Below are 55,000 nucleotides of genomic sequence, written 5' to 3' on the forward strand. Positions count from 1 at the left end.
ACATGGACATCAGCGTCGACCCCCGCGTCGACAAGGTGCTGGCCAACCGCGTGCAGTTGCAGCAGGTGATCATCAACCTCACCAAGAATGCGGTGGAGGCGATGGCCAACAGCCCGGCGCGCATCCTGCGCCTGTCCGCCATCCCGGCCCCCTCCCCGACCGACGCCGGCCGCGTGGAGGTGATCGTCGCGGACAGCGGGCCGGGNCTGGACCCCGACATGTCGCGCACGCTCTTCACCCCCTTCACCACCACCAAGGCGTCCGGCATGGGCGTCGGCCTGTCGATCAGCCAGACCATCGTGGAGGGNCATGGCGGGCGCATCTGGGCTTCCCCGTCGCAATGGGNCGGCACCGCCTTTCATTTCACATTGGACGCCGTGGATTAGACCATTTGGAAGTCGGCTCGCAAAATACGGCCAACAAGGAAGAATAGAGCATGAGCGAACCCTATCCCATCTATGTCGTGGACGATGACGAGGCGATCCGGCGNNCNNTGTCCTTCATGCTCAAGACCAGCGGCTTTGCGGTCAGGCTGTTCGAGGGCGGCACCAGCTTCCTCAAGGAAGCCGCCGGCCTGCCGCCGGGCTGCGTGCTGCTCGACGTGCGGATGCCCGACATAGACGGGCTGGCGGTGCAGCAGGAACTGCGGGCCNGGGGCGTCATGCTGCCGGTGGTGATCATGACCGGCCATGGCGACATCGACATGGCGGTGACGGCGATGAAGGCGGGCGCCAGCGACTTCATCGAAAAGCCGTTCGAAAAGGCCGCCCTGCTCGCCTGCATCGAAACGGCGCAGCGCCTGTCGGTGGCCGATCGCGGCGCCAGCGCGCGGACGGAGGATGCCCGGNCGCGGCTCAACATCCTGACCGACCGGGAGCGCGAAGTGCTGGACGGGCTGGTCGAGGNACTGCCCAACAAGACCATCGCCTATGATCTGGGNATCAGCCCGCGCACGGTGGAGATCCACCGCGCCAACCTGATGCAGAAGCTGGAGNTGAAGAGCCTGGCCGAAGCGCTGCGGATCGCCTTCCATGCCGGGTCGGCGGAGTGAGCGAGCGGCTCACCCGTCCAGCAACCTCCTGATCTGGCCAGCCAGATCGCCCAGCGCGAAGGGTTTCGGCAGCAGCGCGATGCCCGCCTCCAGACGGCCGTCGCGCATGAAGCCGTCCCGCGTATATCCGCTGGTGAACAGCACCTTGAGCCCCGGCCGCAGCGCCAGCGCCCGCTGCGCGAGTTCGCTGCCCGACATCCCCGGCATCACCACGTCGGTGAACAGCAGGTCGATCCCCTGCCCCCGCCGCTCCACCAGCCTGAGCGCCGCGGCGCCGTCCGCCGCCTCGATCACCCGATAGCCCAGGTCCCGCAATATCTCCGCCGAATAGGCGCGCACACCCGCATCATCCTCCACCACCAGGATCGTCTCGCCCTTCGCNTGCCGGTCAGCGCCAGGAACGCGCGCGCCCTCCCACAGCCCCGCCTTTCCGGTGAAACGCGGCAGGAAGAGCTGCACCGTCGTCCCCTGCCCTTCGCGCGACTGGACCTCGATATGGCCGCCCGACTGCTTGACGAAGCCATAGACCTGGCTGAGCCCCAGCCCCGTACCGCGTCCGATCTCCTTGNTGGTGAAGAAGGGTTCGAAGATCTTCGCCAGCGTTNCCTGCGACATGCCGGTGCCGGTGTCGGCCACCGCGATCATCACATAGTCCCCGNCGACCACATAGGGATGCCGCGCGACATAGGCTTCGTCGAGAGNCATATNGACCGTCTCGATGGTCAATATGCCACCGTTGNCCATGGCGTCGCGGGCATTGACCGCCAGATTGAGCAACGTGCTCTCCATCTGATTGGGGTCGGCCTCCACCGCCCACAGACCCTCGCCACGCCGGATGTCGAGCCGGATCAACTCGCCCAGCGACCGCTTCAGCAGTTCGGCGAGTCCGTCGNTCATCTGCCCCAGGTCGACCGGCTTGGGCGATAACGGCTGACGGCGCGAAAAGGCCAGCAATCGCTGCGTCAGCGCCGCTGCCCGCTCCGCACCCTTCATTGCATTGCCGACCGCCCGCAGCGCCTTGTCCTGCTCATCGCCCTTATGCAGCGCCCGCTCGGCCAATTCGATATTGCCCGCGATGACGGTCAGCAGATTATTGAAGTCATGCGCGATCCCCCCGGTCAACTGGCCCACCGCTTCCATTTTCTGGGCCTGGCGGAGTTGCTCCTCGATCGCGCGTTTCTCGGTCAGGTCGCGCGTCACCTTGGCAAAGCCGATCAGCCTGCCCTGCTCGTCATGGATCGCGTCGACGACGATATTGGCCCAATATTCGCGGCCGTCACGCCGCATGCGCCAGCCTTCCGCCTCGAACCGGCCGGCGACCGATGCGATCCGGATCGTCCGCTCCGGCATTCCCGCCTCCCNGGTCGGCCGGGGTATAGAAGATCGAGAAATGCCGCCCCAATATCTCCTCGGCGGCATAACCCTTTATGCGTTCGGCACCTGCATTCCAGTTGGTGATGATGCCCGACGCGTCCAGCATGCACAGCGCATAGTCCGTCACCCCCTGCACCAGCTTGCCGAAGCGCTGCTCGCTTTCCTCCAGCCTGGTGAAAGCGCGCTGGATTTCCGACGTGCGCTGCTCGATCCGCTGCTCCAGCGTGGCGTTGAGCTGGCGCAACTCCGCCTCGACATCGGCACGGGCGGCGATTTCCCGCCGCGCCTGCGCATGCAGCCGGGCGTTGTCGATGGCGGTGGCGGCGTGGCCGGCTATGCCCGCCAATATCTTTTCATGTTCCGCGCTGAAACGGCCGGGCAGGCGATGGCCGAAGAACAGGCCGCCATGCACCTCCCCGCTGTGCGAAACCACCGGCACCGCCAGATAGCTGGCCACGGNCAGATGCCCTGGCGGCATGCCTTCATGCGGCGCATTATGGCCGTAGCGCGCATCCAGCCTTATGTCGTTCGACCGCACCACCCCCTGGCCCGCGAAGGTCGGCGCGAACACCGCCGTATTGCGCGGCATGGGAAAGCCGGCAAAGGCTTCCCGCTCCACTCCCGAAAGGNTGTAGAGCATGTAACTCTCCCCATCCTCCCCGACTTGATTGTAGAAGAAGGCGCCGAATTCCGCCCCGGTCAATTCCACCCCGGCATCGGTGACGGTCTGGACGATGCGTTCCAGATCCTGATCAGCGGCCACCGCGGCCCCGGCCTGGTTGACGATCTCGAAGCTGGTCTGAAGCGAGACGTTGCGGATCGCCGCCGCCACCAGCCGCGCCAGTTGTTCCAGCAACGCCACGGCGAAGTCGTCGATCGCGCCCACCCTGTCCCAATAGGCGCCGATCGCTGCCTCAGTGACGCCGGTATCGACCGGCATCATCACCATGCTCTTCACAAAGGTCGGCGCATAGGCCGTCTGCGGCACGCGAGGGTCGCGCCAGATGTCCGGGATGATGGCGGGTTCCCCATGCAGCATCGCCCAGCCCGACACGCATTCGCTCATGAGGAAGCGCTGTCCCGCCCACAGCGGTTCGATCGCGTCTTCCGCGACATAATGGCAATGGTCGCCATCGGCGGTGACGAAGCAGATTCCCTGCGCGCCGATGATCCCCCGCGCCGCCGATCGCACGACATCGACCACATCGGACAACGAACGGGCCTTCGCCAGCCGCTCCGCGGCCGCGAACAGCCGTGGCCACGGCCCCCCATTCTCCCCCTTCATCCCATGCATAGGCCCCCTGACCTTCGCAGTCGTTCGGACCGGAGCATAAGCCATTGTTTTCCAGCGACCAACCGTAACCATGGCCGAACGGGATCAATTGGTCGAATTTGGTATCCCTTGTGGGCAGAAATCTCATCCACCTGCTGATCGCTCGGCCGAAGAGGNCGCAAGGCCAGTGTCTGGAACGATTTGAACGCCCATCCGCTCCTCCCGAAGCTCAATTCCCCTTCATTTGCCAATTTGAAGGATTTATGCCACATCTGTCCCAAACAAGCTTCAACATCGCGCGCGAGGGCAGGAATGAACGCAGTGGTAACCCAGATTGGCGATCTGGCGGAGGCCGGCGAAAAGATGGTCGAACGCCTGCGCCGCAAGGCTTTTCTGCCGGATAGCCGCAAGGAACTCAACATCCGCTTCGGCATTGCCGAGGCGGCGCAACTGCTGGGCTGCTCGACGAATCGGATCCGCATGGCGGAGGAGGATGGCCGCCTGCCCCNTGCCCCGCCGACCGAAAACGGACGCCGCCCCGGCTACAAGGTGGAGGAGCTGCTGAACATGCGGCAGGTGCTGGGCGCCTCGCCCGAACGCGCCCCGCTCGACGTGCCCGCGATCATCGCGGTCCAGAATTTCAAGGGCGGCGTCGGCAAGTCGACCGTCACCACCCATCTCGCCCATTATTTCGCGGTCCAGGGCTATCGCGTGCTGGTGGTCGACTGCGACAGCCAGGCGACGACCACCACCCTGTTCGGCTTCAACCCGCATTTCAACATCCAGCGGGAAGAGACGCTCTATCCCTATCTGTCGATCGACCCGACGCAGGTCGACCTGCTCTATGCGGTCAAGCACACCGCCTGGCCCAATGTCGACCTGATCCCGTCCAACCTGGAACTGTTCGACGTCGAATATGAGCTGGCGGCGGCGGGCAGCGACGGCGGATCGGTCCTCGCCGCGCGCTTCCGCAAACTCAAACAGGGACTGATGGACCTTGCCCGCCATTATGACGTGGTGCTGCTCGACCCCCNGCCAGCCTTGGGCACGATCAGCCTTGCCGTGATGCAGGCCGCCAACGCCCTGCTGGTGCCGCTGGCCGCGACCACGCCCGACTTCTGTTCGACCGTCCAGTTCCTCTCGATGATGGACCAGGTGATCGGCCAGCTCCAGCAGGCGGGGATCGCGGTCGATTACCAGTTCGTCCGCCTGCTCTGCTCCAAATTCGACAGCAACGATCCCAGCCATTCGATGGTTCGCGCGATCATGGAACAGAGCTTCGGCCCGGCGCTTCTTCCCGTGCCCATCCTCGACAGCGCGGAGATCAGCCATGCGGCGCTGCGCATGATGACGGTCTATGAACTGGAAAAGCCGATCGGCACGCCCCGAACCCACAAGCGCTGCCGCGCCAATCTGGACGAGGCGCTTGGCCAGATAGAGGCTCTGGTGCGCCAGGGCTGGGGCCGCGTCACCCCGGCGCGGGAAGAGGATATTATCAATGCATGATGGATCGATGCGCATCACAGCGTCGCCCGCCGCCATATGTTCACTTTATGTTCCCGGTTCGCCTGGGGGGNAAATGTGATGGCGCGTAAGCAATCCGACTATCTCGCCGCTTTGCTTTCGGAGGAGGCGGAGGCTGCCACGCCTGCGCCCGCCCAGGAAGAAATCAAGGCACCGGAGCCCCCCNTGTCCGCTCCCCCGGTCCAGGGTCGTCCAGACCGTGCGCGGGGCACGACCCTGCTTGGCCGCGAATCCGCGCTCGCCCGTCTCGCCTCGGGCGAGGTGCGGCAGGTCACGCAATTGCTGCTCGACCCGGCCAAGGTCCGCATCTGGACCGGCAATGCCCGGCATCAGGCGCTTCTCAATGAGGAAAATTGCCGCGAACTGATCGATTCGATCATCGCCGAAGGCGGGCAGAAGGTGCCCGCCGTGATCCGCCGGGTCGAGGGCGACCCCGATCACGATTATGAGGTGATTGCGGGCACCCGCCGCCACTGGTCAATCAGTTGGCTGCGCGCGAACAGCTATCCCGAGATGATGTTCGTGGCGCAGGTCGCCCAGCTTGACGACGAAGCCGCCTTTCGCCTGGCCGATCTGGAAAATCGCGCCCGCAAGGACGTTTCGGATCTGGAGCGCGCCCGCAACTATGCCGAAGCTCTCAAGGCCCATTATGGCAGCCACCTGACCCGCATGGCCGAACGGCTGAAACTCTCCAAGGGCTGGCTGTCGAAGATGATCAAGGTCGCAGGCATTCCCGACCCCATCATCGACGCCTTCGCGTCGCCTGCCGACGTGCTGCTGAAACCCGCTTATGCCCTCGCGCAGGCGCTCGACGACGCAAAAGCCGCCCCGGCGATCATGGCGGAAGCCGGCCGGCTCGCCTCCGAACAGTGCGCCTTGCGCGCGGCTGGTGCAATCTTGATCCCGGCGAGCGATGTGCTCAAACGCCTGCTCGACGCCCCTCGCGCCGCACAATCCGCGCCCAGGGAAGAACCCTATGTCTGGAACACCCGTCTTGGCCGCCCCGCGCTCACCGTTCAGTCCGTCAATCGCCAGGGCGTCACCATCCGTCTCCATGCCGGGTCCGGCGCGGACATGGACATGCTGACCCAGGCCTTGCGCGACACGCTCGACCATCTCGAACGACAGGGCAAGGGGCTGCAACGCTGATGGTCGCGGGGGGGCGGGACATCGCAGCGGAATGGGCGCGGCGGATGCGCAACGCCCTCGCCGCGCAACCTGTTTCCCCGGGGAAACAGGCTCGTCCTCTTGCCGTCACCCTCCGGGGAGCATCCTCTCCGTTTCCCCGGGGAAACACCCCTCCCCGCCTCTGCTCCACATTTCTCTATTCGCTCGTTCCTTCACGGTTTAGCCATGCTGTCATCGCCCGACGCTGCGCCGTCGGAAGCCACGGGCTGCCTTTCATCGACAGGACCTGCCCATGATCCGCACCGGCAAGACCGAGATCAACGACCAGTTCGAACTCTTCCTTCCCTATATCGCGGACATGCCGCTGCGCGACCAGCGCGAGATGATGGAGCGCCCCTTCTTCAGCCTCGCCAAGACCAAGCGGGTCAAGCCAATCGACTACACCTCCCCNGACGGCAAGGCATGGGTCCATGTCTCGGCCAATCCCGACTATGGCATGGCGACCATCTGGGATGCGGACATCCTCATCTACTGCGCCTCGATACTGGCCGACATGGCCCGCCGCGGCCTCAACGACATTCCGCGCAAGCTGCATCTCATGCCCTATGACCTGCTGCGCGCCATCCACCGGCCGACCACCGGCCGCGCCTATGAACTGCTCGGCCAGTCGCTCGACCGGCTCGTCTCCACCACCATCAAGACCAATATCCGCGCCGAAAATCGCCGCGAGGCGACCTTCAGTTGGCTCGACGGCTGGACCCAGCTTGTCGACGAACGCACCGAACGCTCGCGCGGTATGACCATCGAGCTTTCCAACTGGTTCTATGAAGGCGTGCTTATGCAGGGCGGCGTGCTCAGCATCGACCGCGCCTATTTCGACCTCACGGGCGGCCGCGAACGCTGGCTCTACAAGGTGGCGCGCAAACATGCCGGCGGTGCGGGCGAGGCCGGCTTCGCCATCTCCATGCCGACCCTGTTCGACAAGTCCGGGGCCGAGGGCGCGTACCGCCGCTTCAAGTTCGAGATCGCCAAGATCGCCGAACGTGACCCCCTGCCCGGCTACACGCTGCATCTCGAACAGGCGGAGGGCAAGCGCGAACCCTCGCTGCGCATGCGCCGCCGCTCCGCTGTTCCATCTCCCTCCGTCAGCGCTCCGGCCAGCCTGCCCGCCGCCCGGCCCGTTACTAAGCCGACTTCCGATAGTCCCTCCCCCTCCCCCTCTTCGTCCCCCTCCCCATCCGTGGCGGCGGAAAAGCCGGAACTGTTCGACGCGAGCGCCATGATCCGCCGTACCGTGGCGGGACTGTCCGCCAAGGCCAGCGCGGGTGAGATCACCGACGCCACGCTCGCCACCTTGCGCGCAGAATGCCCTGGCTGGGACTATCAGGCACTGCATCAGGAATTTCGCGACTGGCTTGACGGCGATGCCGCTCGTACGCCGGTCAGCTACCAAAAGGCCTTCATCGGCTTCGTCCGTCGCTTCCACGAGAAGAACCGGCACCGCCTCTGAACCGTCGGCCGAGATCCGCGCGCCCCTGGCGCCCGGACCGGTGGCCCCTCTCCCACTCCCGCCTGCCGATCTCGCCATTACGGCCCGTCATCATGCGGGCCGACGATCATCCTATTGCGGCTATTCCCCTTACAGCCAGTCGAGCGCGCATGGCCCGACAAACCATGGTCATCCGCACACCCTCTGACCGCCGCGCCGGTCTGCCATCGGCCTTTGTGCGGGCCCGGCCATCCCCCGTCTCGATGCCACGGAAGGATGGATGGCCGTTCCCGAAGTGTCGGGTGCGCTTCCCAGAGGATGAAACAACCGCTTCCAGCCATTCCGCTCCGCTCAAGCCGTCGAAGATTTTGAACGTCCTCCCGGACCCCATTTCGAAAACTGATTCAATCCGGTCCGCCATATCGAGGCAAATCCGCTATCGTCGACACTCCAGGAACGGTCTTCGCCCCTTCAGGAACGGTTCCCCGACATTTCAGGAACGGACGGTCCGACACAATGGGAACGAACCATCGATCCTATGGGAACGGGCCCTTCCGGCCGACTCATGCGATTCCGGCGATTCGGACGACTGCGCCGGGGCCGGTAACTCTCTAACTAACTTAGAAACCTTGTAACTGGCCGGAGATATTGCCTTGGGAATTTATGGATGAATCTACAACGGCCCGTTCCGTCTACCGACCACCCAACCCCGAAAGCCGACCCTCCGTCAGCCGCTCCACCTGCGCCACCAATTTGGTCGCACCCTGATGGGAAATGCCGAGCAATCGGGCGATCGCCGTCCTGCCAAGCCCAGGATAAGCCAGTTCCAGCCGGATCAGGAGCGGCGCCTTGCTTCGCCGTGTGACCGGCAACTGGGGCAATTGCGCGAGCTTCGCTTCCAACCGGTCCAGTTCAACCAGCCCCTGACCTGCCTGCCTTGCGATCATGGTTGCCATATGCCCGGCCAGTGCCTCTGGATCATCCGGCAGGAAGCGGGGCAGATCGACCAGCGAGGGCAGGGGACGAAGAGCCAGACCGGCCGCGACAAGCGCCGCGGGCAGATGGCAGGCCAACAGCCACCCCGTATCGAACCGCCGCGCTTCTATCCGCAACTGCCGCCCATCGATCGTCGTGAGCAATTGTCCTTCCGTCGCTGGCATGTCCAGGCTGGTGCGTGCTTCGATCAGACGCCGGGCGACCGTCTGGAAGGATGCGACAGGGTAGGGAGCTTCCAGCAGCATTTGCGCCATGCGCCAGAGCGGACCAAAACGCACCAGGTCCTCCGGCGCCCAAAGGTCGGCCTCCTTCCGATCGTCCAGCAAGCTACGCGAGACATTGAGCGTCGCCCGCGCGATAGGGTCGCCATGGCCCTCCGTCGCAGACAGGGCAAAGTGAAACAGGGCGGCGATGGAAAAGGGATCGTTCAGACCTTCGCTGTGCCGGGGCGGAGCCGTGCGGCCGCAAATCCAGTCCTGCAGGTTCCTCACCGACACGGGAATGCCCGCAAAGCTTGCCAGGGCAGCCGCGCCCTTCAATCTCGCCTGCGCCAGCCAGATATCGGCTGCCGGGCTGTTGAGCAGCCTTCCGTCGAGTCGGCCGAGGAGAAGCAGGGCTTGATCCGAAGAGGATGAGAAATCGCGCATTTCCTATGGATAGCGCAAGGGCGCGTACAACCAAAGAGGGGTGTTGGTTGTATCCGCTGATAGGCCCGGATTGGAAGGGTGAGATGTCTTACATGAAGGACTCGACCACGAAGCTGCTTATGGCACATCGGCATGAGCGCGGCCAGCATGATTTGACGTCGGATGGGCGAGGGCAGGGCGGTTGGCAGGGCCCCGCAACAAGGCAGATCTCCTGTTCGCACAAGGCAAACAGAGCGCCTATCGCGAAGGAGGCCAGGTCTCGGTCGTGAGCTGACCTCCTGACCCCGCTTTGCGCACAACCGTTCACGGCGAAAAAAGCGGCTGGTCGACAGCGGATGGATCGAAAAACGATCGGGTTCCGGAATATGTTGTTTCGGTCCTCCCTCCGGACAACAGGCGCCAGCCCTTTGCGGACCATGGGCCCAGAAGAGAGAACAAAATGGGAATTGCGGCTATTTGCCGTTTTAAGGCCCAACAGCCCTCGATCAGCTGTCCTGTATAGGATTGCTTGTCCCAGCCCTGTTTTGGTGCCCAGTGGCGCTACAGCGGTGCCTAATTTTTTGGCAGGCGAAGCCATATGGCCGGCTGGAAATCGTCGAAAGGGTAGGGGAGGGGCCCAGCAGAGACATGACCGTCCTCGCACCGCGCTCTTCGGGAAGGCAGCGGAGCGGATGGAACGGCCATGCATGGGACGGCTTCGGTGGGGACGAAGTAGGCCGAGGTTCGATTTGCTTGTTGCCATGATTGCCCGATCGTCAGCTCAGGTCCCTCAGATCGTGGAAATCCCCTCGATGACGGAGCTGGCAGGGGAGGGCGACAGATCGTCCTTACTGAAAGGCAGGGGACGGTGATCGGGCTCGTGCGAAACCCCTTCGCCTTACATCCGTTTGGAAACGACGGGCGCAGAAGGGTGGATGGAGCGATCGCCGGCGCTATCGATTTTCCGAAATGGTCGGCAAAGTCCCCGGCGATCATTTCAAACCGTGAAGACAGCGTGACCCTTGGTTTGTGAATATATCGCCGGGTAATATCGGAAGGGGAAGATGATCCGGTGTCCTTCCCAGATCATGCAGATTACCTCTCGACGCCGAAAGTCGCCATGCCAAAGCCACGGACCGGCCATAGACATGACAACGCCCCGATCACGTCTACGGATCGGGGCGTAATCTCGATCACTCGGCCCCCCGAAAGGGCCGAAACTTTATGCAGCGGTTTCAGGCGTCGTCGTCTTGGCCGGAGGGGCCTTTGCAGCAGGCTTCTTCTTAAGAGCAACCTTGGCCGCAGGAGCCTTTGCAGGAGCTTTCGCCGCCACCGCAGGCTTGTCGATCCCCTTTGCCGGAGCCGAGGGAGCATCCTTCTTCTCGGCCGTCGGCGTGGCGATGGACAGGCGCTTGCGAGAAGCCGCAGCCTTGGGCGCGGTAGCTTTTGCCGGGGCCTTGGCTTCCGCTGGCTTGGCAGCAGGTGCCTTTGCGGCGGGCGCCGCCTTGGCCACCTTGGCTTTTGGAGCTGGCGCCTTGGCTGCGGCCGGTTTCGGAGCGGCAGGTGTCTTGGCTTCGGCCGGCTTTGCTACAGGTGCGGTCTTTGCCGCAACAGGTGCAGTCTTGGCGGACACCACAGGCGCGGCGACAGAGGCAGGTTGCGTTGCCGGCTTCTTGCTCACCGGCTTGCGGCCCAGGCCGAGCTTGGTGGCAACTGCGCGGCGCGCTTCGGAATAGTTGGGCGCGACCAGCGGATAGCTTTTGGGCAGGCCATAACGGTCGCGATATTCGGCGGGGGTCAGACCATGACTGGCCAGATGGCGCTTCAGGGTCTTGTACGGCTTGCCGTCGATCATGCTCAAAATATGTTCGGGCGACGACAGGCTCTTACGAACCGACACGGCGGGCGTAAAAGTCGGTGCCGCCGGTACGGCCGCTTTCGCTGCCGGATCCTCAGTCAAGGCAGACCGCGTTGTTCGAATGAGATCGGCGAGACCTTCGCTTGGAACCGTATTGTTGGAGACGAACGCACTCACCAGTTGAACAGTGAGCGTCGTGATGTCAGGCTGATTATCTTCAGACATTGGCCCCGCTTCCCATATTATGACCGGTAGAAGCTGCCTTTTGCGCGGTTTTGATGCAAATGTAAATCCGAAACACCATTAAATCGGAACAATAGTCGCCATTTATCTGCATGGCGACTGATTTGCTGTACCGGGACGGCACAGGTCGAGCTTCCTTGGCCTGCCGTCCAGGCGGAATTTTCGATCTGGCGCAGCAAGGCCCCGCTCGAAATTTTCAGTTCATCATGTGACAGCGGCTACTGTATTCGGACGGAATTTCCTTTCATCAGGCAAATGGTTGCAGCAATCCAATCTGTCCTGTCGCATGGGCAGACATCACGCTTCTGTTATTGGAAGTGTTATTGGAAGAGATCGGTGCGGAATGAAAATCTATTACAGCGCCATATAAACCATATGGCTCAATGGTGCGACCGCCGCATCTTTTCGCGCCCGGCAGTTGAGCTGCATGGGACGGATACCGGAAAAAAAGGCCGGTCTTTCGACCGGCCTACTGAGTTTTAGGAGAGGATGCCTGAAAGGCACGGGCCAAATGCTCTGTCGTGGACGACATCGCAAATGCGAAACATGTGATCATGATTGCATCGGACGCAATCCATCCGACATCTTTACCGGCGGGGCATGAGGAGGCTCGTGCAGGCCGAACAGATAATGGCGCTCCTCCATCAGCGGAGGGGGCGCCCTATAAAAAGATGCCGGGCATTTCGCGTCAGCGCAAATGCCCGGCCTTCCCTTATCGCATTTTTGAAAAATGCCTTAGCCGTTCAACTGGTCCTTCACGGCCTTGGCCGGGGTGAAGGTCAGCTTCTTGGAAGCTGCGATCTGGATCACGGCACCGGTCGAAGGATTGCGGCCCTCGCGAGCAGGCTGATCCTTGACCTTGAACTTGCCAAAGCCGTTCAGCGAAACTTCGTCGCCCTTCGTCGCGGCACCGGCGATCGCGGCGAAGACGCTGTCGACATACTTACGCGCGTCGGCCTTGGTCAGACCATGATCGGTGGCCAGAGCTTCGGCGAGTTCAGCGTTGTTCATAATCATCTCCCTTTCGTGGACGGATGGTCTTAACCTGTCTGATCGCGCTCAACCAGCCCCTTTGCGACCGATAATCAGGGAAAAACAGCGATAAAATCGCGTTTTTTCGGCTTTTGCGGTCCAAATTCGGACGAACCCGCCGCGCTGGATGGCATTTGCCGCCACGGTCGGTTCATGCGGTTAGACCGAAATGGCTGCAATTGTCGCCGCGATTTCCTCTTCAAAGCCCCAGTTTGTCCCCTCCTGGCCTTTCCGAAAGCTTGCCGAATTCACCGATCCGGTCGCGGTTCCTGGTGAAGGCGCCGTCCTTTTCCCCCATCCTCATGCCGGATCGGGGATGGCATGGGACGATGGACGGTTTGTCGGGAATGGTGAAGGGCATCCTGCTGGCGGTGCTGCTGGGTTTCATGCCCCTCTCCCCGGCGGTGGCGCAGGACAGGCCCTCCGTCCCGGTCATCGATCGCGACCGGAGCGACCGGATCGAGCCGCAAATCGCGCCGCCGGCCACGTCGCCGCTGCCGCCCGCACCTTCGGTCCAACTCGTCCCGCCCAGTCCCGCCGCGGCGGCCGTGCGCCTGACGGCATTGCGCTATGCGGGGACCACGCTTTCCCAGGCACGACTGGATGCCGCGACCGCGCCTTTCATCGGCCGCCCCCTCACCGCCGACGCGATCCAGGACATCGCCAACGCCATCGGCGCGCTTTATGACGGCAGCGACATCGCTTTCTATTCCGTCTCCATCCCCGCGCAGACGCCCCATGGCGGCGTGCTGACGGTCCGGCTGGTCGAGGGGCGGGTGCGCGACTATCGCGTCACCGGCCTTCCTCCCGGCATGCCCACCGGCCTCATTGCAGCGCATATGCGGCGGCTGATGCGTGATGCGCCACTCCGCAAGAGCAGGCTCGAACGGACGCTGTCCCTGCTCCGCGACATGCCCGGCCAGACGGTCGACGCACAGGTCCGTCAACTGGCCCAGCCGGGCGACCTGCTGATCGACCTGATCGTCAAACGCAAGCAGGTCCGGATCGGACTGCTGCTCGACAATAGCGGCGTCAATAATGTGGTGGACGGCATACAGGCGCAATTGTCGCTGACGATCAACGGTCTCGCGCGTGAGGGGGACAGCACCCGCCTGTCGGGCTATATGCCCTTCTATCCCGACCGCTACCAATATTATGCGTTCAGCCACAGCACGCCGATCCGCAGCAACGGCCTCACCCTTACGGCGCAGGCGGCCCATGTGCAGACCCGGTCGCGAGACAATCGGACACAGGGCGACGCGACGCTCGCCGGACTGTCGTTCAGCTATCCGCTGCTGCGTTCCTACAAGACCAACCTGACGGTCACGGCGTCGCTCGATGGGATCGACAGCCATAATTATTTCCTCGACACCCGGTTCGGCGATTATCGCTCGCGGGTCCTGCGCCTGGGCGCCTCCTGGTCTCATGCCGACGCGACCAATGGTCAGGCGCTTTCCGTCGTCGTCAGCCAGGGATTGGACGCGCTGGGTGCCAGACCCTTTGCGGGCTTTTCCGAAACCGGCTTCACCAAAGTCAATCTTCAGGCAGTGGCGGTCAAGCGCCTGACCGGGAAACTGACACTCAAGGCAACGGCGAAAGGGCAATATTCGAAGGATAATCTGCCCGTGACGGAACGCTTCGCGCTGGGGGGCAGGGGAGCAGGCATGGCTTATTCTCTGGGCGCCCTGACCGCGGAACAAGCGCTGGCGGGCAGTGTCGAAATAGCCTGGTCTCTCCCCGCCCGGTCACCGCTGCTCAAGGAGGCGACGCTCTTCGCGGCGCTCGACGGTGCCCTGGCCCATGCCACGGCGCGTCCCGCCTATGGGCTCGCGGCGCAGGACCGTCGACTGGCATCGGCGGGCGGCGGCCTGCGCCTGGGACTCGGCCCGAAATGGCATTTGAGCGCCGAAATCGCCGTTCCGGTCAAGCGGCCCGCGCCGTCCTACAGACGCAAGACGCGTTTCTTCTTCGGGATCGGACGGGCGTTCTGATCGCCCTTTTGCGTATGCGCAAAAAGGATCGCAAGGCAGGGAAAACAAGAGATGAACAATATATGGGAGGTCTGGCCTTCGGCACTGACGGAGGCGGAATGCGATGCCATCATCAAACGCGCCGCACTGTACGAACAACAATCGGCGACGGTCGGCTTCGCTCAGGAACAGCGCAGCGATCATGGTTATCGATCGTCCACCATCAGTTGGCTGGACGTGCATCGCGACCGGGATATCGTCGATCGACTGATGCAGTTCGTCCATTCGTCGAACCGGACCAATTTCGGCGTCGACATCTTCGGCCCNTATGAACTGCAGTTCACCGAATATCATGGCCGCGCCCAGGGCAAATATGACTGGCATCAGGATGTCTGGCTGGAATCGGCGCGCCCGTTCGACCGGAAATTGTCGGTGGTGGCACAATTGTCCGATCCCGAAGACTATGAGGGCGGCTCCTTCGAATTTTTTGGCCTTCAGCAACCGGGCGTCAGCTTCGCCCCCAGGGGAAGCATGCTGATCTTCCCCTCCTTTCTCCAACATCGCGTCCTGCCCGTGACCAGAGGGATTCGGCGCAGCCTCGTCAGTTGGATCGAGGGGCCGCGCTGGCGCTGATCGTGCCATGGCCTGGGCTTGCGTTCCGGCGTCGCCCGTCAGTGCCTTTTCGTTGCAAGGCGCGTCTCTGTTCGTCCATGCCGTGGCAGGAAAAAGCTCCGATCCGGATCAACCCTCCGCCGACCGGCTTTGCTTGATCTCCATGCGATATTGCGGGTCCAGGCCTCCATCAAAGCCGCACCGACAGCCGATAATCGCGATTTCCCGCATAGCGAAACGCGTTTTGCGCAAACTCTGGTCCCCGTTTCCGGATCATCACGGCGGCAATATTTCCTTCCCGATGCATTGCAACCAGAGCGGTTTCTTCTTGACGAGGCGATAAGGAAGGTCGGGCTTACTCTGTCCCTGTTGCGATCTGTTCGCAGTCAAACAGGGAGTTTNCGATGCCACGTCATGGATCGGTCCGACCGGGTAAGCGCGCACTTCTATGCGCCACGGCGATACNTCTTCTTTTGCTCAGCGCCTGCGCCGATGGCGTCGGCTTCGACATTGGGGCAGGCGGCGGCCATTCGCCGTCGGGTCCTTCCGGCCCCAGCGGTCCCACGGGGCCGAGCGGCCCGTCAGGACCTTCCGGCCCGACCAGTCCCGGCGGACCCACTGGCCCTGCCGGTCCGAGCGGACCTAGCGGCCCTACGGGTCCTGCTGGCCNGACCGGCCCNGGCGGACCCAGCGGCCCTGCTGGTCCCAACGGCCCCACCGGTCCATCCGGCCCCGCGGGTCCCGGTGGCCCGACCGGTCCNACCGGCTCCAGCGGCGGTGCCGTCATTGGCGCCTCGGTTGGCAATGTCCCGTTGGTCGGCCCGACCGGGCCAGGATCGCTGGTCGGCGTCAACATCCTTCCTGGCGCCAATCCCGCGACGGGCAGTGTGGTCAGGGCCGACTTGCTGACCGGCGACGGCACGGTGGCGCAGATTGCCCTGCCCGCCACGGCCGAAGGCGTCCAGCAAGGACTGGCGCCGGTCGGTGCGCTGGCCGGGACGCTGTTGGGCGCGTCCGTGGGCGGCACGGTGACGCAGCTCACCGACGGTCTCTCGCCCACGGTGGCGACGGTGACATCGGCGGTCGGCCAGATCGGCGCGCCGCTGCTCGATGGCGTGAGCGGCGCCCTGTCGCCCGTTACAGGACCGCTGCTGGGCGATAGTGGTGTGCTCGCGCCTGTCACGGGATTGGTGGAAAATGTCGTGGGCAGTGTGACCGGCACATTGGGCAGCGTCGGCGCCGATCCTTCGGCGGCACTCGGCGGGCCGCTGATCGGCGCGAATGTCGGCGGCAATGCGCTGACCGGACCGTCGACCGGCAACACGCTGGTCGGGGTCAACCTGTTGCCGGCGGAGGGCACGGCCGCGTCCGGGCAGTTGGCGACGGTCAGTCTGCTCTCGCAAGGCAATCTGGCCGATGTCGCACTGCCGACCACGGCGACGGGCGTGGAGGCCGGTTTGCAGTCCGTCGGCAGTCTGGCCGGCGGGATATTGGGACAGCAGGCGGAAACCGCCGTCAACCAGGTCATCGCTACTACCGCACCCGTGGCTGCCGCCGTCACAGGCGCAGTGGACAGTATCGCCGCGCCATTGCTCGATACCGTCAACAGCCTGGCGCCGACACTGCCGGGTGGAAACGCGAACGGTTCGCCGCTCGCGCCGGTCACAGGTGCGGTCAACGGACTGCTGGGGTCGGGGGCGGGGCAGGGGACNGGCGATGCGCTCGCCCCNGTCACGGGTCTGGTCAACGGCATATTGGCCCCGGCGACCGGATCGGGAAATACGGCCGCGCCCGTCACCGGCCTGCTGGGCGGCCTGCTGAACGGCGGTAACTGATGCGGGTGCGCGGCTCGACATGGTCCTCATACATGCCGCGCCGCGCCCTGCTGGAGCCNATCCCCNTTGCCCCNGGGGNATGGACGGGGGGCGAGGAGGCAGTGGCACACTGCCTCCTCAANCCGACCCNGCTTTTCATCTCGAAAGGGAAGTCATGCATTTGCCGATCGTTCGTCTGAACAACGCCCTGCCGATTCGGACCGCCTATGGCGAACGGGCCGCCCAGGCCGCGCTGGACCATCTGCGCCAAAAGATGGATCGCCATTTCGGGACGGAGGGCTGCCGGGTCGACGGGACCGGGGTCGCGCTGTGCCCGCTTGCCGATCCTTTCGTCCACGCGCCGATGCTCGACAGTTTATGCATCCTGCTGGAGGCAGATCCATTCCGTTTCGAAGGGNACGAGATCCTGTTGTCGCTCTCGGCCGGCGCGGTCCACGACGCCATGTCGGACGATGTCGCGCTGCCCGCNGAATGCTACCGCGAGGACATGCAGCTTGCCGTGTCGCTGCTGAAGGCCGTGCGCAGCGGCACCACGCATCTTGCCTGGCGCCCCATTGCCTCTCCGCGCGATCCCGGCGCGATCCTTTATCATGAAGCCTGCTTGCGCCGCATCGGCGAGGACGGCGTGTCGATCGATTGCGCGGAGGCCCATGCCGCGCTCGATCGTCTCGGCCTGACCCATCGCTTCGACCGGCGACTCCTGTCCGACATGGTCGACGCGCTGGAGGCCGATCCTTTCGCCTGCCTTTCCGTCGCCCTCTCGGCGCAGGNCCTGTCGCGCGGCTTGCATGGCGGCGACGGCGGATGGAGCGATCTGCTCGCCCGCCTGAAGCGCGATCGCGNCCTCGCACGGCGGCTCGTGATCGAGATCATCGATCGCGACCGGATGCTCGCCATGCAGGATGTGCAAAGCTGTGTTCGCNATCTNCAGNCGCTGGGCGTGCGCATCGCAATCGGGCGTTTCGGAACGGGCCAGGCTTCGGTCGGCGAGTTGATGGCGCTGGCGCCCGATATCGTGAAGCTGGACGGCGCCTTTCTACAAAGGGCGCATGGCGCGCGGATCGGGCATTTGATCGGCCTGGCGCGGACGATCGGTTCCACGGTGATCGTCGACGGCGTCGATTCCGGGCGTCACCTCCAGACCGTGCTCGATGCGGAGGCGGAATGGGTGGCAGGTGAGCTTCTCGGTCGCTCCCGCTTCCGCCGCGCATCTCGCCCGCCATCGTCCGCGCCCGCCATCCAGACGCCGTCGGGCCTGTCGGCATTTGCCTGACTGACCGGCTTTGCGTGCACGCAAAAACAGAGTCCAAAAAAGGGGAATATCTCTTGTCGAAATGGCCTTTTCCGACCCTGACCGGGGCGATTCTGCTGCTGGGCGCCACGATGCAACCGGCCCATGCCGGTCCCTACACACCCTATGCGACGACCGCAGGCGAAGCGGCGGTCGGCGCGATGGTCGATGCCGGACCCGACTCCGGCACCGCGTCCGTGGGCGACCGCGCCGCCATGCTGGCGTCGATCGATGCCCTGCCAGGCGCCCCTGCTCGTGCCGATGCGCTAGGGCAATTGTCGCCGCGCAGCTACAGCCTGCTCCCCNGTCTCTCGATCCAGNCGATGGACGCCGGCGACCGGGAANTTCGCGCCATGCTGACGGAACGGCGCAGCATCGCCATCGACGCCCTGGCCGCTGTTCCCGCCAGCGGCGACCGGACCATCCACATGATGCTGACGGGCGGCATCCGGCAAGCAACCTATGAGGGGCGCCCCGACCGCCCCAAGACGGACTCCGACAGCCGCTCGCTTCGCTTCGCCATCGATGTCGCACCGGTGCGCGGCCTCATTCTGGGCGCGACATTGGGCATTGACGGCATCGATGCCCGCCTCGACCCGGCGCAGCGGCCCCGCATCAGCTTGTTCACCACGAATATCGGTCCCTATGCCAGCTTCAACAACGGCCAATTCTATGCCGATGCGACGGCCTCCTACNCACTCTCCGAATATAAGCTGCGGCGGCAGGTGGGCTGGTCCGGCTTTTCCGACCGGATGGTGGCGCCGGTCGACGGCGATGGCTGGGCCGCCTCGGGCGAAGCGGGCGCCATGGTGCGGGCAGGCGTGATCAGGCTTCAGCCCTTTGCCGGCCTTCACTATCGCTATGCCGATGTCAGCGGCTTTCGGGAAAATGGCGGTCCCGCCGCACTGGAAGTCGCCCGTTTCCGCTCCCAATCGCTTCGCGGCGCGCTCGGCGCCCGTCTGTCCGCCAATGTGGCGCATGGCGGCTGGACGCTTCGCCCTTCCGTCGAGGCGCAATGGCAGCGCGAACTGCGCAGCCGCCCCGACAGCCGGATCGAGGCGCGCTTCGCCACCCGCGACCTCGCCGTCTTCACCCTCCGTCCGACCCGGCTGGCACGCGACGCCGGTCTTGTGAACGCGGGAATCAGCGCGACCTGGAACAGCCGCACGACCGTCCGCCTCGGCTATGCGGGCGAGTTCAGTTCCGACCGCCATATCCACGCGGCGACGCTGACGGTGGGTCGCCGCTTCTGAAAAGGGATTGCTCCGAAACGGACGTGCTTCCTCACCCCGGCCGTCTCCAAGCCGCTATTGCGTGGACCAGACCACGCAAAAAGGAGTGACCCATGGCCCGCTTCATCCGCGACATATTGGCTGCGCTATCCTATCAGCCGCCAGTCGACAAAGGCCCCGTCGATCAGGAATCGCTCAGCCGCCTCGACCAGCGCCTCGCCCCTTTCGCGGACAAGGGCGCGGGTCCCCGNNNGNCCATGGCGATCCAGCCGGGGGAATGTTCGGTGTGGGACGGCAATCCCCGCGACCAGCCCGGCCTGACGGCGGAAAACTGCCGCTCGCTGATCGATTCCATCGCCAGTGAAGGCGGTAACCGCATCCCCGTGCTGGTGCGCCTCAATCCGCCGGGNTCGGACCGGCCCTATCAGCTCCTGGTCGGCAGCCGCNGCCGCTTCGCGGTCGACTGGCTCAACCATCATGGCCGCCCGGACATGCGGCTGAGCGCGCTGGTCGTCGACCTGTCGGACGAGGAAGCCTTTCGCTTGGCCGACATCGAAAATCGCGAGAGGGCGGACATCAGCGAACTCGACCGGGCGCGCAGCTATCAAAATGCCGTGGACCGTTTCTATGGCGGCGTGCAGTCGCGCATGGCGGAGGCGCTCAACCTCTCCAACAGCCAGTTGAGTCGCCTGCTTGCGCTGGCGCAATTGCCCGAAGAGGTGGTGGGGGCGTTCGCCACCAGGGACGAGCTGCGCGTGCGCTATTCGGAATTGCTGACCCCGCTGCTCCGTCGTCCGGACCAGCGCGGGCGGATGGTCGCGGAAGCACGATTGATCGGCGAGCAACAGCAGACGCTGGCATTGCAGGGCGAACGCATGATCCCGCCCGCCACCGTGCTGGCCCGCCTGCGCGAAGCCGCTACGCCGCACGCGCCGGAGGATGCGCGCGACATCGCCATCATCGCCGGGGGCACGCGCATCGGCCGGGCGAAGGCCAGCCGCAGCGGCGGCCTGACGGTCGATCTCAGCATAGCGGAGGACGCCGATCTGGACGAATTACTGGCCCGCCTGCGCGAAACCATCGTGGCGGTGCGCGGCGTATAGGCCGTCTCATGCCATAAGCTGCGCCGAAAGCAGTGCGATGGTCGCGATCGCCGCCATGTCGGGCCGGGGATCGCCAGCTTTGCGTACACGCAAAAACAGCGCGGCCAGCAGGAAAAGCGCGATGGCCACCCCCAGCATCCGCAGCGCACCGCCAGGATCCAGCCAGGTCGCGCCTGCCGCCAACAGCTTGATATGCCCACCGGTCAACAGACGCAGCCGCCAGCGCAGCGTAATCACTGCGATGACCGACGACAGCAGCATCAGGCAGCCAAGACCGGCCAGCGCCGCTATCATCAAGCCCGGAAGACCCTGCACCAGCCCGGCAAAGCCCAACCCGCCCAAGGCGATCAGCCCATAGAAGCGATCCGCCACCATGCGCTTTTCTGGATGCAGCACCAGCACCGGCAACAGCAGCAGGATCATCAGCGCACAGCCGATCAGATGGGATCCGTTCATCTCAATAGCTCCCATTGGTCACGACGATGCTCGCGCTGACGCTGGGCGAAGGCATGGGCACGAAGACGGCATAGCGCATCATCGGACTGCCGCTCATATTATAGCTCACCCGCACCCGGAACGTCCCCGTCGCATCCGGGCCCGCCGTGACGACCGGCCCGCCACCCGCGGCCAGCAACTTGCCATAGCCGTCGATCACCGCCCGCGCCCGGCCCTGCGCCAGTGTCGTGCGCTCCGCAGTCGACAGCCCCGCTACGGCGGCGCGCGCACCCTCGACGGCGGCATGGCGCACCCCCATCAATGCGGCGAAGTAGAAGGAATAAAGCACCACCGCGAAGACCAGCATCAATAGCGCGGGCGCCAGCAGCGCGAATTCCAGCGCCGCCAGCCCCCGCGTGCATGCCCACAGACGGCGCATCCGCATCAGCTCGACGGAATGCTGTTGAACATCGTCGTGAAGGCGGCGCCGAGCTGCGTCTTGAAATTGGCGCCCACCGCGACGATCGCGGCCACCACCACCGCGCCCAGCACCGCATATTCCACGGCGGTCAGGCCTTTTTCATCCCGCGCCAGTTTCGCGATCAGCGATCCCAGAAATTTATTCATGGTCGTTTCTCCCTTGGTCCCTCCTGCGAACATCCGGCGGCAAGCGGGGAGGGGAGAACCGCCCGCCGCCCGATTTCACACCAGCACCGGCACCCCGCATCGCGCCCCCGTCGCCCAGAGCGTCGCATGGCCAAGCTGGATGCCCAGCGCGGCGAGCAGATTGTCGAGCAACGGATCGGCCGTGCCGCCGACCAGCCCCGCCAACGGCGCGGTGATCCCGTTCAGCAATTGGGTCCGCACCGCCGCCTCCGTCGCATCGCAAACCAGCGGCAGGCACAGGCCCAATATCTTCACCTGCAATCCGTTGCCCGCCGCGATGCTGCTGCTGAGCGATGTCAGAAGCGGCCCCGCCTGCGACCCGTTGCCGATGCTCGCCGCGCTGCCGGGCGCGCCGGGCCGCCCGACGCTGCCCTGCCCGCCGGGGCCGAAGACCAGATTGCCGCTTTTGCCCATCACCGGCTGCGCGACGGCGCGCGCATCGACCGTGATCAGCGACAGCAGATTGACGATCCGTGCCTGCCCGATGCTGGCGGCGGTGATCGGCGGCATCGGGCGCGTCATCGCATTGGCGGGCGCTGTGCCGATATAGGCGTTGACCAGCCCGGTATCGGCATGGACCGTGACCCGCGTATCGCGCGCCTGTTCGGCGGTGTCGGGACAATCGATCGCCGTCACCTGCGCCTGCGCGGCGGCGATGTCGATCAGCACGGGCAGGGAGTCGACCGACACCGCATTGCCCAGCACCGCAATATTGCCCAGCCCGATCAGCAGTTGCAGCCGCAGCGCGGAGGTGCCGACGCTGGTTTCCCCCGCCGGGCCGAAGGAAAAGCGCGGCCGGTCCATCGGTCCGCTCGCCATGGCAGCGATCTTCACCGTGCTGCCGCCTGCCACCAGGCTCAGCGCGTCGGACAGGTCGATCGTGCCGTTCCCGGCCTGCACCGCGAAGGCAAAGAGCTGATAGGCGTTGATCCCCGCGCGCAGCGCCGGTTTCTCATCGGCGCCGCCCACCGGCATCTTCCTCCATACGCCCAGGCCGAACAAACCGTTGAGCGGCACGGCATAGCCATTGCCCACCTGACCCGCGATCAGGGTCAGCGTGGCGGCGCTCGACGCATTGTCGGCCGCGCTGGCGGCGGCGTACAGCAAATCCCGCAATCCCACCGTCCGGCTGGTGAGGGCGCCATAGGTTCCGCTTTCCCCGACCCGCTGCGCCAGCGCATCGAAGAACAGCCCCGCATCGATATTGCTGGCCATCAACGCCTCGACATCGGCGGTGGAGAGGCGCAACTTGATGCCCAGCAGGGCGCCCAGCAGGTCGTTGACGCTGTTCACCAGCCCGTTGCTGACGGTCACTATGCCGGACGTGATGCCGACCCCCGCCTCATCGATGCGCGTCGCGGTGGCGCTGGCGGCCAGATCGGGCAGCGGATTGGCCGGCCCCAGCACCCGCATCAGATATTGCCGCGCAGGCTTTCCGGTGCGGATGCGTACCGCATTGACCCGCCCGTTGCCGGGGCACAGCGCCATGCTCGCATCGAAACGCTGCGCCGCGCCCAGCCCCGCATCGGCGCAATAGCGGCCCGTCTCCACCGACCGGAGAATGGCCGGATCATAGCCGTTGCGGGTCAGGCTGTCCCGCGCCCGTGCCGCCGCCTGCGCCGGGTTCATCGCGGCGGCCATCGCGGCGGCATCGGTCGCGGCGCGCAGATTGCGCTCGCCCACATAATAAAGCCCCGCATCCAGCGCAAAGCCCGCCGCCCCGATCAACACCGTGCCCAAAGCCGCGACCATCGGCGCGACAGCGGCCGACCGGTCGTGCCGGAGAGAGGAAAGCAGCCGCATCATGGCTCGTCCGCCACCCGCTCGACCCGCCGCCCGATGGATTCCAGATAAAGCTGCCGGACGCGCGCCGCCTCTTCCGCCGAAAGCCCGGCATCGCTCCGGGGCTGCGCCTTCAACTGCCACTCGATCACACGTCGCGCTGCATTCTCCACTGGCGGCACAGGAAGAGGAAGAGGGGGAGGGGAGGCCAGCATCAGCCACAGCATCATCATCCTTCAGCCTCCCTTCCCGATCCGGGCCGCTTCCGCCGCCAGCTTGCCCCGCAGCGCCTCGTCCCCGATCCGCCGCAAACCCGCCTCGGCCTCCGCCCGCCGCCCGCCGACCATCAGCGCCAGCAGCAGATTGTTGCGGATGACCGCGATTTGCGGCGCCAGATCGCGCGCCCCGCGCAATGCCTCGATCGCCGCCCCGGCTTGCCCGGCGCGCAACAGCGCATAGCCCCAGGCATTGCGCAGCAGCGCATCCGCCGGGCTGGCGCCGCTCGCCTGCGCATAACAGGCTGCCGCCTCGCCCCAACGCCCCCGCGCCGCCAGCAAATGCCCGCGCACCGCGAAGACGCCGCCATCGGCCGTCGCGGCGGGCAGCGGCACGGCCTCCGCCGCGTCGATCTGGCCGAGGTCGATCAGGCTGTTGACCCGCAGCAGCCCCGCTTCGCCATCGCCGGGATAACGCCGCTCGAAATCGTCGAGATAGGCGAGCGCCGCTCTGGGCCGTCCATCGCTGCGCGCCTGACGGATGAGTTGCAGATAAAGCCCGCGCATATCCGGCGCCTCCTCCGCATGCACGGGCGCGGCGCTCATCAATAGCGCAGCGATCATCACCCGCCTCATTGCGACACCCCCCGCAACGTATCGAAGATCGCCACGATCGGCGGCCCGCCCAGCACCACGAACAAAGCAGGCATGAAGAAGAGGATCATCAGCACCACCATCCGCACGGTGATGCCGCCCATCGCCTCCCGCGCCCGCATGACGCGCCTCTGGGTGAACTCGCGCACGAATTCGCGCAGGGCAGGGGCCAGCTCCACGCCCTGGAACAGGGCCTGCCGGAACAGCGCAGCCAGCTCCTTCGCGCCGCTCACCGCGACCCGCGCTGCCCAGCGATCCAGCGCCAGATCATAGCGCATCCCCCGGTCCAGATCGGCCACCAGCATCGCGATCAGCCGCGCATGATGCGGCACCGCGATGCGTTCGTCCCGCGCGATCGAACGGAAACACTGGTCGAGCGAAATCCCGCTCTCCAGCATCATCAGCATCAGGTCGAGCAGGAAGGGGAATTCCGCCGTGATCGCCCGCGCCCGCCGCGCCGCCAGCAGCAGGATCGCCTGCTTCGCGCCGACATAGGTGAGGCCCGTGGCGATCACGATCAGCAGCGGCTGGGCCAGAAACCCGCCCCACAGGGCACGCGAAACCAGCATCACCGCCAGCGCCACGCCGACGGTCGCCGCCATCCGCGCCCAAGCGAACCGGTCCGCCGCCTTCGCATCCTGAAAGCCCGCCAGCATCAGCTTGCCCGCGATTTCCGACCGGTCCCGACCCCGCGCCGCAAGGGCCAGCGGCAACCGCAAGGCGGGCCGCTCCCCGGCCATCCCCAGCCGCGCTTCCAGCCGCTGGTCGGCCAGGCGCATCCGCACCCCGGCGAAGGCGCAGGCCACCCCCAGGGCAGCGCAGACAAGAAACAGCGCGCCCATCAAAAGGCGAGCCTCATCACCCGCCGCATCACCAGCATGCCCATCGCTTGCAGCACCACCGCCACCACGCCAAGCTGGTGCCCGCGCGGGTTCTTCACGAAGAAATCGACATAGCCTGGGTTCATCGCCACCAGCGCCGCCATCGCCACCAGCGGCATGACGATCAGCACCCGCCCGCTGATCCTGGCTTCGGAAATGGCGGCCTTCAGCTCGCGCTTGATGCGAATCCGCTCGCGCAGGATGTTGGACAGGTTCAGCAGCACCGCCGAAATCGACCCGCCATAGCGCATATTGGTGCGGATCGCGGCGGCCAGCATCGATATTTCAGGAACGCGCAGCCGCTCCGCCAGCATCTGCATCGCGTCCGCCACCGGCGCGCCCAGCTCCAGCCGCCGCGCCACCGGCGCGATGAAATCCTGCACGATGAGGGGCGCATCGGCCAGCGCCCGCTCCAGCGCCTGCGCCAGCGAATTGCCGACCGCCTGCATCTGCCGCACGGCGTCGATATAATAAGGCAGCGCCTCGATCAGCGCCTCCATCCGCCGCCGCGCCCGCCGCCGGACCCAGCCGAGCACTCCCACCGGCACGCCCGCGACCACTGCCAAGGCCGCCACCGGCCCCGCCGCCACCAGCGCAACCAGCGCCGCCAGCCCCAGCGCGCCGCTGAAAATCCCCATGGCCCGCGCCGTCATCTCGATCTGCGCCTGCGCCAGCAAGGGCGCGACGGCATCCGGCGCCGCCAGCACCACCCGCCGCCGCGCCACCGCCCCTGAAGCCAGCCCCAGCCGCCGGTCGATCTCCGCCCGCTGCCGCGCCCGCTCCACCAGCAGCGCCCAGCCGATCCCCGCCACGATCAGCAGCGAGAGCGTAAGAAAGGCCGCCCCGCTCAACACGGCCGCCCGCCCCGATAATCCCGCAGCCGCCCCGCAAAAAACGGCCGCAACGACAAAGTGCGAAATTCCCCCAGCCCCGACAACGCAGGCTGCTCCTCAAATACGAACAGCTCGTTCAGCGAATAAGCATCCCCCTCCAGCCCCGTCACCTCGCTGACCGACATCACCCGCCGGCTGCCGTTGGAAAGCCGCTGCAACTGCACTACCACATGCACGCTGTTGGCGATGAAGCGCCGGATCGCCCGCACATCGCTCTGCACCCCGGCAAAGCCCAGCAGCATTTCCAGCCGCGCAAAGGCGTCCCTCGGACTATTGCCGTGCAGCGTCGCCATCGACCCGTCATGCCCGGTCGACATGGCCTGCAACATCTCGACGGCCTCCACGCCGCGCACCTCGCCCAATATGATCCGGTCCGGCCGCATCCGCAGCGCATTGCGCACCAATTCGCGCGAACTCACCTCGCGGCTGCCGTCCACCGTAGGCGGCCGCGTCTCCAGCCGCACCACATGGCTCTGCCGCAATTGCAGCTCCGCCGCATCCTCGATGGTGATCAGCCGCTCCCGATCCCCGATAAAGGTCGACAGCATGTTGAGCAAAGTCGTCTTGCCCGCCCCGGTCCCGCCGCAAATCAGGATATTGAGCCGGGACCGCACCGCCGCGCTCAGATAAGCCGCCATGTCCGCGCTCATGACGTGACCCGCAACGCAATCCTCGATGGTCATGCTCTGCAACCGGAACTTGCGGATCGAGAGCGTCGGCCCATCCAGAGCCACCGGCGGGATCACGATATTCACCCGCGACCCGTCGGCCAGCCGCGCATCGACATAGGGACTGGCCTCATCCACCCGCCGCCCGATCGGCCCCACGATCCGCTGGATGATGTTCATCAGATGCGCGTCGTCGCGAAAGCGCGTCTCCACCTTCTCCAGCAGCCCGCCGCGCTCGGCATAGATATGCCCCGGCCCATTGACGATGATGTCGTCGACCCCGGCATCGCGCAGCAGCGGCGCCAGCGGCCCCATGCCCGCCACCTCATCCTCCACATCCTCGATCAGCAGCAGCCGTTCCGCGCTGTTGAGCGCCAGTTGCCCGCGCCGGCTGCGGGCGGCGATCACCTGCTCGATCTCCCCGCGCAGCGCCCTTGGCCCCAAAGTCTCCGCCGTCTCCCCGCGCGCCTCCAACTGCTCGATCAGTTGCGCGCAGGTCTGCGCCTTGGCGATCTGATAGCTGTCGCTCATCCGCTGCGTCGCGGGCTGGGCGACCGGCGCGATCCGCACCTCCCGCGCAGGCACGAAGCCCTCCTCTCCGGTCAGCAAACTCACGACGCTTTCTCCACGACCTTCAGCATCGCCCGCCGCAACCGATCGATCCCGCCCGTCTTCGCTGCCACCCCGCAAGCCCGCCGGATCGCCGCCATATAGGCCCCGCCATCGGCTTCCATCGCCATCGGCCGCCCGGCATTCAGCGCATTGCGCATCCGCGCCCGGTCCACCGGCAGCGCCAGCACGGAGCCGACGCCCAAAGCATCCGCCATCCGCCGCCCGTCCAGCAGCACGCCGGGCAGATGATCCCAGACCAGCAGCCGCATCGCCTCCACCCGTTCCCGCTCCGCCCCGATCCGGTCGAGCAACCGGCGGCACGCCTCGATCTCCCGGATCGACTGGCCGCAAAGCAGATCGACCCGATCCGCCTCCGCCACCACCTCGCGCAGCAGCCCGCCATGGCGCAGGCTCCCCGCATTCAGCACCACATCGCTGCAACAGGTCCGCAGCAGCCGGATCAGCGCCGCCAGATCGCCGGGCGTCAGCCCCACCGGCTCCGCCCCGGTCCCCCCGTCGAGGGTCAACAGCATCAGCTCGCTCGGCCCATGCCGCGCCGCCGTGCTGGTGAGCAAGCTGGCGTCCAGCCGTTCCCGGTCGCCCACCGCCGAAGCCAGCCCATAATCGACGTCAAGGTCGAGATAGCTCGCCGCCGCGCTGGTCGGCAAAGTGCAGTCGATCAGCAAGGTGGACCCGCCTCCACCCGCAATCGCCATATCCGTCGCCACCATGGCGCAGGCATCCCGGTCCGCGCCCAGCACCAGCGTCAACCGCCCCCGGCTTGCCCGGTCCGCTGCCGCATCGTTCAGCAGCCGCGCCAGCACCGCCGTAATCTCCGTCCCCTCGCCGTCACGCGGGATGACATCATCCACCCCGGCCCTGATGGCGCGCAGCAACGGCTCCGCCTCCATCTCCTGCGTCGCCAGCACGACCGGCCGCCCGCCCGCGCTCTCCACCACGGTCCCGATCGCAGCGGACAAGGCCCGCTCCGGCGGAATCGCCGCCCGGTCGATCACGATCAGGCAAGGCCCGGCCAAATCCTCCCGCTCGATCGCCTGCACCAGCTCGACGGTCGCCCGCCCGCTCATCGCCCCGTCGATCCGCTGCGCCAGCATCCGATCGACCGACAGCAGGAATATCGTCGCCATGGTCAAGGCCGCACGACGCCGAAGGGCGCGCTTATCTGGTCCAGCCCGTCCGTGCCCAAAATCATGTCACCGATCGACGGATCGACCCCCGCCGTCGCCGCGCCGGGCAAGGGCGGCATCTCCTCCGCCTTCACCGGCCCCACCAGCCGGGGCGTGGCGACGATGATCAGTTCCTGCTTCTCCTTCTGGTTCTGCTGCCGCTTGAAGAAGGCGCCCAGCACCGGAATATCGCCCAGAAAAGGGGTGCGCTCCTTCGTCACCGTCTGGCTCGAATAGCTAAGGCCCGCGATCACGAAACTCTGCCCGCTGCCTAGCTCCACCGTCGTCTCGGCCGACCGCCGCCGCAGCCCCGGCACGACATAACCCTGCAACTGCACGCCGTTATTATAGTCGAGCTCGCTGACCTCCGGCGCGATCTTCAGGACGATATGCTCCTTCGACAGCACGAAGGGCGTGACCGACAAGCGCACACCGAATTCCTTATACTGGATGGACAGAGTGTTCCCCGACCCCGAAAGCTGCGGCACCGGCACCGGAAACTCGCCCCCCGCCAGGAAACTCGCCTGCTCGCCGGACCGCACCAGCAAGGTCGGCTGTGCCAGCAACTGCGACAACCCATTGGAGGACAGCGCACTCAACACCGCCCCGATCCCCCGATGGGGCGCGGAGAGGAACAGATTGAACGCATTCTGGATCGGCGCGCTCGCCTCCAACGACAGGCCGCCGGGATCGAACGAAGCGCTTCCCAAAGTGCTGGGCGAAACGATCGCCCCCTGAATATCACCGCTCAATTTGGAGAAATTGAACCCCAATGCCTTGAGCGTCGTGGCAGAGACGGCGGCGAACTGTACATCGACCGCCACCACCTGCTCGCCCGCCCGGACGATGGGCGCGCTCGCCACCGCATCGGTCCCCACGCGCACCGGCTCCCGCGCGATCAACCCGCCATCGCCGCCATAGACGCTGACGACCGCCTCGCCCTCGCCGATCGCTGACAGCCGCAGCGACCGGGCCGATGGCGCAGCGATGGACAGCACGCCCTCCCGGTCCACCTCGACCCGCCCGATGGCGCGGGGGTAGGAAAGGGTGCGCTGCTCCTTCACATGCAGCGCCGTCTGCGCGCCTGCGCCCATGGGCAGGGCCAGCGTGATCAGGCCAAGGATCGACAGGCTTCTCAACGGCCGGCACTCCCCGAATAGATGGTCTCGCGCCGGTCCCCCACGACCAGTTCGATGGCATGGGGGGCGGGACGGGGCGCGACACGCGGCACGGGCGGCGCCACAAGAGGCGGTACGGGAACCGCCACCGGTTCAGGCCCGGCAGAGGATGCGATGGCCAGCTTCACCTGCGCGCTGTCGGCCGGATTGCGCAGCGACAGCGTCAACGCGCCCGTGCTTTTCGCCAGCGACAGCGTCGACACCTGCTCCGGCGTCAGCGCCAGCGTCACCGTCCGCGCAGGCGGGGGAGGGGAGGACAGCGCTCCCTCCACCCCCGACGGTTGCTGCGTGCCGACGACAATCTCGCCCACCGCCAGCACCTGCACTATCTGGAGCAGGGCCTGCGCCCGGCTGCGCCCGGTCCCGCGCGCCCCGCTGATGGCGTCGGCGCCCGGATAGACCACCTGCACGTCCACCCGGTCGCCCGGCCGGACCAGCCCGGCCACGGCGATCTCCGCCGTCGTGTCGATGCTGACGGCGCGCATCCCCATGGGCACGCGAATGGCGAGCTTGCTCTCCATCCCCACCGCGTCGCGGGGAATGAGGGCGCGCATCGGAATATCCCGCGTCGCGACCTTCCCCACCACTTCGGCGGAGGTCGCGGCAGCAGGGAAGCGCGCCGGATCGCCCGCCGCATTGCGGATCATCGCGGCGGTGATGGTCTCCCCCGTGCGGATCGCGCGGGCTGCCTGCACCAGCAGCACGGCCGGAACCGGGGCCTTTGCCGACAGGGGAGGTGGGGCAGCGTTGCGCGCCATGGCGGCGCCCTCGCGCATCGCCCGAACGCCCAGCAGCAGAAAGGCGCAAGCGGTGGCCAGCCCGACGGCAATGGTCAGCTTGGCTTTCAACCCCAGGCGCATGACTTCCCCCTTTTTTGGAGCACCTTGCGGGAACGCAAAGCGCTTCAACCGGGAAAATTCATAGCCTTGGGGCCATTGTCAGGGCATGAAAGAAGGAACCGGAACGGCGCAAAGCCATGCCATCCCCAAAATCCCTTTTTGCGTGCCGGCCGCAGGGTTTTGCGCCCGCCAATCACGCAAAAACGGACAAGGTCGATCCAAAACGGTTCCGATTGCCCCATAACCTACCGTGCTCCTGCGAAGGCAGGAGCCCAGTTCTGTCGTTCGATCTGGGTTCCTGCCTACGCAGGAACATGGTGTATGTGAGGGGAAGGAAACTCCTCAAGCGTCGACGGTAATCACCCCGCGCCTGATCTGGTCCAGCTCGATACTTTCGAACAGCGCCTGGAAATTGCCGTTGCCAAAGCCTTCATTGCCCTTGCGCTGGATGATCTCGAAGAAGATCGGCCCGAACATATTCTCGGTGAAGATCTGGAGCAGAATCCCCTCATCCCCGACATTGCCGTCGATCAGGATGCGGTTCTTCCTGAGCCGCTCCAGATCCTCGCCATGGCCCGGCACGCGCTTGTCGACCAGCTCATAATAGGTCTCGATCGTGTCCTGCAACCTGACGCCACGCGCCCGCAGCTTTTCCACCGTCTCGTAGATATTGGCGGTGGTCAGCGCCAGATGCTGGATGCCTTCGCCATGATATTGGCGGATGAACTCCTCGATCTGGCTCTTGTCGTCCTGGCTTTCATTCAGCGGAATGCGGATGGCCTTGTCCGGCGCGATCATCGCCTGACTGAACAGGCCCGTCGCCTGTCCCTTGATATCGAAATATTTCTGCTCCTCGAAGCCGAAGAGCGTGCGGTAGAACTGGCTCCACACCCGCATCTGCCCGCGCCGGACATTGTGGGTCAGATGGTCGAGCAGGTCGAGCCCGACATTGTTCGCCGCCTCGGCCTCGCGCCAGCCGGGAAATTCCGCCCAGTCGGCATAAAGGTCCTCGCCGTCCCTGATGAAATAGAGATAGGACCCGCCAATCCCCTGGATCACGGTATCGTCCTCATCGGTCGGCTTGGCGCCATGCTCCAGCGCCCAGGCCATCGCCGCCTCCGGATCGGCCACGCGGAATGCCATGGCGCTGGCCGACGGCCCATGCTCGCCGCGGAAGGCCGCCACCCGCCCCGCATCGTCGCGGTTCAGCATCAGGTTGATGCGCCCCTGCTTGTAGCGGGTGATGTTCTTGGTCGGATGCCGGTGGCTGGCCACGAACCCCAGTTGTTCGAACTGCCGCCCCATGGCTTCGGGATCGGGAGAGGTGAATTCGACGAATTCGAAGCCATTGAGGCCCAGCGGATTGATGATGTCAGCCATGAAGGCGATCCTCTCGATTATGATAGATAAGGCGCAACACCCGCGACAAAGGCCGGAATCGTGTCCAGCGTCAGCCCGGCGATATTGATGCGGCCATTGCCCGCCATATAGATGGCATGCTCGCGGCGCAGCGCCTCCACCGCGTCCGGCCCCAGCGGCAACAGCGCGAACATGCCCCGCTGCCCGCCAATGCTTTCCAGCCGCGCATGACTCGCCGCCAATGCCGCGCGCAGCCCGTTGATCCGCGCCCGCATCGCGTCCAGCTCCGCCGTCCAGTCGGCCCGCAGCGCCGCATCCTCCAGCACCAGCCGCACCACCGCCGCGCCATGATCGGGCGGCATCGACCAGAGCGACCGCGCCAGCGCCAGCAGATTGCCGCGCACCAGTTCGCTTGCCTCCGCCTGCACCCACAGCGCACCCACGCGCTCCCGGTACAGCCCGAAATTCTTGTCGCAGCTATAGGCGATCACCGCCTCGGGCAGCGCGTCCATCAGCCCGCGCATCGCCGCCGCGTCGGCCTCCAGTCCATCGCCCAGCCCCTGATAGGCAAGGTCGATGAACGGCAACAGGCCCCGCGCCGCGCACAGCCGCCCGATCTCCAACCACTGCGCGCCCGTAAAGCCCGCCCCGGTCGGATTATGGCAGCATCCATGCAGCAACAGCACGTCGCCCGCCCGCGCCTCGCCCAGATCCTCGATCATCCCGTCGAAATCGACCGCCGCGCTCGCCACGTCGAAGAAGCGATGCGTCTGGATGGCCAGCCCCGCATCGCGAAAGATCGGCGCATGATTGGGCCAGGTCGGCGTTCCGATCCAAACCGTCGCGCCCGGCCGGCTGCGCGTGATCAGCTCCGCGCCCAACCGCAGCGCCCCGGTCCCGCCGGGCGTCTGCACGCCTGCCAGCCGATCCGATCCGGCCCCGAAGGCCACCTCCGCCAGCAGTTCGGCAAAGCGGACATCGCCCTCCGCCCCCAGATAGGATTTCGTCTCCTGATCGCGCAGCAGTCTGGCTTCGGCTGCCTTCACCGCGCGCATCACCGGCGTATGACCCAGATCGTCGCGGAACACCCCGACGCCCAGGTCGATCTTCCCCGGCCGCGTATCGGCCCGGTACAGGCCGATCAGCCCCAGCAACGCATCGGCCGGCTGCACCGCCAGCCCATCGAAAAAGCCGCGCTCCCTGACCAGTTCCCGCGTCAGCATGCGATCTTCGCCCGTGCATAGGCCTGCGTGCCGCGATGATAGACCCGGTCCTCCGGCGCCACCGCATCGGGCGCCAGATCGGTGCTCCCTTCCAGCTCATGATAGATCGGACCGAAATCCACATCGGACGTCTTGCGCAAAAGATCCTCGAAACTGTCGATGACGAAATAGCTCTGCTGATAGTCGTCGATGCGATATTGCGTCCGCATCAGCCGCTTGAGGTCGAACCCGATCCGATTGGGCGACGCATCGTCCAGCGCGAAGACCGACTCCCCATAGGATGAAACGATCCCCGCCCCGTAAAGCTGCATCCGGCCCTCGCGCCGCATCAGCCCGAACTCCACCGTGTACCAGTAAAGCCGCGCCAGATGATCGATCGCCCCCATATGGTCGGCGCGCATCCCGCCCTCGCCATAGGCCTGCATATAGTCGGCAAAGGCCGGATGGGTCAGCAACGGCACATGGCCGAACACATCGTGAAAGACGTCCGGCTCCTGCAAATAATCGATCTGCTCAGGCTTGCGGATAAACCGCCCCGCTACGAACCGCCGATTGGCGAGATGCTCGAAAAACACCCGGTCCGGCACCAGCCCCGGCACCGCCACCACCTGCCATCCGGTGCGCTGCATCAGCCGCTCGGACAGTTCGGCGAAGTCGGGAATCCCCGGCTTGGTCATCCGCAGGATATCCAGCCCCTCCAGAAATTCCGGCACGACCCGCCCCGGCAGCATCGCCGCCTGCCGCTCGAACAGCCGGTCCCACATCGCATGCTCGTCGACCGTATAGGACGCCCAGTCCTGCGGAACCGTCCAGTCCGCAGCCGCGCCCTCGGGAAGTGTCAGTTCAGCCTGTGCCATGCGAAGCCTTATCGCACGCCCCGGCGGAAATCGGGTTTCAATTTCGCGCCGATCCCGCCCATCGATGAAACAGAATGATCACATCACTCGTAAATATGAAATGATCTCATCCCAATATGCCCGGCAGATCCAGCCCCTTCGCCCGCGCGCAATCCCGCGCAATGTCATAGCCCGCATCCGCATGCCGCATCACCCCGGTCGCCGGATCGTTCCACAGCACCCGTTCCAGCCGCCGCGCCGCCGCCTCCGTCCCGTCCGCGACGATCACCATGCCGCTATGCTGGGAATAGCCCATGCCCACGCCCCCGCCATGATGCAGCGACACCCATGTCGCCCCCGAAGCGGTATTCAGCAGCGCATTGAGCAACGGCCAGTCGGACACCGCATCGCTGCCGTCCATCATCACCTCCGTCTCCCGATTGGGCGAGGCGACCGATCCTGAATCCAGATGATCGCGCCCGATCACCACCGGCGCCTTCAATTCCCCTTTCGCCACCATCTCGTTGAAGGCGAGCCCCAGCCGGTGCCGGTCCCCCAATCCCACCCAGCAGATCCGCGCCGGCAGCCCCTGAAACCGAATCCGCTCCCGCGCCATGTCCAGCCACTGATGCAGATGCGCGTCATCGGGCAGCAACTCCTTCACCCTGGCGTCGGTGCGATAGATGTCCTCCGGATCGCCCGACAGCGCCGCCCAGCGGAACGGCCCGATCCCCCGGCAGAACAGCGGCCTGATATAGGCCGGCACGAACCCCGGAAAATCGAAGGCGTTCTCCACGCCCTCATCCCTCGCCATCTGCCGGATATTATTGCCATAGTCGGTGGTCGGCACGCCCGCCGCCTGAAAATCCAGCATCGCCCGCACATGCACCGCCATGCTCGCCTTCGCGGCTTTCGCGACCGCTTCCGGCTCCCGCTCCCGCCGCTCGATCCACTCGGCCACGCTCCAGCCGATCGGCAGGTATCCGTTCACCGGATCATGCGCGCTGGTCTGGTCGGTCAAAAGGTCCGGCCGCACCCCCCGCCGGTACAGTTCCGGCAGAACCTCCGCCGCATTGCCCAGCAGGCCGACCGAAACCGGCTTCCGCTCCGCACAGCTCTTCCCGATGACCGCCAGGGCCTCGTCCACCGACGAAGCCGCCACATCCAGATAGCCCGTCCGCAACCGCATCTCGATCCGGCTCGGCTGACACTCCACCGCCAGACAGGATGCCCCCGCCATCACGGCGGCCAGAGGCTGCGCTCCGCCCATGCCGCCCAGCCCCGCCGTCAGCAGCCATTTGCCCGACAGGTCGCCGCCATGATGCTGCCGCCCCATCTCGACGAAGGTTTCGTATGTCCCCTGCACGATCCCCTGCGTGCCGATATAGATCCACGATCCCGCCGTCATCTGCCCGTACATGGCGAGGCCACGCTTATCGAGTTCGTTGAAATGTTCCCAGGTCGCCCAATGCGGCACCAGGTTCGAATTGGCGATCAGCACCCGTGGCGCATCGGCATGCGTCCGGAACACCCCGACGGGCTTGCCCGATTGCACCAGCAGCGTCTGGTCGTCCTCCAGCCGTTTCAGCGTCTCGACGATCCGGTCATAGCTTTCCCAGTCCCGCGCCGCCCGCCCGATCCCGCCATAGACGACCAGCTCCTCGGGCCGTTCCGCCACATCGGGATGCAGATTGTTCATCAGCATCCGCAGCGGCGCCTCGGTCAGCCAGCTTTTCGCGCTCAGTTCCATGCCGGTGGCAGGCCGAATGACGCGGCTATTATCGATACGGGTCATGGGATTTCCTCCTGATTCCCTCTCCCACCGGGAGAGGGAGGGAGCCGCGCAAGCGCGGCGGAAGGGTGAGGCGCCATCGCACCGGAAAGATTTCACCCGCCGCTCTCGGCAAACCGGATGCAGCAATCCAGAACATCGCGCAGCACCGCGACCATCCCTGCCGCCCGCGCATCATCGTAAACCGGCGGCCAATGCGCCTCGTCCAGCGCATCAGGCCCATCCGGCTCGTCCAGATAGCCCCGCATCGCCAATTCCATCTGGATCGCATGGACGCCCTTGTCCGGCTCGCCATAATTGCGCGTCGTCCACCCGCCCTTGAAGCGCCCGTTCAGCACATGGCTCTGCCCGCTGCCCGCGCAAATCCCCTGCACCGCCGTGGAGAGCGCGGGCGAACAGCTCACCCCGCCGAAGGTGCCGATATTGAAAACCGGCAATTCTCCTCCGAACAGCCGGGGCACATGGCTGCGGATCGAATGCGCGTCATACAGCACCACTCGGCCATGCCGCACCCGCAGCCGCGCAATCTCCCCGGCCAGCGCCGCATGATAGGGCACGAACCAGCGATCGACCCGCCGGATGATCTCCGCCTCATCCGGCCCCGCGCCCGGATAGAGCGGCTCCCCGTCGAAGGTCGCCGTCGGGCAAAGCTCCGTCGTCACCTGACCCGGATAGAGCGAAGCGCCCGACGGATCGCGGTTCACATCGACGACGCTGCGCGAAATCGTCGACCGCACCACCGTCGCGCCCAGATCATGGGCAAAGCCATAGAGCCGGTCCACCCACCAGTCCGCATCCCGCCGCGCCAGCGCGGGCGAACGGAAATCACGCTCCACATCCGCCAGATCGGTCCCCGTATGCGGCAGGGCCAGCACCAGTGGCGCCTCGCCCTGAATAACCTCCAGCCAGTTCATGACAGCACACCCGGCAGGGCCAGCCCCGCCGCCTCCATCACCGCGCCTTCCCGCACCAGCCGATGGGCGATCTCCATATCCGGATGGAAATGCCGGTCCTCCTCCAGATGCGGCACCTGCGCGCGCAGCCGCGCCCGCACCCGCTCCAACGCTTCGGAAGAGGTCAGGGGGCCATGGAAATCGCACCCCTGCGCCGCCGCCAGCAACTCGATGCCGATCACGGCCAGCGCATTCTCCACCATCTCCGCCAATCGCCGCGCGCCATGCGCCGCCATGGACACATGATCCTCCTGATTGGCCGATGTCGGGATGGAATCGACGCTGGCCGGAAAGGCCCGCTGCTTGTTCTCGCTCACCAGCGCCGCCGCCGTCACCTGCGGGATCATGAAGCCCGAATTCAACCCCGGCCGGGGCGTCAGAAAGGCCGGCAGCCCCGACAAGGCCGGATCGACCAGCATCGCGATCCGCCGCTCCGCGATCGACCCGATCTCGCAGACCGCCATGGCGATCATGTCGGCGGCAAAGGCCACCGGCTCTGCATGGAAATTGCCGCCCGACAAAGCCTCGTCCGTCTCCGCGAAGATCAGCGGATTGTCCGAAACCCCATTGGCCTCCGTCTCCAGCATCGCGGCGGCGGCACGCATCACGTCCAGCGCCGCGCCCATCACCTGCGGCTGGCAGCGCAGGCAATAGGGGTCCTGCACCCGCGGATCGTCCGCCCGGTGCGAGGCGCGAATGGCCGATCCCGCCATCAGGCTGGCCAGCGCTTCCCCGACCGCGATCTGCCCGGCATGCCGCCGCAGCCTGTGGATGCGCGGATCGAAGGGGGCGTCGGTCCCCTTGGCCGCCTCGGTCGACAGCGCCCCCGTGACCAAAGCCGTGCGGAACAGCCGGTCCGCCCCGAACAACCCCGCCAGCGCATGCGCGGTCGAAAATTGCGTGCCGTTGAGCAGTGCCAGCCCTTCCTTCGGCCCCAGCACCGCCGGTTCCAGCCCGGCCCGCGCCAGGGCGTCCATGGCGGGCAGGCGCTCTTCGCCCACCAATATCTCGCCCACCCCGATCATCGCGGCGGTCATATGCGCCAGCGGCGCCAGATCGCCGCTCGCCCCCACTGAACCCTGCGCGGGCACCACCGGGGTCAGCCCGCGCGCCAGCATCGCCTCCAGCAACGCGACGGTCTGCGGCCGGATGCCCGATGCCCCCTGCGCCAGGCTGGCCAGCTTCAGCGCCATCATCAACCGCACCACCGGCACGGGGGAGGGGGCGCCGGTCCCCGCCGCATGGCTCAGCACGATATTACGCTGCAACGTCGCCAGATCGTCGTCGCCGATCTTCACGCTCGCCAGCTTCCCGAAACCGGTATTGATGCCGTAGACCGGCTCATGCCGCGCCAATATGCGCTCGACCGCCGCCGCCCCTGCCGCGATGCGGGGCGCGCACGCCGGGTCCAGCCGCACCGCCGCGCCCGCATGGATCGCCTGCCACTGGCCCAGCGAAACCTCGCCCGGAACGAGCGTCACTTCCGTCATTGTCCTCTCCACACGCGGGCATGGAGCGGATTATACCCCATGCGATAGACCAGTTCGGCGGGCCGCCCGATGTCCCAGATCGCCAGGTCGCAACTCTTGCCGACCTCCAGCGTGCCCAGCCGGTCACTCAGCCCCAGCGCCCGCGCCGCATGCCGCGTCACCCCCGCCAGACATTCCTCCACCGTCAGCCCGAACAGCGTCGCCGCCATGTTCATCGCCAGCAGCAGGGAGGTGAGCGGCGACGTCCCCGGATTGCAGTCGGTCGCGACCGCCATCGGCACCCCGGCGCGCCGCAATGCCTCGACCGGCGGCACATGTTTGTCGCGCATGAAATAGAAGGCGCCCGGCAACAGCACCGCCACCGTGCCCGCGCCCGCCATGGCGGCGACGCCCGCCTCGTCCAGATGCTCCAGATGATCCGCCGACAGGGCGCCATGCCGCGCCGCCAGTTCCGCGCCATGCAGGTTGGACAATTGCTCGGCATGCAGCTTCACCGGCAGCCCCAGCCGCCGCGCCGCCGCGAACAGCCGCCCGATCTGTGCCGGGGAAAATCCGATCCCCTCGCAAAAGCCGTCCACCGCATCGGCCAGCGGCGCCATTTCGGGCAGGGCCTCGATCAGCATATCGACATAGCCGTCCGCATCGCCCGCATATTCCGGCGGCAGCGCATGCGCGCCCAGAAAAGTCGCTGCCACCGACACCGCCCGCTCTTCCCCCAGCCGCCGCGCCGCCCGCAGCATCTTCATCTCATGGGCCGGGTCCAGCCCATAGCCCGACTTCACCTCGACCGTGGTGACGCCCTCCGCGATCAGCGCGTCCAGCCGGGGCAGGGCGCTCGCGACCAGTTCATCCTCGCTCGCCGCCCGCGTCGCCCGCATGGTGGAAAGGATGCCGCCGCCAGCCCGCGCTATCTCCTCGTAACTCGCCCCGGCCAGCCGCATCTCGAACTCGGCCGCCCGGTCGCCGCCATGCACCAGATGGGTATGGCAATCGATCAGGCCCGGCGTGATCCACTGCCCGCCGCAATCGATCACCTCTGCCGCCTCTGGCGCGTCTCCGGCCTCCCCGACAAAGCGGATGACACCGCCCGACGCCCCCACTGCGCCATGCTCGATCACGCGCAGGTCGCCCCGCATCGTCGCGATCCGCGCATGGGTCCAAACTCTGTCGCAGGTCAGGCTCATCCTATTTCCCACTGGCATCGACTCAATAATGTATATACTTAAATGCAGCCCATCGCCATTGTCCAGAGAGGGGAAGTTGAATGGCACTCTGGTTCGAACAGGCCCTCCTCCCCGAAGGCTGGCGCTCCGGCGTCCGCCTGATTCTGAAAGGCCGTTCAATTGACGGGATCGTTCATGGAGTCGCCCCCGAACCCGAGGACGAACGTCACGGCCCCGCCTTCGCCGGTCTTCCCAATGTCCACAGCCACGCCTTCCAGCGCGCCATGGCCGGCCTCACCGAACGGGCAGGGCAGGGCAAGGACAGCTTCTGGACCTGGCGCGAGGCGATGTACCGCTTCGTCGACCGCCTCGACCCCGAAGGGCTGCACGCCATCGCCGCGCTCGCCTATGCCGAAATGCTGGAAGGCGGCTTCACCAGCGTCGGGGAGTTCCACTATCTCCACCACGATCCGACAGGCGTGCCCTATGCCGACCCCGCCGCCATGGCGCAGGCCATAGTCCAGGCCGCCCACGACACCGGCATCGCCCTGACCCTTCTCCCGGTCTTCTACGCCCACTCCCATTTCGGCGGCGCATCCCCGACGCCAGGCCAACGCCGTTTCCTCCACAATCCCGACAGCTTCGCCCGCCTGATGGAATCCCTGACGCCCGTCGACGCGACCCTGGGCGTCGCCCCCCACAGCCTGCGCGCCGTCACGCCTCAGGAACTGGCCGCCATCACCGGCCTCGCGCCCGATGGCCCGGTCCACATCCACATTGCCGAACAGCTTGCCGAAGTCGAAGCCTGCCTCGCCTGGAGCGGCCAGCGTCCGGTCGACTGGCTCATGACCCATGCGCCGGTCGACGACCGCTGGTGCCTCGTCCACGCCACCCATGTCACGGAGGCGGAATGCGCCGCCATCGCCCGAAGCGGCGCCACCGTCGGCCTCTGCCCGATCACCGAAGCCAATCTGGGCGACGGTCTGTTCCCCGCCCGCGCCTTCCTCGCCCAAGGCGGCCGGATCGGCATAGGTTCCGATTCCAACGTCGAAATCGATGCCGCCGCCGAACTGCGTCTCCTCGAATATGGCCAGCGCCTGAGCGACAAGGGCCGCAACCTCCTGGCCTCAGGCCCCGATCAGTCGACCGGCGCCAGCCTCACCCAGGCCGCGTACCAGGGCGCCCAGTCTCTCGGTCATCCCCCGGCCGCGCTTGCGAAGGGTGCCCGCGCCGACATCGTCACCCTCCGCCGCGACGATCCCGCCATCGCCGCCCGTGGCGGCGACAGCCTGCTCGATAGCTGGATCTTCGCCCGCGCTCCCATCGATACGGTCTGGTGCGCGGGCGTGAAGCGCGTTAGCGCAGGCCTCCACCACGCCCGCCCGGTCATAGAGGCGCGCTATGTCAAACTGCTGAAAGCCCTGCTCGCTTGACCCGCCCGATCTCCGACGCGCTCCATGCCCGCATCCGCCGCGACATCGAAAGCCGCATCATGTCGGGCCAATGGCGCCCCGGCCACCGCATCCCTTATGAACATGAGTGGATGGAGGCCTATGGCTGCTCGCGCATGACAGTGAACAAGGCGCTGCGCTCGCTGGTGCAATCGGGCCTGCTGGAAAGCCGCAAGCGCGCGGGCACCTTCGTCGCTGCCCCGCGCTTCCACCGCGCCGCGCTCGAAATCCCCGACATCCGCGCCGAAGTGGAGGGGCAGGGCCTCGCTTACCGCCTCGATCTTCTCAGCCGCGACCGCCGCAAGGCCACAGAAGCGGACAAGGCGCTGCTCCGCGTCTCATCCGGCGACCTGCTCGCCATCGAATGCCGCCATTTCGCGGATGATCTGCCCTATGCGCTGGAACACCGCCTCATCAACCTCGCCGCCGTCCCCGAAGCGGCGGAGGTCGATTTCTCCACGCAGCCGCCCGGTTCCTGGCTGCTCGCCCATGTTCCCTGGACCGAGGCGGAACACCGCATCACCGCGATCAACGCCGACCCGGCGACGGCGCAAAGCCTCCACGTCCCGGAAAACGCCGCCTGCATCGCCCTGGAACGCTGGACCTGGATCGGCGCGGGGCGCGACGACGAACGCATCACCTATGCACGCCAACTCTACCCCGGCGACCGCTACGCGCTGACCGCCCATTTCCATGCGTGACGGGAGAGGATGGAAGGGCGGCCCTTCGCCGTCACCCTAACCCGCCGCCATCTGCGTCATCGACGCATAGTCCGTCTTCCCTGTCCCCAGCAACGGCAGCGCATCCAGCACCCTGATCTCGCGCGGCAGGGCCAGTTCCGCCACCCCATGGGCCTTGCCCCAGGCCTGCAACGCCGCCGCCTTCGCGTCCCTTGCGGTCGTGAACAGCACCAGTTGTTCCCCCTTGCGCGCATCGGGTCGCGTCACCACCGCATGTTCGGCGTCCGGCCAGACCGCCGAGGCATAGCCCTCCACCGCGGGCAGGGAGATCATCTCGCCGCCGATCTTGGCAAAGCGCTTCGCCCGCCCCCGGATCGTCACGAAGCCCTGCTCGTCGATGGTCACGATATCGCCGGTATCGTGCCAGCCCCCCTCCGGCGGTTGCAGCACGCCCGGTGCATCGGCCTTCATATAGCCCGCCATGATATTCGGCCCCCGGATGGAAAGCCGCCCGCCCTCGCTGATCCCCGGTACATCGTCCAGCCGCGCCTCGATCCCCGGCAGCAGCCGTCCGACCGAACCCGCCTTGAAATGCATCGGGGTGTTGACCGCGATGACCGGCCCAGCCTCGGTCGCGCCATAGCCCTCCAGGATGCGGAGCCCGAACTTCTCGGCATAGAGTTTGCGCGTTTCATCCCGCACCCGCTCCGCCCCGGCGAAGATGTAGCGCAGCGAATAGAAGTCGTAGCCATGCGCCATCCGCGCATAGCCCGACAGGAAGGTGTCGGTCCCAAACAGGATCGTCGCATTGGCGTCATAGGCGAGCGCGGGCACGATCCGGTAATGGAGCGGGCTGGGATAGAGCAGCGTCCGCACCCCATGGAAGATCGGCAGCAAAGTCCCACCCGTCAGCCCGAAGCTATGGAACACGGGCAGGGCATTCAGCACCACGTCGGCGGAATTGAAGTCGATCCGCGCCGCCAACTGCCGGCAATTGGAGAGGAGGTTGCGATGCGTCAGCACCACCCCCTTGGGCAGTCCTTCCGACCCCGAGGTGAAGAGGATGACCGCCGCATCATCCGGCGAAACCTTAAGCTTCCCATGGGTCCGCCCGGCCCATCGGCTTGCGATCAGGCCGCGCAGCTTTGCGCGGGTCCCGATGCCCGCCGCTATATCCTCGAGCCAGAGGAAAGCGATACCCTCCGTCTCCAGCCCAGCGACGACATCGCCAAGCTTCCCCTGATCGACAAACGCCCGCGCGGTCACGATGGTCCTGATCTCCGCCGCCGCGCAGGCGGCCTTGAGATTGGCCAGCCCCGCCGTGAAGTTCAGCATCGCCGGGACGCGTCCACCCGCCTGAAGCGCGAAGAAGGTCACAGCCACCCCCGCGACATTGGGCAACAGCACGCCGACCGCTTCCCCCTGCCGCGTCGATCGTCTCAGCACCCGCCCCAGCACCAGCGCGCCCGTCACCAGCCGCCCGTAACTCAGCGGCTCGCGCTTCACATCCTCGACCACCGGCGCGCCCGCGCCATGGAGGTGCCGCGCCTCCAGCAGCGCCTCGAACAGGGTCCGGTCCGTGTCCGACGTGGCGAACATCATCTGGCTCATTTCGTCATAGAGCCGCCGCCCGGCGATCGCCCGCCGCGCCCGCGCCGTCATTTCGCCCTCTATGGCAAAGCGGCGCGGCTCCAGCACAGTGAGCGTGATCTTGGGAAAACGCCGCAACCGCACCTTGCCCTTGAGGCGGGAGAAGGGGGTGAACTGCGCGCCGTCGATGCGCACGGGAATGATCGGCGCGTCGGCCTTGTCCGCGACCATACCGGGGCCGTCGAACACCTTCATCAGCGCGCCGGTGACGGTGATCCGCCCTTCCGGAAAGATCACCAGCGTCCGCCCCTCGCGCACCGCCTTCACCATCGCCTTGGCCGCCAGCGGATTGGTCGGATCGACCGGGAAAGCGTCGAACAGCGGCAGGAAAGGCTTCACCCACCAGGCTCTGGCGATCCGCGTATGCACCGCAAAGGTTGGCTTGCCCGGCAGGAACGCCGCCAGCAGCAGCCCGTCAAGGAACGACACATGGTTCACCACCACGACCGCCGGTTCCCCGACGCCGGGCATGTTCTCGCTCCCATGCACCTCCACCCGGTAGCAGAGCTTCAGCAGGCCGCGCACGATCGCCTTGATCACCGTTTCGGGCAGCAGCCAGCAACTGATCAAGGCCACCACCAGCGTCGCAAAGCCCATCGCGCCGATCACGCCCGGCACGCTGGTCCCTTGCGCCAGCATCGCCGTCATCGCGCTCACCACTGCGACGGCGACCGCCGCATTGACGATATTGTTGGCGGCGATGGTGCGGGATCGTTCCTCGCGCGGACTGTGGGTCTGGAGGATGGCATAAAGCGGCACCACGAACATCCCACCCGCAAAGGCGATGCCGGTAAGATCGAGCATGATCCGCCAGCTTCCCGGCGAGCCGATGAATTCCGCTATGCCCGCGCCTTGATGCACTGGCGCATAGAGGCTGGTCGACAGCCACAGGTCGATCATGAACCCCGACAGCGCCAGCGCCGACACCGGTACGAAGCGCGCGGACACATGGCCGCCGAGCAGCCGGTTCACCAGCATCGATCCCAGCGCCACGCTGATCGAGAAGATCAGCAGGAACAGCGTCGCGACCTCCTGTTTCGCCTTCAATACCCCGCTCACCAGCGGCGCGAACTCGGCCAGCAGCACGGCGCCCACGGCAAAGAACCAACTGATCCCCAGTATCGACAGCCACACCCCGCGCCCATGCCGCGCGGCTTTCAGGATATGCCAGGTGCTCCTGAACACATTGCGCTCGATCCTGAGGCCCGGCACCACAGTGGGCGCGGACGGCACGGCCAGGCTGGAGAGGAAGCCGAGCGTCGCCAACCCCACCGCCACCAGCCCCGCTTCCCAGGGTGGGATCACGCCCGCCAGCAACTGCCCGCTCAGGATCGCCAGGAAAGTCCCCGCCTCGATCAGTCCGGTCCCGCCCATGATCTCCTCCGGCCGCAGATGCTGCGGCAGGATGGAGAATTTGACCGGCCCGAAGATCGTCGAATGCAGCCCCATCAGGAACAGGCAGGACAGCAGCACCGGCACCGATGCCAGCCAGAAACCCGTGACGGCAAGCACCATGATGACGACCTCCGCCGCCTTCACCGCCCGCACCAGCTTTGCTTTGTCCCACGCATCGGCCAACTGGCCCGCCAGCGCGGAAAAGAGGAAATAGGGCAGGATGAAGAGGCCCGTGGCGATCGTCGCCAGCATCTCCGCCTTGTCCGGTTCGGCCCGATAGAGACCGAAATTGGCGAGGAACAGCAGCGCGAACTTCAACAGATTGTCGTTGAACGCGCCCAGGAACTGCACCACGAACAGCGGCGCGAAACGGCGTTTACCCAGCAGAGACAGATCAGGTGCGGACATATTCTTACCCCCGTCCTTCACGCATTATGCAGCAATCGTCGCGGAGTTGTTAACCGGTTCCCGCAACACGCGATTGTAAAGCCATCCGATCCCGATCAGGCTGAACCCCAATGCCAGGAAAGAGGCGATCCGAAGCAAGCCGGTGAGGCCGGAGGCATCGAACAGAAACACCTTGGCTACTGCCGCGAGCATCAACAGCAGCGAGGCGATCCGCCAATCCCGCGCCCGTTTGCGAATGCCCCAGAGCAGGAAGCCGATCGCGAGGCCCAGCGCCAGCACCGACCGCAATATATCCTCCGCCTGGCCAAGCCCGGGTACGGTCAGCAAGGACCCGACGAATATCTGCCGCAGCATCGCCAGTCCGAACCAGGCGATCAGTCCCATGCGGAGCATATCCGCGGGTCGCTTTGCCCATTGCCAGCTCCGCTCCATCACCAGGATCGCGACAAAGGCCAAACCGAAGGCAGGCGGCAGCAGATTGGCCAGCGGCAGGCTTCCGACCTGTTGTGGGAACCATAGCGGATCGTGCAGCACCACCGTATAGACCAGCATATGCGCCAGTCCCGTGGTGACGGCTGCAAGTCCCAGAGGCTGCCATGTCGCCAGCGGGAAGGGGAGGCGAACGCCCTGTTGATCCCACCGCTGGAACGCGAGCCCCGCTCCGATCAGCAAAGCCTCCCAAACCGTCCGCTCCGCCAGGGCGAGGCGCGTTACGTCGGCGGGGCCTGTCAGCCCGAAAAGCTGCTTATAGCCGATATGCACGGCGACACCGGCCATGACGCCCGCCATGATCCAGCCACCCCGCCGGGCCCATGGCCCGACCGCTCCACCGGCACGCCACAGGGCAAGGCCCAGCAACAGCGCTGGCAGGGCCAGCCGCTGCAATACCGCTCCCGGCGCGGGCAAATCGCGGACCAGCATGGGCTCTGCCGTCAGCGAAAGCAGCGCGCGGCCCAGCCACATCCCCATCGGCCAGCAGGCCCACAGCAGCACGAGCAACGCTGCCACCGCCTGCCCCGGCAGCATCCGCCCTACCGCCAACCGCCGCGCACCCTCCGCCAGAGCGGCCAGTCCCAGGGCGGCCGCGACCGCCAACCAAAGTCTGGGCACGACCTGCGCCACCGCGCCATAGGCCAGCAGCACGGCCACGCCCTGCGCGACCATCCGACCTTCGGCAAATTTCGCCCGCCACGCAAACAGCGCCGCCATCGCCGCCACCGCACCCCAGCGCAGAACGCCCTGCGCCGGTAGATTCGTACCCGTCTGGCCCCACAGCCGCGCCATCTCCGCCGATCCGGCGAGCAGCACGACCGCCGCAAAGGCAAAGGCCCAGCCGCTCCATTCGACACGCGGGTCCTGCGCCCGTTCAGAGAGGACGAGCAGCCCCGCCGTCACCGCCGCGACTACGACCGGCAACATCCAGTCGGCCAGCCCCAAACCACCCGCGATGACCAGCAACAATGCTCCGGCGCTTGCCAGTGTCACGAAGCGAGCATTGTTCCGTCGCCCTTTGCAACGCCATCCTAAAGCCATCGCCACCCCCGGCAATGCCGCCGCCGCCAGCGCCAGCAGGGCAAATTCCCCGTCCAGTCCGGCGCGCCAGAAATGCCCCAGTCCCAGGAAGAACCCGCCGAGAGCCAGCCCGGCGATCTGCCCGGCCTCGACCAGCCCGCCCACGCGCCAGACCCGCCAGATCGCCGTCCCGCCATAGATCGCCACCATTCCCGGCAGGACGAGCGTGAAGCGCCCCATTTCCGGATCGGGCCACACCGCCGCCAGCAACAAGGCGACGCCCGCGCCGACCGCTGCCAGAGGCCGCAAAGCCGCCTCCCGGCCCAGCCAGACCAGCGCCACCGAAAGCAATCCGAACAATCCCCATTGCAACAGGCCAAAGCCCCCGGCCGCCACCAGCGCCGCCATCTGCGCCGCCGCCACGATTGCCGCGCCGACCCGCAGCAGCGTGCCCCGCGTTTCCGAAAAGGCGAATAGCGGCAGGCCCACGCCCAACATCAGCACCAGCAGCCCGACCGATAGCGACGAGGCCCAATCCAGCGCGCCCATGGCGAGCATGATCGCGCCCCAACCGGCCCCGCCGATCAGCGCGCTCACGCCCAGCCACATCCACCGCTGCGTCCGCGACAGCACGGTAAGGCCGCCTACCGCCAGAGCCAGATAGCAACTGAGCAGCGGCACATTGGGTTGCCCCGCCTCGACCAGCGCGGGCGCGGCCAAACCGCCGACCAGCCCCAGCAGCGCGCTCGGCGCCCCGAAACGCAGCGACAGCGCCATGGCCAGCCCGGTCACGCCCGCCAGCCCGGCAAACGCGATACCAGGTCCGATCAGGCCGTATAGCGTATGCGCCGCCAGGATGCTAACATAGAGCGTCGCCAGTCCTGCTCCGGAAAGCGCCTGCCGCACGCGCGGATCGCGTACTCGTTCTTCCTGGCGCAGCGCCAGTTCCGCGCCGCCGATCAGGGCACCGCCGAACAACAGGCCCATCACGATCCGCACCAGCGGCGACAGCAGCCCCGCATCGATCGAATATTTGACCAGCAGCACGCCCGCGACCGCCAGTGTCGCGCCACCCGCCCAGATCGGCAGGCGGCGGCCGAACAGATCTTCGAAGCTGAAAGAGGGGCGGTGGGGCGCTTCGATCCGTTCCGCCGGTTCGGCCATGGGCTCGTCGATCGGCGCCGCGGGGGGAGGGGGTTCGAGGCCGACGGCCCGTCGCTCCACGATCACCGCGGGCCGCAATGCGCGCGCCTGCGCCGCATCGCTGCCATCATCCTTTCGCCCCTCGTCCCAGGGGGCAGGTCGGGATGGTCGAACCTCGTCATCGAACGGCTGCGGTGCAAGGGCAGGACGGGCAAGCGCCGCGCCGCCCTCCAGCACCGCCAATCGCTGCTCGGCGGCCTTCAACCGCCCGCGCATATCGAACAGCAGCACCCCGAAAACCAGCAGAACAAGCGCCATGAACATGAGTCGCACCCCTGAATCCCTGCGGAACGATCCATCGCCTACCGCAAAATTATACACTGTTCAATAAAATAATTAGACAGCGTTCAATTCGCGTCCTATCGCTTCTCCCATGGGAAGACGCTCCGACCATAGCCGCGAAGAACTGGAGGCATTGATCATCGCTGAAGGGCACCGCCACATGGCGGAAGCCGGCTTCGCCAAATTCTCCTCGCGCGAAGTGGCCAAGCGGATCGGTTATTCGGTGGGCACGCTCTATAACATATTCGGCAGCTACGACCGGCTGATCATCGCCATCAACACCCGCACCTTCCGTCTCTGGGCGGCCTGGCTGGAGGAGGGGCTCGCCGGCAATCCGCAAGATCGCCCCCAAGACCGTATCGCCGCGCTGGTGGAGGGCTATTTCAGTTTTGCCCAGGAAAACACCCATATCTGGATGGCGATCTACGACCACCGCCTGCCGCCCGGCATTCCCATGCCGCAGGATTATGCCGGGCAGCGCGCGGGCCTGACCGAAATCGTCGTGCGCGAGGTCGCCGCCGTCCTGCCCTGCGATATGAGGGACATCGCTCCGCGCCTTGCCCGCTCGCTGGTGGCGACGGTTCACGGCCATTGCACCTTCGCGCTCAACGGCAGCTTCGCCCTGCTGGGGGAAACCGACCCGCTCGAAATGGCCACGGCCCGCGTCAAGGAAAGCTTGAGGGCTGCGGGGGCAAAGCTGTAATAAGGGCGCTTACAGGGGAAAACATCATGGCAAGCTGGTTCGAAAGCCTGGAACGCGACCTGCAATCGCCGCTTGCGGTGCGGCGTCTGGGCAGTGGATGGTTCTCCGGCTTCTTCGCGCTGCTGTTGAGCGTCACCGGGCTCTGCCTGGTGATGGCGTTGCGCTGGCCGGACTGGTTCGCGACGCCCGAGCTGGCGGCGTTGCACCAATGGGGCGGCCTGCGTCCGCTGGTCCACGCACTGCTGATCGGCGGCTATGGGCTGGCGCTCCTGAGTTTGTTGCTTCGCCCGCGCAAGGCGATCGGCGCCACCGCGCTCATCATTGCCTTGCTCGCCACGCTGCTGGGCGGCGCGGAGGTCCAGCCCAGCGAGACCCATGACTGGGGCGTGTTCTTCGGCGTCGATTTCTTCGCCGTCAACATGGTCGCCACCGGCCTCATGTTCGCGCCGATCGAGCGCCTCTTCCCCCACAGGGCGCAGCAGCGCCTGTTCCGCCAGGAATGGCGCGAGGATCTCTTCTATTATCTCATCAGTTCGATGATGGTACAGCTCATCACCTTCCTCGCGCTGGCGCCGTCGGGCTATATCAACGCGGTCACCACCAGCCTCGCGGGCATCCGCGCCCTGGTCGCCAGCCAGCCCTGGCCGCTCCAGTTCCTGGAAGTGGTGCTGCTGACCGATCTTGTCCAATATTGGTTCCACCGCGCCTTCCACCGCGTACCGTTCCTCTGGGGGTTCCACGCGGTACATCATTCGGCAAAGGCGATGGACTGGCTGGCGGGCGCGCGCATGCATTTCTTCGAGATCATCGCGCTGCGCGGCGTGACGTCGCTGCCGCTGCTCACCTTCGGTTTCTCGCCCCTGGTGATGCAGGCCTATATCGGCTTCGTCTATATCTATTCCTCACTGCTTCACGCCAATCTGCGCGGCGATTTCAACCGCCTGGGCGCCATCGTCGCGACCCCGCGCTTCCACCATTGGCATCATGCGATAGAGGATGTCGCGGTCGACAAGAATTTCGCGATCCACTTCCCCTTTCTGGACCGCCTGTTCGGGACTCATCACCTGCCCGACGGCCAGTGGCCCGGCGGCTATGGCGTGCCCGAACAGGTGCCCCAGGGCTATCGCGCGCAATTCCTCTATCCCTTCCGTCGAAAGCAGGACGCGGCCCTTTGAATCTGCTATGATCGCGTCACACCCATGCAAGGGGGACTCGCGCCATGGTCTACTGGAAACTCAAGGGCCGGGAATTTGCCAACTGCAATTGCGAATATGGCTGCAACTGCCAGTTCGGCGGTTTGCCGGACAAGGGGCATTGCCAGGCCGCCGTCGGCATCGCCATCGATGAAGGCCATCATGGCGACACCGACCTGTCGGGCCTCAACATAGCGGGCGTCTTCCGCTGGCCGGGGCCGATCCATGAAGGACAGGGCGAATGCGTGGCCTTCGTCGACGAACGGGCCACCCAAGCGCAGCGTAACGCCCTGCTGACCATCATGACCGGGGGCGATACCGATCCCTTTGCCACGGTGTTCGCGGTCTTCGCCTCCACCATCACCACCATGCACGAACCGCTGTTCGTGCCGGTGGATTTCGAGGTCGACATCGAAGGCCGCAAAGGCAGGTTGCGTATAGCCGGTCATCTGGAAATGGACGGCGAACCGATCCGCAGCCCCGTGAATGGCGCCGAAATCCGCGCCCAAATCCGCTTGCCCGACGGTTTCGAATATGAAGTTGCGGAGGTCGGATCGGGCGCCAGCCGGTCGATCGACCCAATGCAGCTCGCCCATCGGTCGAGCTACGGCCAGTTCGCCTATCTCCATCTCGACAGCCATGGCGTCGTCAGGGGCGGGTAATGTCTGAGGTGGAGGCGATGCTTGCCCGGCATCGCACCCTGTCCATCGTGGCGCTCGCCACGCTGATCCTGCTGGCCTGGGGTTGGTTGTTGCTGGGCGCGGGCATGGACATGGCGCCGACCGCATCGATCATGCCCTCCGGCCTGGCGCCGCAAGATTCGATGCCCGACCCGATGCCGAACCCGATGATGGCGATGACCATGCCGGCCGATGTCTCCTGGTCGGCAGGCCGGTTCGCGCTGACGCTGGCCATGTGGTGGGTGATGATGGTGGCGATGATGCTGCCGTCCGCCGCGCCGATGATCCTTCTCTACGCTCGCGTCGTCGCACATCGCGATCCGGCCCGGCGTCCGGCGACCGAGAGCTTCCTGGCGGGTTATCTGCTGGCCTGGGGGCTGTTCTCCCTGCTCGTGACGATGGCGCAATGGCGCCTGAGCGCAGCCGCCATGTTCGCCCCGATGGCGATGGCCTCGTCCAGCCGCTGGCTGTCGGCCGGATTGCTGGTGGCGGCGGGCCTCTATCAGCTCAGTCCCTGGAAGGACGCCTGCCTGCGCCAGTGCCGCAACCCCGCGCTATTTCTCAGCCGCCATTATCGGACGGGCCGGATGGGTGCGCTGCGCATGGGAATGATTCACGGCGCCTGGTGCGTGGGTTGCTGCTGGATGCTCATGGCGCTGCTGTTCGTGGGCGGTATCATGAACCTGGCGTGGATCGCGCTGCTGACGGTGCTGGTGGCGCTGGAAAAGCTGTTGCCATGGGGACGGCTGGTTGCGCTGACGGCAGGCCTGGCATGCATGCTGCTGGGGGTGCTTCTCGTGGCCCGAGGCGGGATCGGATAGCGGCCGCGGAAAAATCACCGTGCCGGCTGCAAATGCCGCCGTTCCATTTCATCCAGCACGGCCTGTTCGAAGTCGGTCGGATTGGCCGGATCGCGCATATTGCGGTTGATTGCGCGAAGCTCATCGTCCGAAAGGGACGCTGCATCCGCTGCATCCTTCAGATAATCGTGCATGGCGAGTCTCCGCAGGGCGACGATCGCATTGTCGCATGAATGGAGCCACGCCTCAATTCACCGGAAAGATTATGCCGAAAAGACGGAGGCCGCTCCGAGAAAGAGCGGCCTCCTTCATCACCGCGCAGCTTCAGGCCGCGAGGTCGAAGCGGTCGGCGTTCATCACCTTCGTCCAGGCGGCGACGAAGTCGTGCACGAACTTGTCGCCCGCGTCGGCGGCGGCATAGACCTCCGCCAAAGCGCGAAGCTGCGAGTTCGATCCGAATACCAGATCGACGCGCGTGCCGGTCCATTTCTGTTCATTGGTCTTGCGGTCGGTGGCGGTGAACAGGTCCTTCTGTCCTTCGACCTCCTTCCACGCCGTGCCCATGTCGAGCAGGTTGACGAAGAAATCGTTGCTGAGCGTGCCCGGCTTGTCGGTGAACACGCCATGCCGCGATCCGCCATGATTGGCGCCCAGCACACGCAGGCCGCCGACCAGAACCGTCATTTCCGGCGCGCTCAGGTTAAGCAACTGGGCGCGGTCGATCAGCAGTTCCTCGACCGGCACGCTGAACGGCACGGGCAGATAGTTGCGGAAACCGTCGACCTTCGGTTCCAGCCATTCGAAATTCTGGATGTCCGTCTGCTCCTGCGAGGCGTCGGTGCGGCCGGGGATGAAGGGCACCTCTATGGCATGCCCGCGGTCCTGCGCTGCCTTTTCGATCGCCGCCGATCCGGCCAGTACGATCAGGTCGGCCAGCGAGATCTTCTTCGCGCCCGCGCCGTCGAACTCGGCCTTGATCCGTTCCAGCGCCGACAGGACGCGGGAAAGCTGCTCCGGCTGGTTCACGTCCCAGTCCTTTTGCGGGGCGAGGCGGATGCGCCCGCCATTGGCGCCGCCGCGATGGTCCGACCCGCGATAGGTCGAGGCCGACGCCCAGGCCGTCGTCACCAGCTCCGCCACGCTGAGGCCCGATGCCCCTATCTTCTGCTTGAGCGAGGCGACGTCCGCTGCATCGACCAGAGCATGGTCGACCGCCGGAATCGGGTCCTGCCAGATCAGGTCTTCGGCCGGGACTTCGGGGCCGAGATAGCGCGCCTTGGGCCCCATGTCGCGATGGCACAGCTTGAACCATGCGCGGGCGAAGGCGTCCTCGAACGCCGTGGGATCGGCCCGGAACCGCTCGGATATCTTGCGATATTCCGGGTCCATCTTGAACGCCATGTCCGCAGTGGTCATCATCGTCGGCACGCGCCGGTCCGGGCTGTGCGCGCCCGGCGCCATATCCTCGGGCTTCTGGTTCACCGGCTGCCATTGCTTGGCGCCGGCAGGACTTTTCACCAGCTCATATTCATAATCGAGCAGCATGTGGAAGAAGCTGTGGTCCCATGTCCGGGGCGTTGGCGTCCACGCGCCCTCGATGCCGCTGGTGATGGTATGATCGCCCACGCCGCTTTCATAACCGCTCTGCCAGCCCAGCCCTTGTTGCGCGATGTCCGCGCCCTCGGGCTCCTTGCCGACCTTCGACGTGTCGCCCGCGCCATGCGCCTTGCCGAAGGTGTGGCCGCCGGCGGTCAGCGCAACGGTCTCCTCATCGTTCATGCCCATGCGCAGGAAGGTTTCGCGAATGTCGCGCGCCGATTGCAGCGGGTCGGGATTGCCGCCCGGCCCTTCGGGATTGACGTAGATGAGGCCCATCTGGATCGCGGCCAGCGGGCTTTCCAGCACCATGTTCTTTTCGGGCTGGATGCGGGTCTCATTGCCTTCCTGGCCGACCCAGAATTCTTCGGTGCCCCAATAGACGTCCTTTTCCGGCTCGAACACGTCGGCGCGGCCGCCGCCGAAGCCGAAGACCGGTCCGCCCATGGATTCGATGGCGACATTGCCCGCCAGGATCATCAGATCAGCCCAGCTCAGCTTCTGGCCATATTTCTGCTTGATCGGCCACAGCAACCGCCGTGCCTTGTCCAGATTGGCATTGTCCGGCCAACTGTTGAGCGGGGCGAAGCGCTGCGAACCGGAAGAGGCGCCGCCGCGGCCATCGCCCGTGCGATAGGTGCCTGCCGAATGCCAGGCCATGCGGATGAAGAAGGGGCCATAATGCCCGTAATCCGCCGGCCACCACGGCTGGCTGTCGGTCATGAGCGCCGTCAGGTCCTGCTTCAGCGCGTCATAGTCAATCGACTTGAACGCGGCGGCATAATCGAAATCGTCGCCCAGCGGATTGCCGGACAGGCCATTTTGCTGGAGGATGTCGAGCGAGAGCTGATTGGGCCACCAATCGCGATTGGTCCGCCCCAGCAGGGATCGCAACGCGGCCGGCTCCTTCATCGGACAGCCCAGGGGATCACTAGTCTTTGCGTCCATTGCCTATTTCCTTTCGGCTTCTCCTACGACGATGATAGACGATGCCCGCCAGGGCGTGAACACTCCGGGCCATGTTATTTTTCCGATAACAGTGTGGAATTTATTGCATGAAACGGCCTGCTCGCGCGGACCGCTTCATGCCCTTTCGTCAGATCGCAAAGGCGAAATGCCCCGCCCCTTTTTGCAGGCGCCGCCAATTGTCGGCATCCATGTGAATGAGCGTGTTGTGATCGCCCCCTTCGAACCAGACATCCCCGTCGCTCAGCATATCGTCGTCGAGGATGGTCTTGAGGCCGTAGGCCGCGCCGACCGGAGGAATAGCGCCCAGCTCGCAATCGGGGAAGAGCGCGGCGGTGGTGTGTTCCTCGGCCAGCGATACGTCGCGCGCAAGCCATTGCTGAAGGAAATTGAAGCTTACATGCTTGGAGGCAGGCAGCACGGCCAGCATATATTGGTCGCCCGCCTGCACCAGCACCGCCTTGGCCACCCGCTTGCCCGGAATGTGGGCGGCCTGCGCCACCCGCGCCATTTCGGCCGCGGGTTCGTGCATCAACTCGTCAAATCTCGTGCCGCAGCGGTCCATATAGCTGCGCAATTTTCCGGAAATCGCCATGACATCCTCCATCCACACGCCGCTTTTGGGGGCATGGGCGGCCGGACGTCTGGCGGGGTGCCGGTCAAGGGGCCGACACGCGGGCGGGCGGGCGGATCTGGCCAATGCCATCCAATGATCAAGGGATAGCAGATTCCAGCCCGATAACCAATGCGGAAGGGGGCATTACCCGAGCGGACAGGGCGCGTCCTCGTCCCTTCGGGCAACGGTCTCGCCCCAAATTGCAGATGCAGCGACGGGGGGTATGCGTTATGATGGCGTCGTTGCCGTTGCGCGGGGAGACGGCTTCATCATGCCGTGATTGGCATGATCTTTGGGTCCGGCTGCCCCGACCAACGCTCGCCCCTGGCGGTTACAGCCGGACCCGACACCGCCTGTTGCCGCCAGATGCTTGGTCCCGGCATTTGACAGTGGGGTTTGGCC

38 protein-coding genes and 25 pseudogenes are annotated in these 55,000 nt (G+C 65.9%); 28 read left to right on the top strand and 35 right to left on the bottom strand.

All coding sequences use genetic code 11. From position 1 onward, the window contains the following. The 8 genes and pseudogenes from CAF53_RS29055 to CAF53_RS29070 form a co-directional block, all read left to right on the top strand. A pseudogene (locus tag CAF53_RS29055) lies at positions 1 to 205 on the top strand (PAS domain-containing sensor histidine kinase); the annotation flags it as partial. 1 nt (position 206) lies between these two features. Continuing rightward, positions 207 to 307, top strand: a pseudogene (locus tag CAF53_RS28115) (hypothetical protein); the annotation flags it as partial. Between the two features lie 129 nt (positions 308 to 436). Further along, a partial coding sequence (locus CAF53_RS29060; RefSeq protein ID WP_277949212.1) for a hypothetical protein occupies positions 437 to 489 on the top strand: 53 nt, incomplete at its 3' end. A gap of 5 nt (positions 490 to 494) precedes the next feature. Beyond that, positions 495 to 652 (top strand): annotated as a pseudogene (locus CAF53_RS28120) (response regulator); the annotation flags it as partial. A gap of 1 nt (position 653) precedes the next feature. Further along, a pseudogene (locus tag CAF53_RS28125) lies at positions 654 to 847 on the top strand (response regulator); the annotation flags it as partial. 1 nt (position 848) lies between these two features. Further along, a pseudogene (locus CAF53_RS29065) lies at positions 849 to 905 on the top strand (hypothetical protein); the annotation flags it as partial. 35 nt (positions 906 to 940) lie between these two features. Then, positions 941 to 994, top strand: a pseudogene (locus CAF53_RS28135) (LuxR C-terminal-related transcriptional regulator); the annotation flags it as partial. 1 nt (position 995) lies between these two features. Next, positions 996 to 1,051: pseudogene (locus CAF53_RS29070) on the top strand (hypothetical protein); the annotation flags it as partial. Between the two features lie 9 nt (positions 1,052 to 1,060). Here CAF53_RS29070 and CAF53_RS28140 read toward each other — a convergent pair. From CAF53_RS28140 to CAF53_RS29240, 8 genes and pseudogenes are all read right to left on the bottom strand, one after another. Next, on the bottom strand, positions 1,061 to 1,432 hold a 372-nt coding region (locus CAF53_RS28140; RefSeq protein ID WP_242443486.1), incomplete at its 5' end, for a response regulator. A gap of 1 nt (position 1,433) precedes the next feature. Continuing rightward, positions 1,434 to 1,619 (bottom strand): annotated as a pseudogene (locus CAF53_RS28145) (ATP-binding protein); the annotation flags it as partial. A gap of 37 nt (positions 1,620 to 1,656) precedes the next feature. Next, positions 1,657 to 1,709, bottom strand: a pseudogene (locus CAF53_RS28155) (hypothetical protein); the annotation flags it as partial. An 82-nt stretch (positions 1,710 to 1,791) separates the two neighbouring features. Continuing rightward, positions 1,792 to 1,840 (bottom strand): annotated as a pseudogene (locus CAF53_RS29075) (hypothetical protein); the annotation flags it as partial. A gap of 104 nt (positions 1,841 to 1,944) precedes the next feature. Beyond that, positions 1,945 to 2,401 (bottom strand): annotated as a pseudogene (locus tag CAF53_RS29235) (histidine kinase dimerization/phospho-acceptor domain-containing protein); the annotation flags it as partial. Between the two features lie 12 nt (positions 2,402 to 2,413). After that, positions 2,414 to 2,884: pseudogene (locus CAF53_RS28175) on the bottom strand (PAS domain S-box protein); the annotation flags it as partial. A gap of 1 nt (position 2,885) precedes the next feature. Then, positions 2,886 to 3,054, bottom strand: a pseudogene (locus tag CAF53_RS28180) (hypothetical protein); the annotation flags it as partial. 1 nt (position 3,055) lies between these two features. Continuing rightward, positions 3,056 to 3,791: pseudogene (locus CAF53_RS29240) on the bottom strand (GAF domain-containing protein); the annotation flags it as partial. 219 nt (positions 3,792 to 4,010) lie between these two features. Here CAF53_RS29240 and CAF53_RS28190 point away from each other — a divergent pair. From CAF53_RS28190 to CAF53_RS16390, 6 pseudogenes are all read left to right on the top strand, one after another. After that, a pseudogene (locus CAF53_RS28190) lies at positions 4,011 to 4,206 on the top strand (chromosome partitioning protein); the annotation flags it as partial. 1 nt (position 4,207) lies between these two features. Then, positions 4,208 to 4,731: pseudogene (locus tag CAF53_RS28195) on the top strand (AAA family ATPase); the annotation flags it as partial. A gap of 1 nt (position 4,732) precedes the next feature. Next, positions 4,733 to 5,204: pseudogene (locus CAF53_RS28200) on the top strand (chromosome partitioning protein); the annotation flags it as partial. Between the two features lie 184 nt (positions 5,205 to 5,388). Continuing rightward, positions 5,389 to 6,371: pseudogene (locus tag CAF53_RS16385) on the top strand (ParB/RepB/Spo0J family partition protein); the annotation flags it as partial. A gap of 271 nt (positions 6,372 to 6,642) precedes the next feature. Then, a pseudogene (locus CAF53_RS28205) lies at positions 6,643 to 6,800 on the top strand (replication initiator protein A); the annotation flags it as partial. Between the two features lies 1 nt (position 6,801). After that, positions 6,802 to 7,860: pseudogene (locus tag CAF53_RS16390) on the top strand (replication initiator protein A); the annotation flags it as partial. Positions 7,861 to 8,531: 671 nt separating this feature from the next. On the opposite strand, the gene CAF53_RS16395 reads toward CAF53_RS16390, so the two are convergent. The 3 genes from CAF53_RS16395 to CAF53_RS16405 form a co-directional block, all read right to left on the bottom strand. Next, the gene (locus CAF53_RS16395) at positions 8,532 to 9,482 is read right to left on the bottom strand and encodes a hypothetical protein (protein WP_100238875.1); all 951 of its coding nucleotides are present in this window, start codon (positions 9,480 to 9,482) and stop codon (positions 8,532 to 8,534) included. A 1,201-nt stretch (positions 9,483 to 10,683) separates the two neighbouring features. Continuing rightward, on the bottom strand, positions 10,684 to 11,544 hold the full coding sequence (locus CAF53_RS16400) for a MucR family transcriptional regulator (protein ID WP_100238876.1): 861 nt from the start codon (positions 11,542 to 11,544) through the stop codon (positions 10,684 to 10,686). A 753-nt stretch (positions 11,545 to 12,297) separates the two neighbouring features. Next, positions 12,298 to 12,573, bottom strand: a complete 276-nt coding sequence (locus CAF53_RS16405; protein WP_046763704.1) for an HU family DNA-binding protein — start codon at positions 12,571 to 12,573, stop codon at positions 12,298 to 12,300. A 350-nt stretch (positions 12,574 to 12,923) separates the two neighbouring features. On the opposite strand from CAF53_RS16405, the gene CAF53_RS16410 reads away from it, so the two are divergent. The 8 genes and pseudogenes from CAF53_RS16410 to CAF53_RS16435 all read left to right on the top strand — a co-directional run. Beyond that, positions 12,924 to 14,585 carry a ShlB/FhaC/HecB family hemolysin secretion/activation protein gene (locus CAF53_RS16410; RefSeq protein WP_100239517.1) on the top strand — a complete coding sequence of 554 codons (1,662 nt, stop codon included), beginning with the start codon at positions 12,924 to 12,926 and terminating at the stop codon, positions 14,583 to 14,585. A gap of 312 nt (positions 14,586 to 14,897) precedes the next feature. Next, complete coding sequence (locus tag CAF53_RS28210) at positions 14,898 to 15,197, top strand: 2OG-Fe(II) oxygenase (RefSeq protein WP_277949213.1); 300 nt, start codon at positions 14,898 to 14,900, stop codon at positions 15,195 to 15,197. A gap of 1,968 nt (positions 15,198 to 17,165) precedes the next feature. After that, on the top strand, positions 17,166 to 17,408 hold a 243-nt coding region (locus CAF53_RS27760), incomplete at its 3' end, for a hypothetical protein (RefSeq protein WP_206780921.1). A 929-nt stretch (positions 17,409 to 18,337) separates the two neighbouring features. Continuing rightward, positions 18,338 to 18,607, top strand: a pseudogene (locus CAF53_RS28215) (hypothetical protein); the annotation flags it as partial. A 126-nt stretch (positions 18,608 to 18,733) separates the two neighbouring features. Further along, positions 18,734 to 18,997: pseudogene (locus CAF53_RS28220) on the top strand (autotransporter domain-containing protein); the annotation flags it as partial. Position 18,998: 1 nt separating this feature from the next. Then, positions 18,999 to 19,555 (top strand): annotated as a pseudogene (locus CAF53_RS28225) (autotransporter outer membrane beta-barrel domain-containing protein); the annotation flags it as partial. A 236-nt stretch (positions 19,556 to 19,791) separates the two neighbouring features. Continuing rightward, positions 19,792 to 19,943 (top strand): annotated as a pseudogene (locus CAF53_RS28230) (chromosome partitioning protein ParB); the annotation flags it as partial. Positions 19,944 to 19,981: 38 nt separating this feature from the next. Continuing rightward, a pseudogene (locus CAF53_RS16435) lies at positions 19,982 to 20,637 on the top strand (ParB/RepB/Spo0J family partition protein); the annotation flags it as partial. Between the two features lie 6 nt (positions 20,638 to 20,643). Here the strand turns inward: CAF53_RS16435 and CAF53_RS16440 are convergent. The 19 genes from CAF53_RS16440 to hutI form a co-directional block, all read right to left on the bottom strand. Continuing rightward, positions 20,644 to 21,093, bottom strand: a complete 450-nt coding sequence (locus CAF53_RS16440) for a hypothetical protein (RefSeq protein ID WP_100238880.1) — start codon at positions 21,091 to 21,093, stop codon at positions 20,644 to 20,646. 1 nt (position 21,094) lies between these two features. Beyond that, positions 21,095 to 21,517 carry a TadE/TadG family type IV pilus assembly protein gene (locus tag CAF53_RS16445; RefSeq protein WP_100238881.1) on the bottom strand — a complete coding sequence of 141 codons (423 nt, stop codon included), beginning with the start codon at positions 21,515 to 21,517 and terminating at the stop codon, positions 21,095 to 21,097. Next, positions 21,517 to 21,699 (bottom strand): Flp family type IVb pilin, encoded by a 183-nt coding sequence (locus CAF53_RS16450; RefSeq protein ID WP_046763712.1) that lies wholly within the window; start codon positions 21,697 to 21,699, stop codon positions 21,517 to 21,519. The genes CAF53_RS16445 and CAF53_RS16450 overlap by 1 nt, the downstream gene beginning before the upstream one ends. A gap of 75 nt (positions 21,700 to 21,774) precedes the next feature. Continuing rightward, complete coding sequence (locus CAF53_RS16455) at positions 21,775 to 23,544, bottom strand: TadG family pilus assembly protein (RefSeq protein WP_242443487.1); 1,770 nt, start codon at positions 23,542 to 23,544, stop codon at positions 21,775 to 21,777. Next, positions 23,541 to 23,753, bottom strand: a complete 213-nt coding sequence (locus CAF53_RS16460) for a hypothetical protein (protein WP_100238882.1) — start codon at positions 23,751 to 23,753, stop codon at positions 23,541 to 23,543. Before CAF53_RS16460 ends, CAF53_RS16455 begins: the two co-directional genes overlap by 4 nt. Positions 23,754 to 23,756: 3 nt before the next feature. Then, positions 23,757 to 24,359 carry a pilus assembly protein TadD gene (locus CAF53_RS16465; RefSeq protein WP_100238883.1) on the bottom strand — a complete coding sequence of 201 codons (603 nt, stop codon included), beginning with the start codon at positions 24,357 to 24,359 and terminating at the stop codon, positions 23,757 to 23,759. 8 nt (positions 24,360 to 24,367) lie between these two features. After that, entirely contained in the window at positions 24,368 to 25,231 is an 864-nt protein-coding gene (locus CAF53_RS16470) for a type II secretion system F family protein (protein WP_100238884.1), read from the bottom strand. Further along, on the bottom strand, positions 25,231 to 26,124 hold the full coding sequence (locus CAF53_RS16475; protein WP_100238885.1) for a type II secretion system F family protein: 894 nt from the start codon (positions 26,122 to 26,124) through the stop codon (positions 25,231 to 25,233). The genes CAF53_RS16470 and CAF53_RS16475 overlap by 1 nt, the downstream gene beginning before the upstream one ends. Further along, the gene (locus CAF53_RS16480) at positions 26,118 to 27,446 is read right to left on the bottom strand and encodes a CpaF family protein (RefSeq protein WP_100238886.1); all 1,329 of its coding nucleotides are present in this window, start codon (positions 27,444 to 27,446) and stop codon (positions 26,118 to 26,120) included. Before CAF53_RS16480 ends, CAF53_RS16475 begins: the two co-directional genes overlap by 7 nt. Next, the gene (locus CAF53_RS16485; protein WP_157801268.1) at positions 27,443 to 28,591 is read right to left on the bottom strand and encodes a histidine kinase; all 1,149 of its coding nucleotides are present in this window, start codon (positions 28,589 to 28,591) and stop codon (positions 27,443 to 27,445) included. The genes CAF53_RS16480 and CAF53_RS16485 overlap by 4 nt, the downstream gene beginning before the upstream one ends. A 2-nt stretch (positions 28,592 to 28,593) precedes the next feature. After that, complete coding sequence (locus tag CAF53_RS16490) at positions 28,594 to 29,724, bottom strand: pilus assembly protein N-terminal domain-containing protein (RefSeq protein ID WP_100239520.1); 1,131 nt, start codon at positions 29,722 to 29,724, stop codon at positions 28,594 to 28,596. Positions 29,725 to 29,765: 41 nt separating this feature from the next. Continuing rightward, positions 29,766 to 30,668 (bottom strand): Flp pilus assembly protein CpaB, encoded by a 903-nt coding sequence (gene cpaB, locus CAF53_RS16495; RefSeq protein WP_100238888.1) that lies wholly within the window; start codon positions 30,666 to 30,668, stop codon positions 29,766 to 29,768. 321 nt (positions 30,669 to 30,989) lie between these two features. Further along, positions 30,990 to 32,027: a 4-hydroxyphenylpyruvate dioxygenase gene (hppD, locus tag CAF53_RS16500; protein WP_100238889.1), complete on the bottom strand. Its 1,038-nt coding sequence runs from the start codon at positions 32,025 to 32,027 to the stop codon at positions 30,990 to 30,992. A gap of 17 nt (positions 32,028 to 32,044) precedes the next feature. Next, positions 32,045 to 33,229, bottom strand: coding sequence for an amino acid aminotransferase (locus tag CAF53_RS16505; RefSeq protein ID WP_100238890.1), 1,185 nt, complete (start codon positions 33,227 to 33,229; stop codon positions 32,045 to 32,047). Then, a complete protein-coding gene (gene phhA / locus CAF53_RS16510) occupies positions 33,223 to 34,086 on the bottom strand; it encodes a phenylalanine 4-monooxygenase (RefSeq protein ID WP_100238891.1) in 864 nt (287 codons plus the stop codon). The genes CAF53_RS16505 and phhA overlap by 7 nt, the downstream gene beginning before the upstream one ends. A 106-nt stretch (positions 34,087 to 34,192) precedes the next feature. Beyond that, positions 34,193 to 35,860 (bottom strand): urocanate hydratase, encoded by a 1,668-nt coding sequence (hutU, locus tag CAF53_RS16515; RefSeq protein WP_100238892.1) that lies wholly within the window; start codon positions 35,858 to 35,860, stop codon positions 34,193 to 34,195. A gap of 92 nt (positions 35,861 to 35,952) precedes the next feature. After that, positions 35,953 to 36,771, bottom strand: coding sequence for an N-formylglutamate deformylase (hutG, locus tag CAF53_RS16520; RefSeq protein ID WP_100238893.1), 819 nt, complete (start codon positions 36,769 to 36,771; stop codon positions 35,953 to 35,955). After that, the gene (gene hutH, locus CAF53_RS16525; RefSeq protein WP_100238894.1) at positions 36,768 to 38,300 is read right to left on the bottom strand and encodes a histidine ammonia-lyase; all 1,533 of its coding nucleotides are present in this window, start codon (positions 38,298 to 38,300) and stop codon (positions 36,768 to 36,770) included. The genes hutG and hutH overlap by 4 nt, the downstream gene beginning before the upstream one ends. Further along, a complete protein-coding gene (gene hutI, locus CAF53_RS16530; RefSeq protein WP_100238895.1) occupies positions 38,297 to 39,484 on the bottom strand; it encodes an imidazolonepropionase in 1,188 nt (395 codons plus the stop codon). Before hutI ends, hutH begins: the two co-directional genes overlap by 4 nt. Positions 39,485 to 39,564: 80 nt before the next feature. Between hutI and CAF53_RS16535 the strand changes: the two genes are divergently transcribed. Together CAF53_RS16535 and hutC are read left to right on the top strand one after the other, a co-directional pair. Beyond that, positions 39,565 to 40,896 (top strand): formimidoylglutamate deiminase, encoded by a 1,332-nt coding sequence (locus CAF53_RS16535; protein WP_100238896.1) that lies wholly within the window; start codon positions 39,565 to 39,567, stop codon positions 40,894 to 40,896. Then, positions 40,893 to 41,615 (top strand): histidine utilization repressor, encoded by a 723-nt coding sequence (gene hutC / locus CAF53_RS16540; RefSeq protein WP_100238897.1) that lies wholly within the window; start codon positions 40,893 to 40,895, stop codon positions 41,613 to 41,615. Before CAF53_RS16535 ends, hutC begins: the two co-directional genes overlap by 4 nt. A gap of 36 nt (positions 41,616 to 41,651) precedes the next feature. On the opposite strand, the gene CAF53_RS16545 is transcribed toward hutC, so the two are convergent. Beyond that, positions 41,652 to 45,047: an acyl-[ACP]--phospholipid O-acyltransferase gene (locus CAF53_RS16545; protein ID WP_242443489.1), complete on the bottom strand. Its 3,396-nt coding sequence runs from the start codon at positions 45,045 to 45,047 to the stop codon at positions 41,652 to 41,654. A gap of 24 nt (positions 45,048 to 45,071) precedes the next feature. Then, entirely contained in the window at positions 45,072 to 48,020 is a 2,949-nt protein-coding gene (locus tag CAF53_RS16550) for a DUF2339 domain-containing protein (protein ID WP_242443490.1), read from the bottom strand. 115 nt (positions 48,021 to 48,135) lie between these two features. Between CAF53_RS16550 and CAF53_RS16555 the strand changes: the two genes are divergently transcribed. From CAF53_RS16555 to CAF53_RS16570, 4 genes are read left to right on the top strand one after another with little or no spacing between them, the layout of a single operon-like run. After that, entirely contained in the window at positions 48,136 to 48,747 is a 612-nt protein-coding gene (locus tag CAF53_RS16555) for a TetR/AcrR family transcriptional regulator (protein WP_100238899.1), read from the top strand. Between the two features lie 26 nt (positions 48,748 to 48,773). Further along, on the top strand, positions 48,774 to 49,922 hold the full coding sequence (locus CAF53_RS16560; RefSeq protein ID WP_100238900.1) for a sterol desaturase family protein: 1,149 nt from the start codon (positions 48,774 to 48,776) through the stop codon (positions 49,920 to 49,922). Positions 49,923 to 49,966: 44 nt separating this feature from the next. Continuing rightward, positions 49,967 to 50,602: a DUF1326 domain-containing protein gene (locus tag CAF53_RS16565; RefSeq protein ID WP_100238901.1), complete on the top strand. Its 636-nt coding sequence runs from the start codon at positions 49,967 to 49,969 to the stop codon at positions 50,600 to 50,602. Next, positions 50,602 to 51,441, top strand: a complete 840-nt coding sequence (locus CAF53_RS16570; protein ID WP_100238902.1) for a DUF2182 domain-containing protein — start codon at positions 50,602 to 50,604, stop codon at positions 51,439 to 51,441. Before CAF53_RS16565 ends, CAF53_RS16570 begins: the two co-directional genes overlap by 1 nt. 14 nt (positions 51,442 to 51,455) lie before the next feature. On the opposite strand, the gene CAF53_RS27110 is transcribed toward CAF53_RS16570, so the two are convergent. The 3 genes from CAF53_RS27110 to CAF53_RS16580 form a co-directional block, all read right to left on the bottom strand. Further along, complete coding sequence (locus CAF53_RS27110) at positions 51,456 to 51,614, bottom strand: hypothetical protein (RefSeq protein WP_157801269.1); 159 nt, start codon at positions 51,612 to 51,614, stop codon at positions 51,456 to 51,458. Between the two features lie 130 nt (positions 51,615 to 51,744). Then, on the bottom strand, positions 51,745 to 53,964 hold the full coding sequence (gene katG / locus CAF53_RS16575; protein WP_100238903.1) for a catalase/peroxidase HPI: 2,220 nt from the start codon (positions 53,962 to 53,964) through the stop codon (positions 51,745 to 51,747). Positions 53,965 to 54,112: 148 nt separating this feature from the next. Then, entirely contained in the window at positions 54,113 to 54,577 is a 465-nt protein-coding gene (locus CAF53_RS16580; RefSeq protein ID WP_046764071.1) for a YbaK/EbsC family protein, read from the bottom strand. Between the last annotated feature and the right edge of the window lie 423 nt (positions 54,578 to 55,000).

Source organism: Sphingobium sp. LB126, assembly GCF_002795205.1.
GTDB lineage: Bacteria > Pseudomonadota > Alphaproteobacteria > Sphingomonadales > Sphingomonadaceae > Sphingobium > Sphingobium chungbukense.

Excerpts from the sequence above, each read along its gene's own strand:
- CAF53_RS16450 (WP_046763712.1), bottom strand. The coding sequence starts at position 21,699 with ATGAATAAATTTCTGGGATCGCTGATCGCGAAACTGGCGCGGGATGAA.
- CAF53_RS16470 (WP_100238884.1), bottom strand. The coding sequence starts at position 25,231 with ATGGGCGCGCTGTTTCTTGTCTGCGCTGCCCTGGGGGTGGCCTGCGCC.
- CAF53_RS16445 (WP_100238881.1), bottom strand. The coding sequence starts at position 21,517 with ATGCGGATGCGCCGTCTGTGGGCATGCACGCGGGGGCTGGCGGCGCTG.
- CAF53_RS16570 (WP_100238902.1), top strand. The coding sequence starts at position 50,602 with ATGTCTGAGGTGGAGGCGATGCTTGCCCGGCATCGCACCCTGTCCATC.
- CAF53_RS16565 (WP_100238901.1), top strand. The coding sequence starts at position 49,967 with ATGGTCTACTGGAAACTCAAGGGCCGGGAATTTGCCAACTGCAATTGC.
- CAF53_RS27110 (WP_157801269.1), bottom strand. The coding sequence starts at position 51,614 with ATGCACGATTATCTGAAGGATGCAGCGGATGCAGCGTCCCTTTCGGAC.
- CAF53_RS16460 (WP_100238882.1), bottom strand. The coding sequence starts at position 23,753 with ATGATGATGCTGTGGCTGATGCTGGCCTCCCCTCCCCCTCTTCCTCTT.
- CAF53_RS16490 (WP_100239520.1), bottom strand. The coding sequence starts at position 29,724 with ATGGGCGCAGGCGCGCAGACGGCGCTGCATGTGAAGGAGCAGCGCACC.
- hutG (WP_100238893.1), bottom strand. The coding sequence starts at position 36,771 with ATGAACTGGCTGGAGGTTATTCAGGGCGAGGCGCCACTGGTGCTGGCC.
- phhA (WP_100238891.1), bottom strand. The coding sequence starts at position 34,086 with ATGGCACAGGCTGAACTGACACTTCCCGAGGGCGCGGCTGCGGACTGG.
- katG (WP_100238903.1), bottom strand. The coding sequence starts at position 53,964 with ATGGACGCAAAGACTAGTGATCCCCTGGGCTGTCCGATGAAGGAGCCG.
- hutU (WP_100238892.1), bottom strand. The coding sequence starts at position 35,860 with ATGACCCGTATCGATAATAGCCGCGTCATTCGGCCTGCCACCGGCATG.
- CAF53_RS16555 (WP_100238899.1), top strand. The coding sequence starts at position 48,136 with ATGGGAAGACGCTCCGACCATAGCCGCGAAGAACTGGAGGCATTGATC.
- CAF53_RS16455 (WP_242443487.1), bottom strand. The coding sequence starts at position 23,544 with ATGATGCGGCTGCTTTCCTCTCTCCGGCACGACCGGTCGGCCGCTGTC.
- CAF53_RS16560 (WP_100238900.1), top strand. The coding sequence starts at position 48,774 with ATGGCAAGCTGGTTCGAAAGCCTGGAACGCGACCTGCAATCGCCGCTT.
- CAF53_RS16395 (WP_100238875.1), bottom strand. The coding sequence starts at position 9,482 with ATGCGCGATTTCTCATCCTCTTCGGATCAAGCCCTGCTTCTCCTCGGC.
- CAF53_RS16400 (WP_100238876.1), bottom strand. The coding sequence starts at position 11,544 with ATGTCTGAAGATAATCAGCCTGACATCACGACGCTCACTGTTCAACTG.
- CAF53_RS16545 (WP_242443489.1), bottom strand. The coding sequence starts at position 45,047 with ATGTCCGCACCTGATCTGTCTCTGCTGGGTAAACGCCGTTTCGCGCCG.
- CAF53_RS16535 (WP_100238896.1), top strand. The coding sequence starts at position 39,565 with ATGGCACTCTGGTTCGAACAGGCCCTCCTCCCCGAAGGCTGGCGCTCC.
- CAF53_RS16505 (WP_100238890.1), bottom strand. The coding sequence starts at position 33,229 with ATGCTGACGCGGGAACTGGTCAGGGAGCGCGGCTTTTTCGATGGGCTG.
- cpaB (WP_100238888.1), bottom strand. The coding sequence starts at position 30,668 with ATGCGCCTGGGGTTGAAAGCCAAGCTGACCATTGCCGTCGGGCTGGCC.
- CAF53_RS16465 (WP_100238883.1), bottom strand. The coding sequence starts at position 24,359 with ATGATCGCTGCGCTATTGATGAGCGCCGCGCCCGTGCATGCGGAGGAG.
- CAF53_RS16440 (WP_100238880.1), bottom strand. The coding sequence starts at position 21,093 with ATGAACGGATCCCATCTGATCGGCTGTGCGCTGATGATCCTGCTGCTG.
- hutI (WP_100238895.1), bottom strand. The coding sequence starts at position 39,484 with ATGAGCCTGACCTGCGACAGAGTTTGGACCCATGCGCGGATCGCGACG.
- CAF53_RS16485 (WP_157801268.1), bottom strand. The coding sequence starts at position 28,591 with ATGGCGACGATATTCCTGCTGTCGGTCGATCGGATGCTGGCGCAGCGG.
- CAF53_RS16580 (WP_046764071.1), bottom strand. The coding sequence starts at position 54,577 with ATGGCGATTTCCGGAAAATTGCGCAGCTATATGGACCGCTGCGGCACG.
- CAF53_RS16405 (WP_046763704.1), bottom strand. The coding sequence starts at position 12,573 with ATGAACAACGCTGAACTCGCCGAAGCTCTGGCCACCGATCATGGTCTG.
- hppD (WP_100238889.1), bottom strand. The coding sequence starts at position 32,027 with ATGGCTGACATCATCAATCCGCTGGGCCTCAATGGCTTCGAATTCGTC.
- CAF53_RS16550 (WP_242443490.1), bottom strand. The coding sequence starts at position 48,020 with ATGGCGCTTGTTCTGCTGGTTTTCGGGGTGCTGCTGTTCGATATGCGC.
- hutH (WP_100238894.1), bottom strand. The coding sequence starts at position 38,300 with ATGACGGAAGTGACGCTCGTTCCGGGCGAGGTTTCGCTGGGCCAGTGG.
- CAF53_RS16410 (WP_100239517.1), top strand. The coding sequence starts at position 12,924 with ATGGACGGTTTGTCGGGAATGGTGAAGGGCATCCTGCTGGCGGTGCTG.